The organism is Staphylococcus sp. HMSC062H10, from assembly GCF_001836945.1.
GTDB classification, from domain to species: Bacteria; Bacillota; Bacilli; order Staphylococcales; family Staphylococcaceae; genus Staphylococcus; species Staphylococcus aureus.
The window spans coordinates 1-43,275 of sequence record NZ_KV830994.1; the positions used below are offsets into that span (position 1 = coordinate 1).

General features: G+C 32.5%; 45 protein-coding genes and 2 pseudogenes. 11 read left to right on the top strand and 36 right to left on the bottom strand.

Features of this window, described 5'->3' with window-relative positions:
* Nucleotides 1-141: 141 nt before the first annotated feature.
* From argS to HMPREF2658_RS11475, 16 genes and pseudogenes are all read right to left on the bottom strand, one after another.
* Nucleotides 142-1,803: an arginine--tRNA ligase gene (gene argS / locus HMPREF2658_RS11400; protein ID WP_054194611.1), complete on the bottom strand. Its 1,662-nt coding sequence runs from the start codon at nt 1,801-1,803 to the stop codon at nt 142-144.
* A complete protein-coding gene (locus HMPREF2658_RS11405; protein ID WP_000359086.1) occupies nt 1,800-2,216 on the bottom strand; it encodes a YwiB family protein in 417 nt (138 codons plus the stop codon). The genes argS and HMPREF2658_RS11405 overlap by 4 nt, the downstream gene beginning before the upstream one ends.
* Before the next feature lie 92 nt (nt 2,217-2,308).
* A complete protein-coding gene (locus HMPREF2658_RS11410; RefSeq protein WP_223223711.1) occupies nt 2,309-2,395 on the bottom strand; it encodes a hypothetical protein in 87 nt (28 codons plus the stop codon).
* A 95-nt stretch (nt 2,396-2,490) separates the two neighbouring features.
* Nucleotides 2,491-3,501: an alcohol dehydrogenase AdhP gene (gene adhP, locus HMPREF2658_RS11415; RefSeq protein WP_001200749.1), complete on the bottom strand. Its 1,011-nt coding sequence runs from the start codon at nt 3,499-3,501 to the stop codon at nt 2,491-2,493.
* A gap of 498 nt (nt 3,502-3,999) precedes the next feature.
* Nucleotides 4,000-4,521 (bottom strand): YwhD family protein, encoded by a 522-nt coding sequence (locus HMPREF2658_RS11420; RefSeq protein WP_001796423.1) that lies wholly within the window; start codon nt 4,519-4,521, stop codon nt 4,000-4,002.
* Between the two features lie 27 nt (nt 4,522-4,548).
* Nucleotides 4,549-5,844, bottom strand: coding sequence for an HD domain-containing protein (locus HMPREF2658_RS11425; protein WP_000180234.1), 1,296 nt, complete (start codon nt 5,842-5,844; stop codon nt 4,549-4,551).
* Between the two features lie 36 nt (nt 5,845-5,880).
* The gene (locus HMPREF2658_RS11430) at nt 5,881-6,357 is read right to left on the bottom strand and encodes a GNAT family N-acetyltransferase (protein WP_000477503.1); all 477 of its coding nucleotides are present in this window, start codon (nt 6,355-6,357) and stop codon (nt 5,881-5,883) included.
* A 168-nt stretch (nt 6,358-6,525) separates the two neighbouring features.
* Nucleotides 6,526-7,062, bottom strand: a complete 537-nt coding sequence (locus HMPREF2658_RS11435) for a flavodoxin family protein (RefSeq protein WP_054194612.1) — start codon at nt 7,060-7,062, stop codon at nt 6,526-6,528.
* Nucleotides 7,063-7,271: 209 nt separating this feature from the next.
* Complete coding sequence (locus HMPREF2658_RS11440) at nt 7,272-8,210, bottom strand: aldo/keto reductase (protein ID WP_000808896.1); 939 nt, start codon at nt 8,208-8,210, stop codon at nt 7,272-7,274.
* A 451-nt stretch (nt 8,211-8,661) separates the two neighbouring features.
* Nucleotides 8,662-9,291, bottom strand: a complete 630-nt coding sequence (locus HMPREF2658_RS11445) for a DUF443 family protein (protein WP_054194613.1) — start codon at nt 9,289-9,291, stop codon at nt 8,662-8,664.
* Nucleotides 9,292-9,430: 139 nt separating this feature from the next.
* Nucleotides 9,431-10,052: pseudogene (locus HMPREF2658_RS11450) on the bottom strand (DUF443 family protein).
* A gap of 22 nt (nt 10,053-10,074) precedes the next feature.
* Nucleotides 10,075-10,191: a hypothetical protein gene (locus tag HMPREF2658_RS11455; RefSeq protein ID WP_001788281.1), complete on the bottom strand. Its 117-nt coding sequence runs from the start codon at nt 10,189-10,191 to the stop codon at nt 10,075-10,077.
* A 56-nt stretch (nt 10,192-10,247) separates the two neighbouring features.
* Complete coding sequence (locus HMPREF2658_RS11460; protein ID WP_001796422.1) at nt 10,248-10,877, bottom strand: DUF443 domain-containing protein; 630 nt, start codon at nt 10,875-10,877, stop codon at nt 10,248-10,250.
* Between the two features lie 74 nt (nt 10,878-10,951).
* On the bottom strand, nt 10,952-11,572 hold the full coding sequence (locus tag HMPREF2658_RS11465; protein ID WP_001818893.1) for a DUF443 domain-containing protein: 621 nt from the start codon (nt 11,570-11,572) through the stop codon (nt 10,952-10,954).
* A 3-nt stretch (nt 11,573-11,575) separates the two neighbouring features.
* Entirely contained in the window at nt 11,576-12,982 is a 1,407-nt protein-coding gene (locus HMPREF2658_RS11470; RefSeq protein ID WP_000020787.1) for a T7SS effector LXG polymorphic toxin, read from the bottom strand.
* A 465-nt stretch (nt 12,983-13,447) separates the two neighbouring features.
* Complete coding sequence (locus HMPREF2658_RS11475; RefSeq protein WP_031785481.1) at nt 13,448-13,549, bottom strand: hypothetical protein; 102 nt, start codon at nt 13,547-13,549, stop codon at nt 13,448-13,450.
* A 57-nt stretch (nt 13,550-13,606) separates the two neighbouring features.
* Between HMPREF2658_RS11475 and hypR the strand changes: the two genes are divergently transcribed.
* Together hypR and merA are read left to right on the top strand one after the other, a co-directional pair.
* On the top strand, nt 13,607-14,047 hold the full coding sequence (gene hypR / locus HMPREF2658_RS11480) for a redox-sensitive transcriptional regulator HypR (RefSeq protein ID WP_001047242.1): 441 nt from the start codon (nt 13,607-13,609) through the stop codon (nt 14,045-14,047).
* Nucleotides 14,034-15,356 carry a hypothiocyanous acid reductase MerA gene (gene merA, locus HMPREF2658_RS11485; protein ID WP_000860583.1) on the top strand — a complete coding sequence of 441 codons (1,323 nt, stop codon included), beginning with the start codon at nt 14,034-14,036 and terminating at the stop codon, nt 15,354-15,356. The genes hypR and merA overlap by 14 nt, the downstream gene beginning before the upstream one ends.
* A 51-nt stretch (nt 15,357-15,407) precedes the next feature.
* Here merA and HMPREF2658_RS11490 read toward each other — a convergent pair whose 3' ends face one another.
* The 6 genes from HMPREF2658_RS11490 to pta all read right to left on the bottom strand — a co-directional run bounded on the left by HMPREF2658_RS11490 (nt 15,408) and on the right by pta (nt 21,335).
* On the bottom strand, nt 15,408-15,749 hold the full coding sequence (locus HMPREF2658_RS11490; protein WP_000798967.1) for a YuzB family protein: 342 nt from the start codon (nt 15,747-15,749) through the stop codon (nt 15,408-15,410).
* Between the two features lie 176 nt (nt 15,750-15,925).
* Nucleotides 15,926-17,002 (bottom strand): phosphomevalonate kinase, encoded by a 1,077-nt coding sequence (locus HMPREF2658_RS11495; protein WP_000616885.1) that lies wholly within the window; start codon nt 17,000-17,002, stop codon nt 15,926-15,928.
* Nucleotides 17,003-17,014: 12 nt separating this feature from the next.
* Nucleotides 17,015-17,998 (bottom strand): diphosphomevalonate decarboxylase, encoded by a 984-nt coding sequence (gene mvaD / locus HMPREF2658_RS11500; protein WP_000597319.1) that lies wholly within the window; start codon nt 17,996-17,998, stop codon nt 17,015-17,017.
* 4 nt (nt 17,999-18,002) lie between these two features.
* Nucleotides 18,003-18,923 (bottom strand): mevalonate kinase, encoded by a 921-nt coding sequence (gene mvk, locus HMPREF2658_RS11505; protein WP_000197034.1) that lies wholly within the window; start codon nt 18,921-18,923, stop codon nt 18,003-18,005.
* A gap of 586 nt (nt 18,924-19,509) precedes the next feature.
* Complete coding sequence (locus HMPREF2658_RS11510; RefSeq protein ID WP_000362356.1) at nt 19,510-20,346, bottom strand: lipoate--protein ligase family protein; 837 nt, start codon at nt 20,344-20,346, stop codon at nt 19,510-19,512.
* Between the two features lie 2 nt (nt 20,347-20,348).
* Complete coding sequence (pta, locus tag HMPREF2658_RS11515; RefSeq protein ID WP_000774287.1) at nt 20,349-21,335, bottom strand: phosphate acetyltransferase; 987 nt, start codon at nt 21,333-21,335, stop codon at nt 20,349-20,351.
* 167 nt (nt 21,336-21,502) lie between these two features.
* Between pta and hemQ the strand changes: the two genes are divergently transcribed.
* From hemQ to HMPREF2658_RS11530, 3 genes are all read left to right on the top strand, one after another.
* Nucleotides 21,503-22,255 carry a hydrogen peroxide-dependent heme synthase gene (gene hemQ, locus HMPREF2658_RS11520; RefSeq protein WP_000075712.1) on the top strand — a complete coding sequence of 251 codons (753 nt, stop codon included), beginning with the start codon at nt 21,503-21,505 and terminating at the stop codon, nt 22,253-22,255.
* 549 nt (nt 22,256-22,804) lie between these two features.
* Complete coding sequence (locus HMPREF2658_RS11525; protein WP_000354088.1) at nt 22,805-23,569, top strand: threonine/serine exporter family protein; 765 nt, start codon at nt 22,805-22,807, stop codon at nt 23,567-23,569.
* 12 nt (nt 23,570-23,581) lie between these two features.
* Nucleotides 23,582-24,034, top strand: a complete 453-nt coding sequence (locus tag HMPREF2658_RS11530; protein WP_000498575.1) for a threonine/serine exporter family protein — start codon at nt 23,582-23,584, stop codon at nt 24,032-24,034.
* Nucleotides 24,035-24,174: 140 nt separating this feature from the next.
* On the opposite strand, the gene HMPREF2658_RS11535 is transcribed toward HMPREF2658_RS11530, so the two are convergent.
* The 4 genes from HMPREF2658_RS11535 to HMPREF2658_RS11550 all read right to left on the bottom strand — a co-directional run bounded on the left by HMPREF2658_RS11535 (nt 24,175) and on the right by HMPREF2658_RS11550 (nt 27,318).
* A complete protein-coding gene (locus HMPREF2658_RS11535; protein WP_000412518.1) occupies nt 24,175-25,659 on the bottom strand; it encodes an APC family permease in 1,485 nt (494 codons plus the stop codon).
* A 120-nt stretch (nt 25,660-25,779) separates the two neighbouring features.
* Nucleotides 25,780-26,148 (bottom strand): DUF423 domain-containing protein, encoded by a 369-nt coding sequence (locus tag HMPREF2658_RS11540; RefSeq protein ID WP_000765183.1) that lies wholly within the window; start codon nt 26,146-26,148, stop codon nt 25,780-25,782.
* A gap of 132 nt (nt 26,149-26,280) precedes the next feature.
* Nucleotides 26,281-26,661 carry a DUF5327 family protein gene (locus HMPREF2658_RS11545; protein ID WP_000248112.1) on the bottom strand — a complete coding sequence of 127 codons (381 nt, stop codon included), beginning with the start codon at nt 26,659-26,661 and terminating at the stop codon, nt 26,281-26,283.
* The gene (locus tag HMPREF2658_RS11550; RefSeq protein ID WP_070854420.1) at nt 26,662-27,318 is read right to left on the bottom strand and encodes a uracil-DNA glycosylase; all 657 of its coding nucleotides are present in this window, start codon (nt 27,316-27,318) and stop codon (nt 26,662-26,664) included.
* 183 nt (nt 27,319-27,501) lie between these two features.
* Here HMPREF2658_RS11550 and thiD point away from each other — a divergent pair, with 183 nt between their 5' ends.
* On the top strand, nt 27,502-28,332 hold the full coding sequence (gene thiD / locus HMPREF2658_RS11555; RefSeq protein WP_001185462.1) for a bifunctional hydroxymethylpyrimidine kinase/phosphomethylpyrimidine kinase: 831 nt from the start codon (nt 27,502-27,504) through the stop codon (nt 28,330-28,332).
* A 532-nt stretch (nt 28,333-28,864) separates the two neighbouring features.
* Nucleotides 28,865-29,032 (top strand): C1q-binding complement inhibitor VraX, encoded by a 168-nt coding sequence (vraX, locus tag HMPREF2658_RS11560; RefSeq protein ID WP_000587958.1) that lies wholly within the window; start codon nt 28,865-28,867, stop codon nt 29,030-29,032.
* 200 nt (nt 29,033-29,232) lie between these two features.
* Here vraX and HMPREF2658_RS11565 read toward each other — a convergent pair whose 3' ends face one another.
* From HMPREF2658_RS11565 to nagB, 9 genes are all read right to left on the bottom strand, one after another.
* Complete coding sequence (locus HMPREF2658_RS11565; protein ID WP_000671094.1) at nt 29,233-29,502, bottom strand: hypothetical protein; 270 nt, start codon at nt 29,500-29,502, stop codon at nt 29,233-29,235.
* A gap of 2 nt (nt 29,503-29,504) precedes the next feature.
* Nucleotides 29,505-29,870: a hypothetical protein gene (locus HMPREF2658_RS11570; protein WP_001165063.1), complete on the bottom strand. Its 366-nt coding sequence runs from the start codon at nt 29,868-29,870 to the stop codon at nt 29,505-29,507.
* Entirely contained in the window at nt 29,845-30,984 is a 1,140-nt protein-coding gene (locus tag HMPREF2658_RS11575) for a thiolase family protein (protein WP_001070675.1), read from the bottom strand. Before HMPREF2658_RS11575 ends, HMPREF2658_RS11570 begins: the two co-directional genes overlap by 26 nt.
* Nucleotide 30,985: 1 nt before the next feature.
* A complete protein-coding gene (locus tag HMPREF2658_RS11580) occupies nt 30,986-32,362 on the bottom strand; it encodes a long-chain fatty acid--CoA ligase (RefSeq protein ID WP_001100830.1) in 1,377 nt (458 codons plus the stop codon).
* 543 nt (nt 32,363-32,905) lie between these two features.
* The gene (locus tag HMPREF2658_RS11585; protein WP_000347068.1) at nt 32,906-34,306 is read right to left on the bottom strand and encodes an MFS transporter; all 1,401 of its coding nucleotides are present in this window, start codon (nt 34,304-34,306) and stop codon (nt 32,906-32,908) included.
* 500 nt (nt 34,307-34,806) lie between these two features.
* On the bottom strand, nt 34,807-35,454 hold the full coding sequence (locus tag HMPREF2658_RS11590) for an HAD family hydrolase (protein ID WP_000667397.1): 648 nt from the start codon (nt 35,452-35,454) through the stop codon (nt 34,807-34,809).
* 112 nt (nt 35,455-35,566) lie between these two features.
* Nucleotides 35,567-36,115, bottom strand: coding sequence for a 6-phospho-3-hexuloisomerase (hxlB, locus tag HMPREF2658_RS11595; RefSeq protein WP_001051592.1), 549 nt, complete (start codon nt 36,113-36,115; stop codon nt 35,567-35,569).
* A gap of 1 nt (nt 36,116) precedes the next feature.
* The gene (hxlA, locus tag HMPREF2658_RS11600) at nt 36,117-36,749 is read right to left on the bottom strand and encodes a 3-hexulose-6-phosphate synthase (RefSeq protein WP_000422864.1); all 633 of its coding nucleotides are present in this window, start codon (nt 36,747-36,749) and stop codon (nt 36,117-36,119) included.
* A 76-nt stretch (nt 36,750-36,825) separates the two neighbouring features.
* Nucleotides 36,826-37,584: a glucosamine-6-phosphate deaminase gene (nagB, locus tag HMPREF2658_RS11605; RefSeq protein WP_000866424.1), complete on the bottom strand. Its 759-nt coding sequence runs from the start codon at nt 37,582-37,584 to the stop codon at nt 36,826-36,828.
* A 276-nt stretch (nt 37,585-37,860) separates the two neighbouring features.
* Here nagB and HMPREF2658_RS11610 point away from each other — a divergent pair, with 276 nt between their 5' ends.
* The 4 genes and pseudogenes from HMPREF2658_RS11610 to HMPREF2658_RS11625 all read left to right on the top strand — a co-directional run bounded on the left by HMPREF2658_RS11610 (nt 37,861) and on the right by HMPREF2658_RS11625 (nt 41,564).
* Nucleotides 37,861-38,223 carry a YojF family protein gene (locus tag HMPREF2658_RS11610; protein ID WP_001622560.1) on the top strand — a complete coding sequence of 121 codons (363 nt, stop codon included), beginning with the start codon at nt 37,861-37,863 and terminating at the stop codon, nt 38,221-38,223.
* A gap of 13 nt (nt 38,224-38,236) precedes the next feature.
* The gene (gene bshB2, locus HMPREF2658_RS11615) at nt 38,237-38,902 is read left to right on the top strand and encodes a bacillithiol biosynthesis deacetylase BshB2 (RefSeq protein WP_000129061.1); all 666 of its coding nucleotides are present in this window, start codon (nt 38,237-38,239) and stop codon (nt 38,900-38,902) included.
* A 12-nt stretch (nt 38,903-38,914) separates the two neighbouring features.
* Entirely contained in the window at nt 38,915-39,793 is an 879-nt protein-coding gene (gene folE2, locus HMPREF2658_RS11620) for a GTP cyclohydrolase FolE2 (RefSeq protein WP_000134232.1), read from the top strand.
* 281 nt (nt 39,794-40,074) lie between these two features.
* Nucleotides 40,075-41,564, top strand: a pseudogene (locus HMPREF2658_RS11625) (glycosyltransferase).
* A gap of 122 nt (nt 41,565-41,686) precedes the next feature.
* Here the strand turns inward: HMPREF2658_RS11625 and HMPREF2658_RS11630 are convergent.
* Nucleotides 41,687-43,159: a serine-aspartate repeat adhesin O-glycosyltransferase SdgA gene (locus tag HMPREF2658_RS11630; protein WP_001106744.1), complete on the bottom strand. Its 1,473-nt coding sequence runs from the start codon at nt 43,157-43,159 to the stop codon at nt 41,687-41,689.
* Nucleotides 43,160-43,275 lie beyond the last annotated feature (116 nt).

A 43,275-nucleotide genomic window follows, 5' to 3' on the forward strand; every position in this document is an offset into this window, starting at 1 on the left:
TTGCTGCGCAAGCAAGCCAACTGTATTCTTTAACCTTATTCACATACTAAGCATTCCCCAATATGTCACATACCTAATAAAAAACACTCCAACACAAAGTATCTTTCGAGAAACTCAACGTTGGAGTGTATATAAATGTTCTTACATTGATTCAGGTGCGCTTACACCGACCATTGCCAATGCATTTTTCAATGTAATTCTGACCGCTTCAATCATAGCGATATGTGCTTTTGTTTTTTCAATATCATCTGTTAATACTTTTTCAGCATTGTAGAATTTATGGAAATGAGCAGCCAAGTCTTGAATATAGTTAGTAATTCTATGTGCTGATCTATGTTCTGCAGCACTTTCAATTGTAGGCTCAAAGTCAGCTACTTTTTTCAACAATTCAATCGCTTTTTCATTTGTAATCGTTGTAAAATCATTCGCAGCAGTCACTTCAATACCTTGCTCTTTTGCTTGTTTTAAAATTGAACAAATACGTGCGTGAGCATATTGAGCATAATAAACTGGGTTATCTTGAGATTGCTCTTTCGCTAATTCCATATCAAAATCAAAGTGGCTATCAGGACTACGCATAGTTAAGAAATAACGTGCAGCATCAACGCCAACTTCGTCCATAATTTCTCTTAAAGTAATGGCATTACCAGTACGTTTACTCATCTTAACTTCTTTACCGTTTTCCATTAAACGAACCATTTGCATGATTTGGATTTCTAAACGATTGCTATCCACACCAAACGTTTCAAGAGATGCTTTCAAACGATTAATATATCCATGATGATCAGCACCAAATAAATCAATTAAAATATCATTACCACGTTTAACTTTATCAAAGTGATACGCAATATCCGGTAAGAAATACGTATATGTTCCGTCATTTTTAATTAATACTCTGTCTTTGTCATCTTTAAAATCAGTTGTACGTAACCACGTTGCACCATCTGCTTCATACGTATAACCTAATTCTTTCATCTTAGCTAAAACTTCAAGAATTTCACCTTTTTCATATAAAGATGTTTCACTAAACCAGTTATCAAAATGCGTATTAAACTCTGCTAAATCATTTTTCAGTTTAGCCATCTCATATTCTACGCCTAATTTTCTAAATTCTTTCAAACGTGCTTCTTCAGAATAATCTTTAATTTCAGGGTGTTTCTCTGCTAAATCTTTTCCTATTTCAATAATATCTTTACCATTATAGCCATCTTCAGGCATTGAATAGCTGTTATCACCTAATGCTTCAAAGAAACGTGTTTCAATTGAACGCGCTAAGTTAGTAATTTGATTACCAGCATCATTAATATAATATTCACGTGTTACATTATAGCCAGCTGCAGTTAAAATATTAGCTAAAGCATCACCAACTGCTGCATTTCTAGCATGACCAATATGTAAATCTCCTGTAGGGTTAGCTGAAACATACTCAAGCAATACATTTTGACCTTTTGATTCATTTACATGTCCAAATTGGTCACCTTTTTCAATTGTTTCAGGAATAATTGCTGTTAAATACTGATTATCTAAGTAAAAATTAATGAATCCTGGACCAGCAATGTCAATTTGTTTTACATGTGCTTTTTCAGTATCTAAGTTATCAACTATCGCTTGAGCAATTTCACGAGGATTACGCTTTGCAATCTTAGTCAGTACCATCGCAATATTAGTAGCATAATCTCCATTTTTTGTATCTTTAGGAACTTCAATTTTAATATCAGGAATCTCATCTGCTAATCCTGCTTTGTTAATACTTGCTGCAATTTCTTCTACTAATGTTTGTTTCACTTGATCAATAATATTCATTCGCCTATCTCCTTATAGTTAATTTCATATTGATAAGAACCCATTTTTTCATTATCTTGATATAATTCATAATGAATCTTTAACTTGCCACCGTCTCCACTTACGAAATGTAAAATGCGTAATGTTTTAACTTCTAGTGGAATTCGTCCAGCCGATATATCGTAAAAAGTTGTTGTCGTTTGTCCTTCAACAAAATGCAAATTCATATTAATGTCGCCTTTACGAATCAACTTAACGCTATCATCATCCACTTTTATTGTAACATTAACTGTTGCATCCTCAATTTGTTCTACATACCGAATAAAGTTAGATTGCCTTTGTTGCCAAGTTCCTTCAGTAGTAAATTCAAATTTTTCTTTTTCGTTGTGCTGTTTCAACACTTGCTTTGTTTGAATACTTACTTTTTTATCCAATTTACTACTCACCTTAATCTTCGCATAATAGAAATATTATAGCATAAAATAAGGTCATCTTGTTATGCCTTCTTAAAGCTAAATAGGTTCAATTAATTAACAATTTCATACTTAATCAACGCTTCATATATGTAAGCCATTTTATAAAATACAAATAACACCTCAAAACCAAAAAACACGAGATTTTCACTATCTTACATGAAAACCTCGTGTTTGATTATAATGATAGTGTTTAGAGCACTACCTTCTTTATCTATAAAGTCATTTGATATTTTTAAAATTTAATAACCATTCTACCAGTTATAGTACCATTTTCCATTTCTTCAAAAATATCATTGATTTCTTCTAATTTTCTTAATTGAACTTTAGGTGTTACTTTATTTTCAGCAGCAAATTCAAACGCTTCACGTAAGTCTTGTCTTGTACCAACAAGTGAACCTACTACTTCAATACCATCAAGCACTAATCTTGGGATATCTAAGTTCATTTTATCAACAGGTAAACCAACGGCAACAACTCTTGCACCAGCTTTTACAACATCAACCGCTTGGTTAAATGGCGTCTTAGCAACTGAAGTTACCACTGTTGCATCTAATCCTTTGTTATCAGTTAATTTCATAACTTCTGCAACTGGGTCTACATTTTTAGAATTAATAATGGCATCTGCACCTAATTCTTTCGCGAATGCTAATTTATCATCATTAATGTCGAAGGCAACAATTTTAGCCCCCATAACGTTTTTAGCATATTGTAAAGCTAGGTTACCTAAACCACCTATACCAAAAACACCTAACCATTGTCCAGGTTTTACATTACTTACTTTTACAGCTTTATAAGTTGTCACACCTGCGCATGTAATAGAAGACGCTGCTGCTGGATCTAATTTTTCAGGTACTTTCACAGCATAATCTGCAGTAACAATAACTTGTTCAGCCATTGCACCATCTACTGTATAACCAGCATTTTTCACACTACGGCAAAGTGTTTCACGACCTGTTGTACAATATTCACATCTTCCACAGCTTTCGAACATCCAAGCGATAGACACACGGTCTCCAATTTTTAATGATTCTACATCTTCTGCAACTTCGATGACTTTACCAATACCTTCATGACCTAAAGTAACGCCTGTAACATCACCAAAATCAGCATTCTTAACATGTAAATCGGTATGACAAACGCCACAATATTCCGTTTGTACCAATGCTTCACCAGGTTTTAAAGCTCTTAACTTTTTGTCCTCAATACTTACTTTGTGATCTTTCGTTACAACTGCTGCTCTCATAATAATGTCCTCCTTATAGTCACTCCAGTATGTATGATATTAATTGGTGATTACTTTCAAAAATGAAAACGAATAATTATAGATGTAATTTTTATTTGTAATAGACGCCAAATTAAAACATACTACTGTGACTTTGTTTTTTGTTAGATATCAACCGTTAACTTTTAACGTTTCCCTAGTTAATATGTTAAAAGAAATGACATAATCGATATGCTAACGTGTAATTTTTACTTCACATATATTTATTTAAAGATAATTTATAATACTCTTATCTTCACTCTTATTATAATGTGAATTAATTCACAAAGTATATAGCTATGATCAAAAAAATGTGTCAGTTATTCAAATTTTTTATTAACTACAGATTAATTTAATTTCAAAAAAATTAAAAAAACTCCCAATCAATCTAAGACTTTATTTTCACCTCATGATTTACGTCGTCATTGAGAAATGAATCATATCTCTATAGATTAATTGGGAAATTTTAGTTTCTAATATTTAATTAAATGCTTGATGTAAAGCATCAGAAGAATGCTTCCACATACCTTCATCATGGTTCATTAAAAAGTCTTTTAAAATAGCTTTATTCTCGTCACCAATATGATCAATGATAATATGATGTTTCATTGATTTATCCATCATATTAACATGTTCAGGCATACTTTTATAACCACGACGAATTGCTTTATTCACTAATAAATAGCACGCTGTTAAACCAGCATAATATGGTCCTTGTTCATTACGTTCTGTTGTTACCCAACACAACCAATATTCTTTAGCTTCATCGCCTTCAACAGCAGCTTTATCAGTAATCCATTTCACGCCTTTTTCAACTTTGGCGCGAGCATGCATGCCTCCAATATCAATAAATGCTTCTTTGTTAGCAACATCAATAAAAACTGGCGCAATATTGTCTAAGCTGATTGAACCGATATTTGTACCTTTATGACCGTCTAAAGGGTCATTCTTAATGATATTAAAATTAAAGCCTTTTTTCTCAGACAATGATATAACCTCCATATTTAACGATAACAATTTTAGCCCTGTTTAATTAAGCTCGTTAATCAAATTTTCAATAGCTTCTCTAATTGTCTTATCTTTAATCTTTGCAACCATTTCTCTAGGATAATATAATTTATAGTCTTGGCGATTAATGCCTGTAATACTATGAATGACTAAAGATTGATTGCTTATTTCTCTAATCGTACCATCTTGTCTTAATAAATGAATCGGTTTGCGATTTGACCCCGGTCGATCATAGTCATATGGCAAATCCGAAAATGCTTCACTCACAAAATAATAATCTGGATTAATACCACCTGCTTCAAACAGTTCTTGCAGTTCTGATATTGTAATAATTGAGCCATCAAATGGAATATATTTAAATAAGTCTCGATTAATAAATCGACTTGCTAAATCACTTAAAATGGCATCATCTTCTTTTGTCCATTTTTCCAAATAATACGTAACTACCGCTTCATCGAGTTCAACATATTGTTCAATCGTAACTGTCTCTTCAAAAAATGGAATAAAATCATGTGGATGCAACTTAAATTCATAGCCTTCATTATAAAGCTGTTTTGCGCGTTTCAAACAATTATTAAGCAGCACTTCTCCACCACGACTAACTGGGTGGAAATAAATCTGCCAATACATTTGATAACGACTCATAATAAAGTTTTCAACTGCATGCATACCACTTTCTTTAATTAGTACTTCATCTTTAGAAGGTCGCATTAATCTTAAAATACGTTCCATATCAAAAGCACCATATGACACACCTGTGAAATACGCATCACGTTGTAAATAATCCATTCTATCCGCATCGATTTGTGAAGAAATCATCGAAATGACCAATTTATTATGATGCGTTTTATTAATTACTTCCGCAACTTCTCTTGGAAACTCAGGCGATACTTTACGTAATACAGCATTCACCTCAGTATCTCCAGTAATAATCGCTTGAGTGTATGCTTCATGGTCTGTATTAAATATTTTTTCAAAACTATGTGAAAATGGACCATGTCCTAAATCATGTAATAATGCAGCACATAATGCCAACGGTCTATCTTTATTGTCCCATGCATCATGACCAATAAATGACTCATCAATTAATCGTCTAACTATTTCATACACACCTAAAGAATGTCCAAAGCGACTATGTTCTGCTGTGTGAAAAGATAGGTACAGTGTTCCTAATTGTCTAATTCGACGTAACCTTTGGAATTCCTTAGTTTTAATTAAATCCCATATCAATTGATCTTCAACATGAATATATCGATGTATCGGGTCTTTAAAAACTTTTTCTTCTACTAATTTTAAATCTACATATGCGTTAGTCATTATTCCCCTCCTTTTCAATTTTTTTATTTAACGCGCTTAAAATACTTTGTACATAAGTGCTAAGTCTAACTTTTCGCCATACATTTCTGGCTGATAAGAGCGTAAGATTTTAAAACCTTGCTCTTTATAGTAAGCTACTGCTTCTTCATTTTTATTATCTACTTCTAAGTAAACACCTTCAAATTTATCTTCAAAACGTGATAATCCTTCATTTAATAATGCTGTACCATAACCTGTATGTTGCGATTCTGGTTTAACATAATGAGCTGATAAATATAATTCTTCACCGTAAATAAAGTTAGCAAAGCCAACGATGTCATTACCTTCTTCAACGACTAAGAATAATTGTTCTTGAAGTCTTTTCTTTAAATGATGTTCATTATATGAAGCTTCTAACAAATGATTAACTGTTGTCGCAGCGTATATATTTAAGTATGTATTAAACCAAGCTTTAGTTGCGACATCTCTAATTTGAACAACATCTTTTTCAGTTGCTTGTCTTACCTTGAACATGACTTTCTCCCCTTATTAACAAGTTTTAATAACGGCATTATACCACAACTTGCTCAATACTTAATAAACAATGATTGTCTATTCAATTTATATATTTATATTTTCCGTTAAAATTAAAAATAAAAAATAACGAAGCAAAAAATCACTTCGTTTAGTATGAGGTATGTCTTATTGCAATAGTTGATTCCATTCTGTCGCACGTGCTAAGGCATAGTTGTCTTTCATGATGTCACCAGGCTTTTCAGCAGTTCCAATAATATAGCCATTTAAAGTGGCACCTAAAAAGTCTAAACTATATTTCATTTGAGTAATTGCTGGATTCGCTTTTATTTTTGGGCAATCTCCACCAACTAAAATAACTCTAAAATCCTTTTCGGCCATTTGTGCCTTAAAATTAGGATAACGTTTATCTTGTAGTGTTTCTGACCAATGTTCTATAAATGCTTTTAATGGCGATGAAATGCTATACCAATACACTGGTGATGCAAAAATAATTGTATCACTAGCCAATATTTTATCTAGAATCGGCAAATAGTCATCGTCATATGAAGTAATAGTCTCTGTTGTATGTCTCACGTCACGTATCGGTTTAAACTGATGTTGTGTCACGTCAATCCATTGATACTCTAGATCTTGCAAAGCGAATTTTGTTAATTGTGCAGTATTACCGTTTGGTCTACTCCCACCAAACAAAACAGTAATCATTTTAGCCTAACCTCACTTTTGATTAATAAATATCTGTGTTTTTCGTTACCTAATTATACTATCATAAGCTTTGCCTACCGAATAGTAAAACGCTTACAACTTTTATATAAATTTGACGAAATTTCGTCATACCTTATATAACGTCGTTTGTGATACGGGGCTAATTCATGATGAATTAGATACATATGTCACCATTAAATACAATTCATTTAGTCTTCAATTGGAAACAGTTCATCGATATATTGAATCTCATCATCTGATAAAACGATATCTGCAGCTTTAATATTTTCAACGACTTGTTCTGCACGTTTTGCACCAGGAATAATCACATCGATAGCTGGTCTCGTTAAATAAAATGCTAATACAATGTTCGCAATTGAAGTTTGATGTGCTGCAGCTATGCTTTCCAAAGCTTTTACGCGACGCACATTTTCTTCAAATACACCTGGTTTAAAATCACGACGTGTAGTACGATGGTCACTAAATTTAGTGTTCTCATCATATTTTCCAGCTAAAATACCAGATGCTAATGGGAAATATGGAATAAATGTGATTTGGTGATCAACACAATATTGTAATACTGCCTCATTTTCGCGATGCAATAAATTATATTCTAACTGTACAACATCAACGTAACCATCTTTATTTGCTTCTTTAAGTTGATCTAATGTGAAATTTGATACACCAATGGCTTTAATCTTCCCTTGTTCCTTAAGCTCTTGTAATGCTGCAACTGCTTGATCTTTCGGAGTGTTGTCATCCGGAAAATGAATATAATATAAATCGATATAATCAGTTTGTAGACGTTTCAAACTATTCTCAACTTGTTGTTTTAAATATTCCGGTTGATTGTTCTGATGTACTTCTTGATTTTCATCAAATTCATGAGACCCTTTCGTAGCAATTTTAATTTGCTCTCGCGGATATTCTTTAACAACTTCTCCAACCAATTCTTCTGATCGTTCTGGCCCATAAATATATGCCGTATCTAATAAATTAATACCATGATTAATGGCTTGACGAACAACATCTTTTCCTTGTTCTTCATCTAAGTTCGGATATAAATTATGCCCACCTACTGCGTTCGTCCCAAGTGCGATTGGAAACACTTCAACATCAGATTTACCTAAGTTTACAAATTGCTTCATTAGACCCAGCTCCTTATCTTTATAACTTTTCCACTATCACACTATCATGATTTAATACAACTTCCAAATGTTTGAATTAGGGTTTGAATTTGGGCGGTGTATTAGAAAAATGTTATGTAGAACTCAGTTAAAATAAGTATTGCTTAAGTTGATATTCACATAGCGCGATTGCTCGTTAGCCTTTAAATTACATGTACTTTTGAATCAGAAATTGAAAAACATTTAAGAACGACAACATTAAAGCCATTAAAAATTTAATTAGAAATACTATAATGTTTTGATTTGCATAACAAAGAAATTAAAACTGTTAATATTAACATGGGATATCCATTATAAAACATTCATCTTTGTAGTTGATAATTCTATATTTCGGATTTTTATTCATTCTATCTATGAGTCGAATTTTTATATTAAATTTAATAATTTTAGATTTAAAAAACTCCTTTATTATTCAGCTTTTTTTAAGAAGTATTACATGAGCTTTTTTAATGCCAATGGGAACAATGTTTATAAAAAAGAAAAACATAGTTACTGCACCCCAACAGATAAATATAATTATATTTTGAACATCTATAGTTATCAGGGCATATAAAGCGAAAAATGAAAAACCACCGAAATATAAATATGCAAATATTATAAAGAAAAAATGTTTTAAATTAGGTAGCAATATCATTTTCTGACTTTTTTCTTTATTCATAGTAAAAACACTTAATGCTAACCTACGATTTAAATTTAGGTAGAAAAATAAAATACCAAGAAATACAACAAAAAATATGGCTATTACTATTGTTTTTTCCAATCTAACATTAAATAAAGGCATATACTTTCTAAAAGTCACACTAAATAAAACTGAACTGCCTAATGCTGGCCAAAATGCATTGTTTTTAGCAGGTTTGAAAGTGTTTAAATTTTCTAATTCTTCTTGACTGATCTTGATGTATCTTTTTGGTGTCAACCAATTAAGCAATGGAATAAATAAAACTAACCAATTATTTATTATATTCACCATCAAATATTCATCATTATATTTAATAATTCTATATTTGGGATTTTTGTATATAGCTATTACCTCGCAAAGCAATGTCTCCACATCCCTTTAATTTTATGTGTAATACATTTTTCGATACTTCAAAAGACATTAAAATATTATCAACTTACTATCATTAAAAATTTTATTCATTGTTATTTGCATATCTTTAATCTGAATTTATTACCACCATTTAATTTTTAAGTATGACATGAATGTTTTTATCTATAATTAAAGCTATATTCACTAGAAAAAAACCCATTATTGCTGTAATCCAAGCAAAATATACTATTATGTTTTGATAACTCATTGATAATAGAGCATATGAGAAAATCACTGTCCAAAAAATTAAAAAAACATATCCGAACAATGTGAAACAAAAATTTTTTAGTGTTGGTATTAAGATGATTTTCGACCTTTTATTTTTAGTATTATAAATATTTAAAGATGATTTTTTAATTAGGCGTACATAAAATATTAAAATACCTATAAATGTGATACAACATATGGCAATAACTAATTTTTTATCAAGTTGAGTGTCAAGTAAATGCGTATACTTTCTTAATGTAACTGCGAATAAAGTAGAGATACCTGCAACTGGCCAAAAAACATTCTTTTTAGCAGGTTTAACAATATTTAAATTTTCAAACTCTTCTCTACTAATTTTGACGTATCTTTTGGTGATGAACCAATTAATAAAAGGAAAAAAACAAACTAATCCAAGTGCTTATTATATCGATCATTAAGTACTCATCATTATATTTAATAATTCTATATTTTGGGTTTTTATTGATGATTTTAGATTCGCATAGCATTGATTATCAATTCCACCTTATTCTAATTATTTTTTATTTGAAGAGTGGCTAACATAATATAATTAGTTATTAATTCGCTTTTTATAACTTTAGCTGTTTTATTTCCCTGTTCTAAGATAGCTCCTCGATTTAAAATCATTGCTTTTTATGAACCAACATTTAAGTATCCGATACTACCTAAGTTAATCAATTTTGCTACTTATTTGTTTTTAAAATAACATGAATATTTTTATCTAAAACCGATGACATATTCAGTAGAAAGAAGCATGCAGTCATGCCAATTAAAGCAAGAAATTCTATTATATTTTGAGGGGATAAAGTTACTAACATACTCAGAGCCATTGTTGACAATCCACCAAATAATATATAAGCAAATAAGGATAAACAAATATTTTTAAATGTAGGTATTAATATGATCTTTTCGTTATTACTTTTATTTTTATCAAAAATATGTAACTTCAATTTTGTATTTATATATATAAACAATGCGAAAACACCTAGAAGTATCATACAGCATGTTAATATAACTAATTCTTTTTCTAAATGGATATTAAGCAAATAAATATATTTTCTTGTTAAGGTTGTTAATAACACTGCAAATCCTGCAACAGGCCAGAAAGTATTATTTTTAGCGGGTTTGACAATATTTAAACTTTCAAATTCTTCTCTACTAATTTTCGCGTACTTTTTGGGAATAAACCAATTAATCATGGGCAAAAAATAAGCAATCCAAGTACTTACTAAATCAACCATGAAATACTCCTCATTATATTTAATGATCCTGTATTTTGGGTTTTTATTAATGACTCGAGATTCACAAAGCACTGTTTATCACTTCCTACTTTTACTTAGTAATCTTTATTTGAAGAACGGTTAACATAATATTGTTAGTCATTTTTCTACCTTTTTATAACATATACTTTTTTATTGACTACCAAAGCTACATTACTAAGTAAGAACATTATTACAAGCATAATCCAAGTAATAAATAAAATGATGTTTTGAATACCTTCTGTGATAAACATATAAAAAGCAAGTATGCTTAAACCACCAAAAATAATATACGAAAGGAGCATTAAGTATAAATTTTTAAAAGTTGGTATTAAAATTATCTTTTCATCACAGTTATTTCTATCATAAACATTTAATTTAGATTTCGAATTAATATATAAAGCTGAAAGGAAAACCCCCAAAAGTACGAGACAGCATAAAATATTCACAGCAATTTGATTAACTTGTATATTTAACAACTGTATATATTTTCTCGTCAATACTGCCAATAAAACTGATCCCCCACCTGCTATCCATCCAGCTGAGCTACTATTTTTCGGTGTAAATGTATTTAATTCTTCAAACTCACTTTGACTAATCTTCGCATATTTCTTAGGTACACCCCAATTAAGCATTGGAATGAAGAAGAAAATCCAAGAACTAGTTACATCAACCATTAAAAACTCGTTCTTATATTTTATAATTTTATATCTCGGGTTCTTATTTATATTTTTTGATTCACAAATCAACACTTACCACTCCCATTTCATAGGGTTTATATGATTGCTAATACTTTTTGTAGCTTCACCAACGACATTTCCAATGCTATCTACTGTACTTACCGTTGACTTTTTGAAATTATCAATACCTTCATCTATCTTATGTCCAACCCAATCAGTTTTATCTTTTAACCCCAAAATATTTGCTTGGTAAGCCCAATCAGCAAGGTGGGTAGCTCCAATACCTACTGCCAAACCTCCTAAAGCAGCCCAACCAACTGGGTTACTTGCAAGTGCGACTATTGTTGCTGAAGTAGCAATTCCAGCACCAGTACCTATTCCTGTAGTTAAAGCATTATGCGACAACGCCTCACCAAATGTTTTATCATCATTTGCAAGGTCATCATACATACCTATACCAAATCCTACACCTGCAACACCTTTACCTAGGTATTTTCCACCTTTTGCAAATTTACTACCATTTTCTATAAACACATTACCTGATGTACGTTTGACTTCCACAAATGAATTTGGACCGGCTGGGCCTTTCACTCCACCTGCTGTATTGATAAATACACCGAATTTACTTGCATTTATACCGCCTTGCTCTAAAAGTGTTGACGTGATATCTAATCCTATATCTCGTTTAATACTATCTTTATTGTCATTTATATATTTCATTATACTTTTCGGGATATCGTCTTCTGGATGTTCTTTGGCATATGCCTTTATAACAGCAAAGTCTGCTTTATTTAAAGTTTCTTTCTCTGCTTTTTGTTCAATTTTCCCCATAGCAACTTTCAAATATTTCTCATGACTTACTTTGGCCCAATCAAGTTCTTTACCTGAAGGAATATTAAATTGATTTGTTGAAAAGTTCCAAAAATTTTGTGCTTGTGTAAGTCCTTGTTGGACAATTTTTTGAAATTCTTCAACTTCTTTAAATATTTCTGGTGATTTTTGATTAAACTCACGCAATTTGCGTAGCTTCTCTTCTAATTCATGTTTTTGTTGACCTAATGTTTGTATTATTTGTTGGTTCGATGAAATGGCTTGCTGATTATCCGAAGCATGCTTTTTCAAATTGTTATTCAAATTTTCATATCGCGTAATTTGTTGACTTAATGATCTGATATCTTCTTCAAGCTCTGATTCTTTTAAAGATATGCTATCAACCTCACTCGTATAACGTGACACAAAATTATCGCAAGCTTGATTCGTTAAATCACTCAATGTTTTCATACTTGTTGATAATGGAATTAGCACCGTACTGAAAAATTGCTTAGCTGACGTATATGCTTTACCTTTAAGTGCATCATCATTGATAAATTGAGTAATTGCTTTTTCCAACGCATCATAATTTGAATTCATTGATTGACTCAAATTACCCACACTTGAAGCTTGGTTTCGAGATCTGTCTAAATACATGTCAATACTCATCGGCATGCTCGTTTTCCAAAAATATGTAATTTTCAAACTATTTAAAATCAAATGCTTTTTACATCTACAAAATTGTAAAATTTTAAAACTCGGCGATGATTATTTCTTATGTAAAGGGAGTCTCGATGCAAGTAAATTGAGATAACATGTCGCCTTTTTCTTATTTTAGCATATGGATATAATGGTGTCTTTGTATATTCGCAATTAATCAATAAAAATTATCTTTCAATATTTTAATTTTATTGCGACAACATCCTTAACATTAAATATATTAATATCTCAAAATATATTTACTATTAAAATATGTCACCAGTTGTTAAAAGTGTTTCCTCATCATGCGAAATATCAAAACGTCTCTAAAATACGAATAAGTTTACAAAATCACACAACATCATCATTCAATATTTTATTGCCCTCATTTTCAATATTCATTTCATATCTATCAGTTTATACATAACTAAAATTTCAATTGTGCAATCTCACCGTTAATGCAACAACTTTCAAACAATAAATCATCAAAATAATCACACCTAATTCAACACTTTTCAAACATAAGTATTGACACATTGAGCAAAATGATTTTTAATTGTAACTAATACAGTTACAATTATGAGGTGAGAAACATTGAATTTAGAATTTAACATTGCCGTGCATGTATTAGCTTTTTTAACTAAGCATCATTCAGAAAAATTCAATAGTAGTTCATTAGCTGAATTAACTTGTTTAAATCCTGTTCAATTACGACGCGTGACGACTCAACTTGTCGATTTAAAAATGATTGACACAATACGAGGTAAAGATGGTGGATATTTAGCAAATGATCGTAGCGCTGATGTCTCTTTAGCAACATTATATAAACATTTTGTCTTAGAGAAAGAACATCACACACGACTATTTACTGGCGACGAAGGCAGTCACTGTCAAATTGCTCGTAATATTGCAACTACCATGTCACATTATCAACAAGACGAACAGAATATCATTATTAATTTTTATAAAGAAAAAACAATCAAAGATGTCATTGAAGACATTCAAAAGGAGGATTTATGTCATGAAAACATATGATTTAATTGTAATAGGATTTGGGAAAGCTGGTAAAACTTTAGCCAAATATGCTGCATCAACAGGTCAACACGTCGCAGTTATCGAACAATCTCCGAAAATGTATGGCGGCACTTGTATCAATATAGGATGTATACCTTCGAAGACACTTGTACATGATGGATTAGAAGGCAAATCTTTTGAAGCAAGTTATAACCGTAAAAACGATGTTGTCAATGCGCTAAACAATAAAAATTACCACTTATTAGCAGACGATAGCAACATTGATGTACTGGATTTTAAAGCGCAGTTTAAATCTAATACTGAAGTGAATTTATTAGATCAGCATGGCGATATCGCCGATAGTATTACTGCACCTCATATCATTATTAATACTGGTGCTACCTCTGTAAAACCTAACATTAAAGGTCTTGATCAAGCTAAACACGTCTTCGATTCAACAGGTTTATTAAACATTAACTATCAACCTAAGCACCTCGTTATTGTAGGTGGCGGTTATATCGCCTTAGAATTTGCTTCAATGTTTGCGAACCTAGGTAGTAAGGTTACAGTATTAGAACGTGGTGAATCATTTATGCCACGCGAAGATCAAGATGTCGTTGCACATGCTATTACTGACTTAGAAAATAAAGGCATTGCATTGCATACAAATGTTGAAACGACTGAATTGTCATCTGACAATTATCATACAACTGTCCATACTAACGTTGGTAACTTTGAGGCTGATGCAGTACTTTTGGCTATCGGACGCAAACCGAATACGGATTTAGCATTAGAAAATACTGATATCGAATTAGGCGACAGAGGCGAAATTAAAGTCAATGCTCATCTTCAAACAACTGTGCCGCATATTTATGCTGCAGGTGATGTTAAAGGCGGACTTCAATTTACGTATATATCTTTAGATGATTATCGAATTATCAAATCAGCTTTATATGGTAATCAGTCACGTACGACTAACAATAGAGGCAGCGTACCTTATACAGTATTTATAGATCCACCATTATCACGTGTTGGATTAACTAGTAAAGAAGCTGCCGCTCAACATTATGATTACACTGAACATCAACTTTTAGTAAGTGCTATACCTCGTCATAAAATTAACAATGATCCAAGAGGTTTATTTAAAGTAGTCATTAATAATGAAAATAATATGATTTTAGGTGCTACATTATATGGTAAGCAATCTGAAGAATTAATTAATATAATTAAACTTGCGATTGATCAAAACATTCCATATACCGTATTACGAGATAATATTTATACGCATCCTACGATGGCCGAATCATTTAATGATTTATTTAATTTCTAGACAAAACATAAAAACCTAGTGGCACGCATTGAATGATGCTGCCATCAGGTTTTATTGTTGTGCTTTTCGCTTTTCTAATTTTTCTTTAAGCTTTCTATCTTGTTCTTCTTTACGACGTTTACGTTCTTCATGTCGTTTTCTTAAACGCTCTTCTTCTTCAGGATCACGTGGTTTCTTTAATTGTTGAGAAACTTTTTCGATTAATTCTTCTTCAGTAAGCGCAGCCAGTGGGCGGTTATTAACAAAAGTGAATGTTTTTCGGCGTCCAGGTCCACAATAAGATTGACAACCTATCACGATTTCAGCATCGGGATCTAATTTTTCCAACTTCTTTTGTAACGTTCTTATATTGACTGCCTGACATTCATCACAAATAAGGAATGTATTTTTCATATTGCTACCCACCTTTCTTTATCATATCTATATCGTTGATTTCATTAATTTTTTCGTTAACTCTATCTATTTTACTCTTTTTAATATTTTTTTCAAGATACGTAACACGGCTGACAATAAAAAATGGAGCATTTATCTTCTAATTAAATTAGATGATTGCTCCCCTATCAAATCATTTATTGCCCATGATAAATATTAAATTTTAATGGTTTAATACCATGTTTTGTCCATTCATCATAAATTTTTTCTTTATCTACATCTTTATTGATAATTGTAATACCACAGTCTCCACCACCAGCGCCTGATGTTTTAGATGCGCCGTGATACTTTTCAGCAATATCACACAAATATTTTAGCTTTTCAGTTTCTATATCAACTGTAGCTTCTTTATCCATACGTTGAATAATTGTACGATTCTGACGCACCATCTTTTGCACACCTTTAATGTTATTTGTTTTAAAAGCATGAATAAGTTTTTCAACACAACGATGTGAATCTTCTAAGAAGTCACCGTAAAATGAAGGATCTGATTTCAAACGTTTCACTTCGCTAACAAAGTGTGGTGATGACGCCGGTGAGCCAGTCCAACCGATAAGTACTTCCATATTTTCAGGTGCTTGTAATGGTTCGATGTGCAATCCAGGCCAGTTTTTGATTAAAACTTCTTCAACCGTAGTATCTTCAATTTGATGCTTGACCCATTCATGATCAAAAGTACTATACGCTAACCATCCACTATATACACTCACAGCAATATCTCCGCATGAACTTAAACTTTGTAACTTCATATTTGCAATCACTGCTAGTTTATAAATGTATAAATTAGATAACTTCATATCATAAAATTCATTTAATACTTTTATAACTGATACAAGTACTGCTGCACTTGAACCTAATCCATATTTATGACCATTTGAATCATCTAAATTACTATCAATAGTCAGATGAAAATGCTTCATCGCTATATCGCAACTTTTCGCGTATTGTTCAAATATTTCAATAGCTGTGACCACATAATTTAATTGCTTTGCTGCATGTGGATCTGAAATGACAATACTATCTTCATCTCTACTAAATGTAACTGGGTTATGATGTAATGCTTTTGAATGAATGGTACCTTTATATTGGTCTGCTTCTTCAATAGTAGCAGTTACAAAACGATCTAACGCAATAAGTACAGATTTATATCCTGGTTCTGTTACAGCATATTCTCCAGCAATATAAAGTTTTCCGGGTGCTTTGACCTGAATCATTTTATCTCTTCCTTACTCAATTATTTCAATTCCTGTGGCAATAATGTCACTATCAATAATTTGGTTATTATCAAACTGTGTTAATAATTTATCTATAATCTGTTGCTTGTTTTTCTTTTCTACAAGTATTTTCACATTAGGACCCGCATCCATCGTAAAATAACACGGATACCCCGCTTCTCGGCATTCGTGAACGAGCGCCATTACATCATAACTTTCTTGCACAAGATATGTGAACGGCGGTGTTGATCCTAGATTCGTGGCATGCATACGCAAACCATTTTCTTCAATTACTTCACCAAGGCGTTTAAAATCTTTGTCTTGAATCGCTGCTTTTGCTTCAGCTAAATCTTCATCAATATGATCTAACCAATATTGATAAAACCTTGATGTGTTTCGTGTCAATGACATACCATATCGACTAGGTACCTTTTTAGAATGTTGATTAATCACAACAAATATCATGGCAAGGTCATCTTCAAAATGATTCGATTCAAGTGGAACGGCATATGACGTCTCATCACTATACCCTTTTTCCCATTCTGCAAATCCACCATAAATACTACGCGACGCAGAACCCGAACCGATTCGCGCCAATCTCGATAAATCCTTATCTGACAGCTGCAAGTCTAGCGCTTGATTACAAGCTGCTGCTAAAGCTGCATATGCGCTTGCTGATGAAGCCAATCCTGCTGCTGTTGGTACAAAATTGTCGCTTTCAATTTCTACATACCAATCGATGCCAGCTCTATTTCTGACAATATCCATATATTTTGAAATTTTCTCTAATTCTTTGCCACTAACCTTTTCACCATTCAACCAAAATTGATCCTGTGTTAACTGGTCGTTAAAAGTGACTTTTGTTTCAGTGTAAAATTCCTCTAATGTAACAGATATGCTATTATTCATTGGAATGATTAGTGCTTCATCTTTTTTACCCCAATATTTTATAAGTGCAATATTCGTATGTGCACGTGCTTTGCCACTTTTAATCAACGCATTAACCTCCTAAATTCTCAATCCATGTATGTGCTGCACCAGCTTTTTCTACAGCTTTTACAATATTTTTCGCTGTTGGTAAATCTTTGGCAAGCAATAACATACTTCCACCACGACCAGCACCAGTAAGTTTTCCAGCAATCGCACCATTTTCTTTACCAATTTTCATTAATTGTTCTATTTTATCATGACTAACTGTCAACGCCTTTAAATCCGCATGACATTCATTAAAAATATCCGCTAAGGCTTCAAAGTTATGATGTTCAATCACATCACTCGCACGTAAAACTAACTTACCGATATGTTTTACATGTGACATGTACTGAGGGTCCTCACAAAGTTTATGAACATCTTCTACTGCTTGTCTTGTTGAACCTTTCACACCAGTATCTATAACAACCATATAGCCGTCTAAACTTAACGTTTTCAACGTTTCAGCATGACCTTTTTGGAACCAAACTGGTTTGCCTGATACAATCGTTTGCGTATCAATACCACTTGGTTTACCATGTGCAATTTGCTCTGCCCAATTAGCCTTTTCAATGAGTTCTTCTTTCGTTAATGATTTCCCTAAAAAATCATAACTCGCACGAACAAAAGCAACCGCGACAGCTGCACTCGATCCTAATCCACGTGATGGTGGTAAATTCGTTTGGATCGTTACTGCTAGCGGCTCTGTAATATTATTCAATTCTACAAAACGGTTCACCAAAGACTTAAGATGGTCAGGCGCATCATATAACATACCATCGTAAACATCGCTTTTAATAGACGAATAGTTCCCGCTCTCTAAGGCTTCTATTAAAACTTTGATTTTACCTGCGTTAAACGGTACTGCAATAGCAGGCTCTCCAAATGTAACAGCATGTTCTCCTATTAAAATAATCTTACCTGTCGATTCCCCATATCCTTTTCTTGTCATGTCAATATCACCTTTTATATTTATCCTATACTTGATTCATTATTTTTATTTATTAGTAAAAGACATCATATTCTAAGTTGCATACGCATTCGCGTTAAATTTCATTGCAGTCTTTATCTCACATTATTCATATTATGTATAATCTTTAATTTGAATTTATATTTGACTTAACTTGATTAGTATAAAACTAACTTTCGTTTACTTCAAAGTTTAAATCTTATCGAGTGATATTTCAGATTCTTTATCTTTTTATAAAATAGCCCTACAATTTATAATTTTCCACCCTAACTATAATACTACAAATAATAATTGGAATATATAGATTTACTACTAAAGTATTAGAACATTTCAATAGAAGGTTCGTTCTTTCATAGTCATACGCATTATATATACCCTATTCTCAATCTATTTAATACGTAAAACATGAAATTTTCTTATTAAATTTATTATTTCAATCATATCATTACTTTTAATTTAATGATGTTCAATTTAAATATTAGGTCAATAACATATTTATGCTATTTATGGATACTTTCAAAAATAACAGCCCCAAACGATAACTTGAAAGGGGCTGTTAAATATTTAACTATTGCATTTGGTCTATCATTTTCTTGTTTCTTTCAATCATTTTATCAAAATACGTATCGTATCTTTGCCATTCTTCTTGAGTAATGGGTGTCATATTTAATACACCGCCAAGATCTTTGATTGCATATAATAGTAAAAACATTACATCTTGAACAGTAATCGTTTTGTTAAGCAATGTCTCTAATGAGGCCATACAAGATGGTTCAATTTCAGGATATTTAAATTTAGTCACTTCACCTTTTAAAGCATGTTCATAAAATGTTTGCATCATCAATGCACGTTCTGAACCAGAGCCTTCAACACAAAGATAAATTTGTACAGCAATACCGCCTCTAACTCTTCGTTGCGATATGCCTGCAAATTTCTTACCATCGATACTTAAGTCAAATTTTCCTGGGCAATAAGAATGTTCAATTTCCATCGTATCAATATCAACATTCTCATCTTCGAACATTTTGCTAATTAAGAGATACATCACAGTAAACGCTTCATCAATCGTTGTTTCTGTTTGTCCTTTGAACATCAGCGATATATTTAATACACCTTGATCTAGAACGACACCTAGGCCTCCAGAATTTCTAACAATGGCATTATAACCAATCTCATTCGTTAAATAATCAATGCCATCTTTTAAAAACGGCAATCTTGAATCATGAATACCAAGAATAACAGTATGTTGATGAATCCAAGTACGCACAACATTATCTGATATATCTTTGCCCACACTTTCGCAAAATGTATCATCGAATGCGAAAGATTGCATAGGCTCTAATCCAGAAGAATGGTCGATATATCGCCAGTTGACACCATTAAAATATTTACTCGCTAAATCCATCGTTATTGTAAGGCTTGCGCTGCTGTAATAATTGAAAGATTGTATACATCTTCAATTGAGCAGCCACGTGATAAGTCATTTACTGGAGAATTTAAACCTTGTAATACTGGACCAACTGCATCATATCCACCTAAACGTTGTGCAATTTTGTAACCAATATTACCAGCTTCTAAACTTGGGAATACAAAGACATTTGCATCACCTTGTAATTTAGCACCTGGCGCTTTTTTCTCAGCAACACCTGGTACAATCGCAGCATCAAATTGGAATTCGCCATCAATGATTGCTTCTAATTTTTCTTCTTCAGCTTTTTGTTGTGCTAATTTGACAGCTTCTTGAACTTTTGTCACGTCGTCTGATTTAGCAGACCCTTTTGTTGAAAAGCTTAACATTGCAACTTTTGGATCCATGCCAAAGCTTAATGCTGATTTTGCACTTTCTACTGCAATTTCTGCAAGTCCTTGTGAATCAAGTTCTGGATTGATTGCACAATCACCAAAGATGTATTGTTCATCACCTTTAATCATAAAGAAGATACCTGATGTTCTTGATACACCTGGTTTCGTTTTGATGATTTGTAATGCTGGACGCACAGTGTCGCCTGTTGAATGTGCTGCACCACTAACTAAACCATCTGCTTTACCAGCATAAACAAGCATTGTACCGAAGTAGTTCACATTGTTTAATAATTCTTGTGCTTGTTCTTCAGTCGCTTTACCTTTACGTCGTTCAACAAATGATTGAACTAATTCAGCTTTCAATTCACTTGTCGCAGGATTAATTAATTCAATATTAGAAATATCAAGATTAAGTTTTTGCGCTAAAGATTGAACCTTAGTCTCATCACCTAACACGATTGGTGTAACATAATCTGTTGCTTGTAATTGTGTTGCAGCTGTTAGAACACGTTCGTCCTCTCCTTCAGGTAATACGATTTTAACGTTTTTACCAGAAAGTTTGTCTTTTAATACATTTAATAAATCAGCCATAATGTCCTCCTGTAATATAAATCTTATTAATCATTCACGGTATAATTATACGCCATTTTATTTCATAATGCCACGTCACCAATTTGTAATCATAATTTTATCGTTACCCCTTTGCTTTATGATAAAATTTATAAAGAACTGATGATTTTTGAAAAGGAGCGATAAACATGAGTCAAGCAGCCGAAACATTAGATGGTTGGTATAGTCTACATTTATTTTATGCAGTTGATTGGGCATCATTACGTCTAGTTCCAAAGGACGAACGCGATGCACTTGTCACTGAATTTCAATCATTTTTAGAAAATACAGCAACTGTAAGATCATCAAAATCTGGTGATCAAGCTATTTATAATATAACTGGTCAAAAAGCAGATTTGTTATTATGGTTCTTACGTCCTGAAATGAAGTCTTTAAATCATATTGAAAATGAATTTAACAAATTACGCATTGCTGACTTCTTAATCCCTACATATTCATATGTATCAGTCATTGAATTGAGCAATTATTTAGCTGGTAAATCTGATGAAGATCCTTATGAGAACCCTCATATCAAAGCAAGATTATACCCAGAATTACCACATTCTGATTATATTTGTTTCTATCCAATGAACAAACGTCGTAATGAAACTTATAACTGGTACATGTTAACTATGGAAGAACGCCAAAAATTAATGTATGACCATGGTATGATTGGTAGAAAATATGCAGGCAAAATCAAACAATTTATTACTGGTTCTGTAGGGTTTGATGATTTCGAATGGGGCGTAACATTGTTCTCAGATGACGTATTACAATTCAAAAAAATTGTATACGAAATGCGCTTTGATGAAACAACAGCACGATACGGTGAATTCGGTAGTTTCTTTGTAGGACATATTATTAACACAAACGAATTCGATCAATTCTTTGCGATTTCTTAATACATTGGTACGTTTATAAATTAATAAAAAATTCCAAGCTTATCGGTTTAAGCTTGGAATTTTTCGTTTATCTTCAGTATATTCCCGTATACATAAGACGTGATTTGGTAAATAGTTGAAATCTGTATGTTTAAACTTATATATATATGTGCTAATGTAATATCAATAACAAAGTACACTTTGCTCATAGCAAAGTGTACCCGAGTAGTCTTCCTTGGGAGAACTTTAACTACTATCACTACATATAAACGTTAACCTCAATAGAAATTATACAGTCGCTACTCTATACAATTTTTGTAATGGTTAACTAATATTATTTTAACCTATTTGAAATATTTGAAACATATTTTTGTCGAATTTTTTTCAATATTTTTTCCTTTTTATACTTCAAGAGAATTTTAACCACTAAAAATTCCGATGATTATTATTACAATAGTATCAAATATTAGTTTTTTAAAATCAATAACAACTTATCAAAAAGCTCATGTGGTTATTTTATAGTGTATAAACTATAATAAGTATTAAATTCTTATAAACAATGGTGATGAAATGGACATAAATTCAGAAGAATACAAACAAGAGGTACTTATCAAAGATGTTGTCATGCTTGCTGCTCGCATACTATTAGAATCTGGTGCAGAAGGTACGCGTGTAGAAGATACCATGACACGTATTGCAAAAAAACTTGGTTACAGTGAAAGTAACAGCTTTGTTACAAACACTGTCATCCAGTTTACATTACATTCGGAATCGTTTCCTAGAATATTTAGAATTACCTCTCGAGATACAAACTTAATAAAAATTTCTCAAGCTAATAAAATTTCGCGTCAAATTACAAATAATGAAATTTCTTTAGCCGAGGCAAAAACGCAACTTGAAAAAATATATGTTGCTAAGCGTGACAGCAGTCTTCCCTTTAAAGGTTTTGCTGCAGCAATGATTGCAATGAGTTTCTTATATTTACAAGGTGGTAGATTGATTGATGTTTTAACTGCGATATTAGCAGGTAGTCTAGGATACCTAGTCACTGAGATTTTAGATCGTAAATTACACGCACAGTTTATCCCAGAATTCATTGGTTCATTAGTTATTGGGATTATCGCCGTTATTGGACATACACTTATTCCAACAGGTGACTTGGCAACTATTATCATTGCGGCAGTCATGCCTATTGTTCCTGGTGTATTAATAACAAACGCAATACAAGATTTATTTGGTGGACACATGTTGATGTTCACAACGAAATCATTAGAAGCATTGGTTACTGCGTTTGGCATCGGTGCTGGCGTTGGTAGCGTATTAATTTTAGTATAGGAGTATCAGACTATGTTTTGGATCTTAAACTTTATCTTTAGCTTTTTAGCTTCAATGTTCTTCTGCGTCATTTTTGATGCACCTAGAAAATTATATCTATCATGTGGTTTCGTTGGTACGTGTGGATGGATGGTTTATACCTTATTCTTCAACGGCTTTAGTGTGCACACTATATACTCTAGTTTCTTCGGCAGTCTTGCCCTAGGTTTATTAAGTCACTATATGGCACGTAAACAAAAAGAACCTGCAATCATTTTTATGGTGACAGGTATCATCCCGTTAGTGCCAGGTGGATTAGCTTACGATGCAACGAAAAATTTAGTCTTATTAAATTTCAGCACAGCAATAAATACAATGTTAGAAGTAACACTTATTGCAGGAGCCATCGCATTAGGTTTATTATTCGCCGACCAAATTTCCAAATTAATTGTTTCTGGGTTCGTGAAATCTTTTAAACGATTATAAATATTGTTAGAAATGGCTCAGCCCAAACTCTTAGCAATTATATATAAGGTTCAGCTGCCTCGTCTTAAATGTCAATTTATAATACAAAAAATCGCACGATACGCCTCCGAATGAAGAAGGTATATTGTGCGATTCTTTTATTATTTAGTTTTTTCTTTTTCAGGTTCTTCAATCATATCATCAACTTCATTTTCACTTCTATTTAAAATCAAGCGACTTAATTCATCATTATCCATATTTTTCAATTTAGGATATCGAATCACAAAGAATATTAAACCGATGATTAACCATCCAAGTAATGCAATATAAGATGGTGCAGTCAGTGCTGCAGGAGAACCTGGCACTAATAACAACGCTAAGAAAATGAATGATACAAATGAGCCGATAATAGCAAACGTTTTGTAAACCGGTGCATACGTATTACTTTGTTTGTTATAACTGAATAATTTCGCAGCAGACAAACATGTAATAAAGTAGGCAATGGATACACCTGTAGATGACATATCTACAATCCAAGTCAATGCCGTTCTTCCTAGCCAAGGTGCAATTAAAGACACACTTACTAAGAATATGATTGCGACATATGGTGTTTTGTATTTACTATGTAATTTACTAAACATTGTTGGCATAATACCTGAACGTCCCATAGAAAATAACAAGCGACTTGAACTCATCAAGAATCCATTTAAACCAGTAAATATACCCATCATAATTGCAATTGCTAATACACCTAATCCAATATAACCAAATGCTGTTTGTGTAACAGCACCTGTTAACCACAACTGTCCATTTAAACTTTGATGACTTGTTGATAACCAACCAGTGTATAAAATCATGACAACATAAGTTAATGATGCTGCTAATAAACTATACACGATAAGCTTAAATGTCTTGTTTGGTGCAAAGTTAAACTCTTCTGCTGTTTGTGGAATATTATCAAATCCAACATATGCCCATGGTGCCACGGATACAATAACCACAATAGACACTAACCATCCTTTGCTAGGTTCAGCTAACGGTTGTAAATTTTCAAGTGCAAAATTATTACCAAAGAATGAACCAAAGAACATCAATAATACGACGATTACCATCGCCACACAGAAATAATATTGTAATGATCCAGATACACTTGCGCCACGAATCGTTACTAGCATGAATACAAGTAGTAATACGGTCGCAATAATGATTTCCGTAATATAAACGTCCCAGCCCGCAATGGTGTATAGTTTCCCATTATTTAAGACATCTGGCAATAAGAATTTAACTAGTAAACTGAATGCGGTCGCATTTAAAGCAACAACACAGACATAGCCAAAAGTTAAAAACCATGATGAGAAGAAACTCACATATCTGCCGAAACTTAAGAAACTAAAGGCAAACGCGCCCCCTGATACTGGAAATCTCTCTACTAATGCGCCATAACTAACCGCAATTAATATCATTAATAATGCACCAATAACAATACCAATTGATGCTGCAATCGGACCTGACTGCTTAATCCAGTCTCCTGGTAAGATGAATGCGCCCCATCCGATACATGAACCATATGCAATCGCCCATACAAACTTTTCAGATAGGTTTTGTTTTAAATCGCCTCTATCTATTTGCTTATTCTTTTTTTCCATAAATAAAAACTCACCTCGAAGGTATTCTATACCCAAAAGATGAGTTTGTAACTCTTTTTCTTGATTATTTTTATTAAAAATTTAATGTTTAGTTACATAGGTAATCTAAAGTTTTAAAATTTAACCAGCAAATTTGAATGTCGCAATGATTAACATTATCCATCCAATGATGAACAATACGCCACCAATTGGCGTAATCGCACCTAAAACTTTAATTTGAGTTAATACTAAAATATATAATGATCCACTAAAGAAAATAATACCAGCAAATATTAACCAGCCAGCCCAGTTAACATTGATTGAAGTTGTACCACTAATTACACCTATAATTAATAATGCTAAGCCATGGTACATTTGATACGTCGTTGCTTTTTCCCATACTGATAAATAGTGATCACTTATTTTTCCTTGTAAACCATGTGCACCAAATGCACCTGTTCCGACAGCCATCATCGCGTTTAATGCACCTAAAATAATAAATAATTTCATTGCTACCTCTCCTTATATAATTCAGTATTAATAAATGTTTAAATCCGAACACTCGAATAAAAGTATATGCGTCTTGATTATTAACCTACATACTTAACAAGCTATTAAATCATTATGTTTCATTGTTGCTTTTTAAAAATCAAATATGGATTCACCATTGCCAATGTCATCATCTGTTGCTAATCTTTGGTGTTGGTTTGAAGGTTGTGAATATGACTTATTATGATGATGTGCTGAATGCGTATTTACTTTACCACCCATCGCTTCAATTTCAGCAGCTGTCACTTGATGTGTTGGCTGCGTAATTTGTGAATGTGGCATTTGATTATGGTTAGCAATACGATGATTCATTTGTTGTTCACCAATATGTGGTGTATTTGATGTTGAAGCATATAAAGATGTTAATATATGTATGGCATACATATGTTTTTCAAAGTCATGGTCATGCTGCGCCTGCTCTGCTTGTACTAATTCTTGCTCAATTCGTGCTATTAAAGTTTCTCTATTCACCATCTACGCCTCACTTTCACACCAATTAATTGGTGATTTTCCTACTGACTCTAAATAGGTATTCGCTTTGGAATACGGTTTTGATCCAAAGAATCCTCTATATGCAGACAGTGGACTAGGATGCACTGATTTTATAATACAATGTTTAGATGTATCGATAAGCTTGATTTTTTGCTGTGCAGGTTTCCCCCACAAAATAAAGACAACATGTTCTTTATAATCAGACACTGCTTTAATAATTTCATCAGTAAATGTTTCCCAACCAATATCACGATGAGAATTTGCTTCACCCTGTCTTACGGTTAAAACTGTATTCAATAACAAGACGCCTTCTCTTGCCCAATCTTGTAAATGTGGTGTTTGTCTAACACATCCAATATCATCTGCTAATTCTTTATACATATTACGTAAAGATGGAGGGAATTTTGCGTTAGGTTGCACTGAAAATGCTAATCCATGTGCTTGGTTTGGACCATGATACGGGTCTTGTCCTAATATAACAACTTTGATATTTTCAAACGGTGTTATATCAAACGCTTGATATATATTTTCCCTATCAGGGTATACGATTGCAGTCGAATATTCTTTTTCTAAAAAATCATGCATAGCTTTAAAGTCATGTTTCGTTGTTATGTCATGAAAAATTTGCGACCATTCCATTCAATCTCACCTCAGGACATATTTTAACATATCACACTTATCTAAAGTGAATGACATTTTCAAAAGTTACAATAGTATGAATGATTCATTTCAACAATCATCAAATATTGAATGCTTAATATTTTTCAATTAGGTTAAAAATGATATGATGAATACAATATTATTATGTAGGAGTGAAGCTCAATGGCTTTAAAGAAAGTTTTAACAATTGCCGGTTCTGACACAAGTGCTGGCGCAGGTATGCAAGCAGATTTGAAAACGTTCCAAGAATTAGATACGTATGGCATGGTCGCTTTAACTGCCATCGTTACTATGGATAAAGATACATGGTCACACGATGTCACACCATTACCTATGGACGTATTTGAAAAGCAACTTGAAACGGCTTTATCAATCGGACCTGATGCTATTAAAACAGGTATGTTAGGTACTGAGGAGATAATCAAACGTGCTGGAGAAGTATATGAGGCATCTAATGCACAATACTTTGTAGTAGATCCTGTCATGGTTTGTAAAGGCGAAGATGAAGTGCTTAACCCTGGAAATACTGAGGCGATGATTAAATATTTACTACCTAAAGCAACGGTAGTGACACCAAACTTATTTGAAGCAGGTCAATTATCAGGATTAGGTAAATTAAATTCAATTGAAGATATGAAAAAGGCTGCAACAATTATCTTTGATAAAGGCGCGCAGCATGTCATCATTAAAGGTGGCAAAGCTTTAGATCAAGATAAATCGTATGACTTATACTATGATGGTCAAACATTTTATCAACTAACTACAGACATGTTCCAACAAAGTTATAACCATGGTGCTGGTTGTACATTTGCTGCGGCAACAACTGCATATTTAGCTAACGGTAAGTCACCGAAAGAAGCTGTGATTAGTGCGAAAGCTTTCGTCGCTTCTGCTATTAAAAACGGTTGGAAAATGAACGATTTTGTTGGTCCTGTGGATCACGGTGCATACAACCGTATTGAACATATCGATGTTGAAGTAACAGAGGTTTAATGCTTCTTTCATAAAAAATAGATTAACCACACCTTATAATTTGAGTGTCATTGCTGTGCGCCAGTAAAGTTAGCTTTCAAAGTCTAACTTTGGAGCTCAGTACACAATAAAGTCACTTTCGGTGTGGTTATTTTAGTTATTAAATACTTGTTTGATCTCCACAGTTAAATTGGACAAAAAAGTATTGTAAGTCATCGTTACAGGTAGTTTTATTTCAACATATGTATATAATATTCAGTTACAGTGTCACGAATCAGTTATCCTAAAAAAACAAATCCTTTCGGAACTTTATTATGCCCTTGTTTAAACATAACGTTTTATCCCACTCTACTAATTCCGACATTTTTTGAAATTAAAAATAACTTCTCAACGACTCTATAAAAATATATTTCTTTGGAAATTTTATACATAAATAGTCTTAGTAAAAAATACGTTCTATGTCTGATAAAAAGTTGATACTTAAGGTTGATGTCACACATAAAAATGTTATTTATAATATAACCATAGAGTAGCAAAGGAGGTAATATAGGTTATGATTATTTATCGACAGTATCATCATGAAGGCGCACCAGTTTATGAAATTATAACCAAAACGTTTCAGCATGTTTCAATTAAATGTGACGATTCATTTAGTGATACTGAAATATTCAAATTGCTCTCTTTATTACAAGACGATATAGATCATATGAAAGTTAGTTAAATTGACTAATCGTTCCAATAATCCAGAATTTATTAAACATTGATATAGTTGTTATTATTATTTTAGATTAATGCATCCCCGTGCAAAGAAAGAAACGTAACCTATATTTATCTCTGTTCCCAATAATAATAACAATACATAACTGATATTAGCTGTCCTTTCATCTCCTAATTAATATGCGTTCATGCAGCTAATATCGGTTATTTTTTTGTGCTCAAAGAAATCTTTATTTTAATCTCTCCATCGTCATTAATTGCTATCATTTCTTGCTCATGTTCTTCAATGAATTCGATATTTTCATTTATTAAAATAGGTTTAACGTAATTAATTTGACACTGGTTCGCCTCTAATGACATAGCCATCAACATCATTTGACTCACTAATTGTCCTGGCACAATCTCATTATGTATTGGATTATCATCATTTACGAGCGCCAAATATTCATTTATCCATATCTCATTAAACTTCATCTCTACTTCATCGCCTTAATAAAAGTTTGTGTAACCGTTATGACATGTTGATCATTTTTAGTTAATGTTAAAGCCATTGTATAACGTGTGATATTGCGAATCTGTCGGCATTCAATATCTTCTAAACGTCCTACATATATTGTGTCTACTTCTATCTTTTGAGTTTGATTAATTGCTGATTTTGTTAAAATCAGTTCGCTATTTGCATATTTTTTAAATAAATCAAATTTTGACCATAATGACGCACACATTAATGGTGGTACTTCTTTTCTATAAGGTTGGTTAAAACACTGATAATATGCAGCCACACTATCCTTAGAAAATGACACATTTAATCGCTGGTTAGAATCGAGTAAATAATGCTGCATTTCCTAGACCTCCCCCAATCCCCATAGATGCAATCATAGACTCTTTGTCAAACATATAAAATAATCGCGTCACTAATTGGGCACCGCTTGCACCGTATGGATGACCTGATGCTAATGCACCACCCCATATATTTAATTGCGTATTTGAAATATTTAAAGCTTGTTGGCAGGCAACCACCTGTGCACTGAACGCTTCGTTAATTTCAATGACTTCAATATTTTCTATCGTTAATTGATTTCTTTTTAGTAAGTTGGAAATGGCTGGTACTGGACCAATGCCAGGAAAATTAGAATCAACACCTACCGTAACACCATCTTTAAATAATAAACCATGCTCGAAACCTAATTCGTATGCCATATCTTTTTCCATAATAAGCAATAAAACTGCACCATCATTTTTCATACAACTATTCGCAGCGGTAACGGTCCCACCTTTGATCACGGGCTTAAATCGACCAAAGTTATCTTTCGGAATATGTGATTTTAGACTTTCATCAGTGTTGAATATTTCTCCTTTAACGGTTATAGGTAATATTTCCTGAGAAATATTTCCATTCTTTACATTTTCCGCTGTCAGTTGATGACTTCGATAAGCAAATTCATCTTGTAATTCTCTTGAAACATCATACATCTTGGCCACATTTTCAGCACCTTGAATCATTGATGGGTCGCTCATTTCAGGTGCAAATGATGCACGCTCATAAAACTCAGGTAATGCGGTTTCGTACACAGAATGCGGTCGTTTGATTTTCCAAGGTGCTCGACTTGTACTTTCAACACCGCCTGCAATATATACCTTGCCAGCTCCGGCTTGAATCATGCGACATGCATATTGAACACTTTCAAGTCCAGACCCACATTGCCGATCGATTGTGACGCCAGGTATTGAATCTTTAAGCCCCGCTTCAAGCAATGCTTTTCTTGCAATATTGCCACCATTCCCAACAACATTACCTAAAACTACATCATCTATTTTAGATATTACCTCTGGATACTTCTCTTTAAAATGTTGGAATAAAGGTTTGAGCAATTGTTCTGGCTCTAAATGTTTTAAAGTGCCACCATATTTCCCAAATGCAGTTCGTTTAGCTGCAACTATGACTGCTTGATTCATATTATAATTCACCTCTCAAATACATCGACATCATTTTTTCTCTAACAATTTTACCACTTGCAGTGTAATACATCTTATCTACATGATGAATCATCGATGGAATTTCATAGCGTTTCACTTTCTTTTTTAAAAATTGTTTTACATTTTTATGTGTAAGTGTCACATCACCAGAATAAAGCAATACGCCTATTTGACCAAAACGCTCATTTGGAATACCGATTATAATTGCTTCATCAATGCTCGACGATTGCGTTAAAAGGCGTTCAACATGTGCTGGATATATATTTTGACCACCAATAATTAACATATCATGTTGTCGTCCCGTTAAATATAAATACTGCTCTTTTACATAGCCATCATCATTAGTAACAAACCATTCATCATTATTTATACATTGTTCGCTTACATAGCCACTAAACATCATATTACTTTTTATACAAATAGTTCCTATACCATTGTGATCGTGATTCGTTGTTTTCAATTCCACATTTGGAAATAGCACACCTACAGATTCAACTGGTGCTTGCTGATTCAAGTTATAGCTGATAAAACTGGTTTCCGATGTACCAAAAAATTCAATCAAATTTATGTCATTTGCTTGATTTTTTATCTTTTTAAAAATAGAAGAATGCAGCTTATCCCCACTGCTAAAAAATGATTGGATTGTATGTTCATTGTTGTAAACTAACAATAATGATTTAATCATCGTTGGAACAAGAAACATAGCAACTTTGTATGATGATATTTTACGACATTGATTAAGTAACTTTTCAGGATGAAAAGTGGTCTGTCCTATAAAAGTACGACCGGAACTTAAAGCAAACAATAACGCATATAATGTTAACGAGTGCGATAGTGGTCCAGGGGCTGCTATTGCATTTTCATTTTTTAACATCAACATTTCATTAACTTCAAAAGAAGCCAACCATGAATCTTCATCACGATAATATGCTTTTGGCAGTCCAGTTGTCCCTGAAGTAAAACCAATATGTAATAAATTGGTGTAGTGCTGTAATTGCGTTGAATCAATAAACATCGGTGAGTCTATACTCTGCATGAGACCTGTATCTTCAATTACATCTTTAATACCATATTTTTCAATCAATTGACGATGTATAGTACTTTGCCATTTACCTTCCATCATCATAGGCACTTTATGTAAACGATGCAAAGCTAAATAACAAATAATACTTTGCACCGGTGATTTCATATTAATAGCAACGACAGGGTTAAGTGAATATTTCTGCAAAGATTCAACTGCGCTAGTGATGCGGGCATTTAGTTGACTATATGTAATTGTTTCATCATCGATATGTAATGCTATGTCATTAGGTTTATTTTGAGTATGTGTTTTCAACTGTTCTAAAATTACGTTCATCAATATCCCTCACTCAATGTAAACTTTAAAATACATCTTGTTAACATTATATAATGAATAAGAATTTTTATCAGGTAAACCTGCCTATTATAAAAATCAAACTTAAGCCCTAGATAAATTTGATACTGTAGTACCATGTTTTTTATTAGATAAGACGTTACTATATGTATATAGAGAAAAGAAGTTATCGCAATCGCAATAACTGACACAAATAAGTCACCCAATCTATTTAAGTTTGTGTTCTCTATAATAATATTGAAGGTTAGAGTCTCAATATTAATTGCGTTGGACAAAATACTCTAAGACATATTTACATCCTAACATTTCAATAGCAAGAGAATTTTAAGTATTCAAAGCTAAACATATGCTTTAAGTCCCCTCTTTCCCCCATTGCGATAATCATTGCAGTGGGGGTTTATGTATATACAAAAACTTTATTACGGCTAATTACAGTTCTCAATTTAAAAAGCACTTTAAAGTTAGCAGAACCTACTAGCTTTAAAGTGCTTATATACGATTGATTTATACTTTTTATTAAAATCTCTAATTCTTACGTTCTTTAACCCACCATAATGCTTCTTTTGGATGTTCTGCATAATAAGATCTATCTTGCTCGTTATCTACGTTTGGATACGAACCTTTTAGAGATTTTCCTGCTGTACTTAAATGTAAGAATGTAATAACTAAAAAGCCAATAACACTGATTGCTGTTAAATAATACGCAGGTGCTAATGGATCTCCAGTTTTCGTAACTAACCATGTTGCAACTAATGGCGTCGTACCACCAAATATCGAAACAGAGATATTAAATGTTACTGATAAAGTTCGATATCTTATATGACTGTAAAACATCGTTGGTAACGACCCTGGCATTGTCGCTTCGTAAGTTGATAAGAAAAATCCTAATAAAAATATACCGATTACTATTACAACAAATGATTGTGAATGTAATAACATAAATGCGATGATACTAAATAATGTTAGCCCACCAGTACCAATTAGAAATACTTTCTTTTCACCTATTTTATCCGCTAACTTACCAAACATTAATGCTAATGGAATCATTATTGCCATGACACAAGTAATTAATACACTTGTTGTCGTTGCATCTAATTTAATAACTTGTTCTAAATAGGTTGGTAAATATGCAGTTACCATATAGTTCGTAACATTGAAGAATACAACAGCTACAAAACACACAAATATATCTTTGTAATAAAATCTGATGATTTGTAAAAAGTTAATGTTATCTCTTTCTGGCTGTGTTGCAACATCATTTTCGAAAACTGGTGATTCTTCAAGCTTACGACGTAAATATAAGCCAAATAATCCTAGGAATAAACCAAGTAAGAATGGGATTCTCCAACCAAATGATGCCATTTGTTCATCAGTTAAGAAGAATGTGAGTAAGGCAATCATAATTGAAGCAGCTATGTAACCTGATAATGTCCCAATTTCAAGTCCGCTACCTAATGAGTTACGACGCTTATCTGGAGATGATTCGGCTACATATGTCATTGCACCCGCATACTCTCCACCTGTTGAAAACCCTTGTAGTACTCTTGCAAGCAATAATAGTATTGGTGCCCAAAGTCCAATTTGATCATAGCTTGGCAATAATCCAATGGTTAATGTTGAAAATGCCATTAAAATAATTGTTGATGTTAATACAACTTTACGTCCATATTTGTCACCAATAATACCAAATACAACACCACCAATTGGTCTTAATAAAAACGCAATGGCTAATGCTGCGAAAGTCAACATTTGTCGAATGTCTGCACTCTCTACTGGAGAGAAGAAGTTCGCTCCAATGTACGCAGTTGTATATGCATAGACACCAAAATCGAACCATTCCATTGCATTACCGATACCGGTTGCAACAACAGTCTTTTTAGCTTTCTTTGCATCCACCATGTTAATATTCTCTTTATTAAAATCCATGAATTCATACACTCCCTCTTGTATGTTTCATAATTATACGGAGTTAATTAGTTTTGTCAAATTTATAAGAATATAAACTTTTATATAAATACAAAAGTATGTTTGTTCAAAAATTTCACTTTATCGAATTAAATTCAATGATTTTATACCCTCGTACATTTGAATTAAACAATAATAATTCTTAAATCATCGAACGATTAACTTTTTGGAATTATAACTAAAAATAGCGATAGCATACAACTTCATATAAGTTATATGCTATCGCTATTTTCTACATCGTATTTAAATGCTAATATTCAATTTACTTCAATAACTTTCTCATTACTTTAATTTATTTTTACAAAATAAATGATCAACGAATCAGACATCACTCTTTAAAAATTCATAATGTTTAATAAATATTTATTTTAAATTCCTAATCTAAAGCGAAATATTTCTATGTATAATCTAATATTTATGAATATGCATGTTAACCATGAAATTCTCTGTTTTAACAAGTTTTATAATACGGTATTAATTTCTGATGGATCATTAATAATAAAATCCGGATTAGAGTGAAGTAATGATCTTGCATCATGTGCACCCCAAGTGACAGCTGCAGATTGCACACCAGCACGTTGTGCCATCTCAACATCAAACGTTGAATCCCCAATATACACCGTTTGTTTGCTATTTAAATTGTAGCGTTGCACAATTGTATGTATACCTTCAGGGTTTGGTTTATATGCACTTACTTGATCGGATCCAACAGCTTCGATGATTAAATGATTTAACCCTATAGCCGATAAATTTCTTTCTAATACATCACTCTTCTTACTAGACACAACGAAAAGCTTTTTCCCTTGGTTATATAAACTTGTAATGGCTTCAGTTATGCCAGCAAACTCATAAATATAGTCCTTTTCAATAGATTGATAAGTATGTCTAAATGTATCGATTAACTGAGCTAATGTTGCTTCATCTAATGGTCGGTCTGCTAATTTTAAAAATGATTCTTCAATAGGTATTCCCATATAATGCGATATGTCTTGAGCTGATGGTTCTGTTAAACCACATGCTTTAAATGCACTTTGTGTTGCTACTTCACCACATTTTTTCGTGTCTGCCAACGTACCATCAAAATCAAAAATATAATTTTCAAACTTCAATATTAACACCCCTATTCGTTTATTATTTATATTATACTATAATTTATTATTTAAATAAAAAAATAATCGATAATATTTCTGCCTAGGCATCATATTATCGACTATCTTTGTTTTATTCTAAATTAGCATGATTTTGTTGCATCGTTTGTTCTGAAACATTCATTTCAGTCATCAATCCCATTACAACGCTATCTAAAAATAATTGAGATGCTTGTTCATACAAACTTCCTAACGGTTGTGCAGAACCATGTTCATCATATTTTGTACCTGCAGGCAAAACGATGTTCGTCCCAGCTAGATTGCCTATTGCAGAATCTTTATTTGTAGTAATTAATACGATGTCAGCACCTACTGATTTTGCTTTATCTGCTAATAATCTTAAATGTTCCGTGGAACCTGAACCAGAGATAATTACAAATACATCATTCGACTTAATCGCAGGTGTCGTTGATTCTCCAACAACATGTGCCTGTTTGCCGAGCTGATTTAAGCGCATTGCAAAACTATTCGCCACGAATCCTGAACGTCCTTTGCCAGCTACAAATATATGTTCAGCATGTAGTATTTTGGACGCAAACGTTGAAAACTCATCCGCTTCAACATGTGACAAAGTCATCTTTAATTCATCTAGAATTAATTGATAGTCACTAAATTTAGCCATATTACTTACCTTCGATTGCAGCGCGACATTGTTTTGCAGCTTCTACTGGATCATCTGCATTTGCGATTCCGCCACCAACAATAACAAGATCAGGACTTTCAGCGACAATTTCTTTAATTGTATCTGGTTTAATTCCACCTGCTACTGCAACCTTAGAATTTTTAATAACAGATTTAACGGTTCTTAAACTTTCTAATGGTGATTGCCCTTCTGCTTGTAAATCATAACCAGTGTGTACTGCAATATAATCAGCACCCATTTCATCTAGTTCTTTTGCACGTTTTTCTAAATCTTGAACAGCAATCATATCAACTAGTAATTGTTTATTATTTTTATGAGCTTCTTCAATAGCTGCTTTAATTGATGCATCTTCTGCAACACCTAGTATTGTAATTACATCCGCGCCAAATTTAATTGCTTGGCTAACTTCATAATCAGCTGCATCCATAATTTTCATGTCTGCTAATACTTTTACATTACTAATGTTGTCTGCCATATGTTTAACTGCTGGTAAGCCTTCGTTGTATATGATTGGCGTACCGATTTCTACGATATCTACATAATCTTTTACTTTATTTGCTAACTCAGCCGCGTCTTCTTTGTTTAATAAATCAATTGCTAATTGTAATTCCACTAAAAATCATCCTTCCAATGCTTTTTATCTTTCTATTGGAACCTTTCCCGAGGCATTTCTTAATTAAACATTGCAATCAATCCATTTCATCGACATGAATTTTCGCAACATTTTTCGGGCAAGCTTCGTCGTCTAAATATATCTCAACATTCGGGTGTTTGTGAAGTAATGTGGCTGGAACATCAACAGAAATTTCCTGATTTAATAAATGTGTAATAGCAGCACGTTTCTTTTCACCAAATGCGAGTAAAATGATACGTTTAGCTTGAAGAATATTAGCTAGTCCCATCGAAATGGCTTGCTTTGGAACATCATCTTCGTTTTCAAAATATCGACTATTAGCCTTAATAGTACTTTCAGTCAAATCAACGATATGAGTAACGCTATCAAACGGCGTACCAGGTTCATTAAATCCAATATGACCATTTTCACCAATACCTAAAATTTGAATATCACGTTGACCTTGTTGTTCTAAAACGTCATTATATTTTGACGCTTCCGCATTCATATCATAGGCATCTCCATTCGGAATATGAATGTTCTTTCTATTAAAATAAGGATATTGTTTGAAAAGCATATCATCCATATAATAGTGATAACTTTGCGGATGTGATGCGGTTAAACCTACATATTCGTCTAAATTAAACGTGGATACATTGTCTACGTTTAACTGATTTTTATTTAATAACTTAACAAGTTGTTCATACAAATCTGTCATTGTACCACCAGTTGCTAAACCTAGTTTACAGTGCTGATTAAATGCCATCTCTTTATATAACTCACATGCAACATAGAATGATGCTTGTTTTTTCGATCCTAAGTTTAATACTTTCATTGTTTACATGCCTCCACAAATTTAATACATTTTAAAAACTTATGAATTCATTCATACACCATTAATATAGCATCATTTTTAATGTTTAACACTTTTTAAATTCCAACAATTTTTTTGATTTTTAAAAGTAAAAAACTAATGCTGTATGATTGTGTAATCCTGAGTAATTACCCTTCATGTAAATTAATTTATAAATAATTGAGCAATCGTATACAATTATTGAATAGTTTTTAGTAAAATAGAAAGATAAACACATTGATAGTGTAAGGAGTGAACGTGTTGGAACCAATTAAAGAACAAGAAGTTATAGATTTACTTGCTTCTTTTGAACATAAACCTGTGTATCTGCATGTTGAAACGACAAATGGGGCCTATGCGAACCATTTCGATCAACGTGTTTTTAATGCTGGTACTTTTTTAAGAAACATTCAAGTAACATATACACATGCTCAGTTAAAAGGTGGCAATAAAGAACCTTATCGCATTGGCCTTAAACTATCAAATGGTGGCTGGGTTTATGTACAAGGTCTAACGCATTACGAAGTTAACGAGCATGACGAATTTTTAATTGCAGGTTTTAATTATGAAGGTCAACTCGCTGCAGCGCTTGAAATTAGCGAGCAACCATTTAATTTATAGAGGAGGCATCAACATGACTGACGAAAGACATGTATTAGTAATATTTCCACATCCTGATGATGAAACCTTCTCATCTGCAGGGACAATAGCAAGTTATGTCCAACGAGGCGTACCAGTAACATATGCATGTTTAACTTTAGGTCAAATGGGACGAAATTTAGGTAATCCACCATTTGCAACACGCGAATCATTACCAAGTATTCGTGAGCGTGAACTAGAAGAAGCTTGTAAAGTTATTGGTATTACTGATTTAAGAAAAATGGGTTTACGTGACAAAACTGTCGAATTTGAACCCTATGAACATATAGATAGTATGATTAAATCTTTAATCGATGATACAAATCCATCATTGATTATTTCATTTTATCCTGGATATGCAGTACATCCTGACCACGAAGCAACAGCAGACGCTGTAATTCGAACGGTTGAACGCATGCCTAAAGAAGAACGCCCTCGTTTAACTTTAGTTGCGTTCAGCAATGATGCAACCGAAGCACTTGGAGAACCTGATATTCAAAATGATATTACAGATTTTAAAGACCTGAAAATTAAAGCTTTTGAAGCACATGCTTCTCAAACAGGTCCATTTTTAAAACAATTAGCAAGTCCTGAAATCGATGGTAAACAACACAGCTTTTTAACAGTCGAACCATATTGGACATATCACTTTAAATCTTAACGGAGGAAAAAAATGACTGAATTTGATTTATCGACACGAGAAGGTCGTTGGAAACACTTTGGTTCCGTAGACCCTATTGAAGGCACGAAACCTACTACTAAGAACGAAATGACAGATTTACAAAGTACACATAAAGATTTCTTATTTGAAATAGAAGAGGTTGGTATTAAAAACTTAGTGTACCCTGTACTTGTTGACCAGTATCAAACAGCTGGCACATTTAGTTTTTCAACAAGTTTAACAAAAGACGAAAAAGGTATTAATATGAGCCGTATTATTGAAAGTGTTGAAAAGCACTATGATAATGGCATTGAACTTGAATTTAATACACTTTATCAGGTGTTACGCACTTTACAAACGAATATGAAACAAAATGCGGCAGGCGTTGATGTTTCTGGGAAATGGTTCTTTGATCGCTATAGTCCAACCACAAATATTAAAGCAGTTGGTAATGCCGATGTCACTTATGGATTAGCAATTGACGGTGATAAAGTTACACGTAAAGAACTTACTATTGAAGCAACTGTCACAACGCTATGCCCGTGTTCAAAAGAAATAAGTGAATATTCAGCGCACAACCAACGTGGTGTTGTCACTGTTAAAACATATATTAATAAAGATCAAGACATAGTTGATGACTATAAAAACAAAATTTTAGATGCAATGGAAGCTAATGCAAGTTCAATTCTATACCCTATTTTAAAACGTCCTGATGAAAAACGTGTGACAGAGCGTGCATATGAAAATCCACGCTTTGTCGAAGACTTAATTCGTTTAATTGCCGCGGACTTAGTTGAATTTGATTGGTTAGACGGTTTCGATATCGAATGTCGTAATGAAGAGTCTATCCATCAACATGATGCTTTCGCTAAATTAAAGTATCGCAAATAATATCATATGATTAATTCAAACGCGTAACAGTAGTTGCGCGTTTTTATTATACCTCCTAGAGTTGTATATCTCTTTTATAAATCTTCTCATTTGATGTGCCTGAGTCATAAATCAATATCCTAAGCTCTACAATGATATATTGGTAGTATTTGACTGAATAACTACTACCATTATAAATATCAAAACTTGTTGTTTTATAAATAAACACATCTTCCAGTTAAAAGAAGTAATTAAATATTATGTGATATAATTATAAAAAATAGATATAAGTGGTGTTGTAAATGAATTATTTTGTAGGTAATAGTTTAGGTGTTAATTTAACTGGGATAGAGAAAGCAATTATTAATCGTTTAAATTTATTTAAAGAAATGGGAAGACCAGCGCAATGTGTATTTCTGTCATGGAATAGATATTTATATAGAAATGCCCAAAATTATATTACTAGTTCTGACTATATTAATATGTATGATTTCTTCCAAGAAGCAACATATTTAGAACGCAATGAACCATTTGACTGGTTGTCATATTGGACTGATGAATGTCATTATACTTTAAAACATGTTGAAAATAGTCATGACTTTAGAATATATGATCAAGAGCGTTTCTTAATGTATGCCCATTTTCAAGATCCTAAATATCGTATATTAGATTATGTGAATCATTTTGATAGTCAAAGACGAAAAGTAAAACGTGATTTTTATGATGTGCGTGGCTTTTTAAGTTGTAGTAGGATTCTTGTTGATAAACAACAAACATTATGTGAATTTTTCTATAATCCAGAAGGAGACACAAAATTAGAAAAGTATTTTTCTTACAAAATGGCAAACCAGAAGTACAAAAAATTATTGTTTACTATGCTAACAAACAATATTTCTTTAATAATGAAACGGAATTAGGCGCATTTTTCATTAAACAACTATATCAACATGGGGATTTATTTTTCAGTGACCGCAATGTGTATACAGCACCTATTTTCAACTTAACACCTAAGTCAATCCCAGTAGTAGCTGTGCTTCACAGTACACACATTAAAAATATTGATGCATTAGATTCATCGCCATTTAAAAATGTATATAAAGCGATGTTTGAAAATTTATCTCGATATCGTGCAATTATCGTTTCTACTGAGCAGCAAAAATTAGATGTTGAAAAACGTATTAACCATACTATTCCTGTTGTTAATATTCCTGTCGGCTATAGTGAAACAATTGATACACCAGTCCAAACATTAGATCAGCGCAGTGTTAAATTAATTTCCGTTGCACGTTATTCACCTGAAAAACAATTACATCAACAAATTGAATTAATTAAACGCTTAATCCCTTATGTACCGAAAGTAGAACTCCATATGTATGGTTTTGGTTCAGAAAGTAAAAAATTAAATGAATTGATACAAAAATATGGATTAGAAAATCATGTATATTTACGCGGCTTTTTAAGCAATCTAGACCAAGAATACAGCGATGCCTATTTGAGTTTAATAACAAGTAACATGGAAGGTTTCTCTTTAGCGCTACTTGAATCTTTAGCACATGGTGTTCCAGTTATTAGTTATGATATTAAATATGGTCCTAGTGAATTAATTACTTCAGATTTCAATGGTTATTTAATTACTAAAAATGATGAAGATGTGCTATTCGAAAAAGTAAAATATGTGATTGATCATCCGGAAGTACAACAACGGCTGTCAAAAGGTAGTTTGGCAAAAGCGCAACAATACAGTAAAGCGTCGTTAATTAAACAATGGGACCAATTTGTTCGTCTTATATAAATGTACTTTAACTTTATTTTTATAAAAAAGCATTTTCCTATGTCATTTAACTAAACATGTAAGTTCGTATGAACGTGGTTTGTTAAATAGATGATTCTAGGAAAATGCGTTTTTCTTTTGACTTAGTTTAAAATATTTTGCCACTTTGTACTGACATTTATCTCATTAAATTGCTGAGCATACTCTATACTATTAATTGAAAATTGTTGCATCATTTGAGTATTATTTAGTAATTGATCGACCTTTTCAACCATTTGATTGATGTCACCTTGAGGTACTAAATAGCCATTAAATCCATCTTGAATCAGTTCTGATGGCCCATAATCTACATCATAACTGATCACTGGTGTACCTACTGAAAGCGACTCTAAAATTGCTAAGCCAAAACCTTCCATTTTACTTGTCGATAACATTAGTTCTGCTTTAGCAATTTCTTCATTAATATGCGTTTTAAAGCCATGAAATTTAACATGTTCCGATAAATGATAATCTTCTACAAGTTGTCGATATTCTGACAACCCATTTCCATGTCCATAAATATTCAATTGAATATTGGGATGTTTTGTTACTAATTGCTTGATCACTTCAATTTGATGTTTAATTTGTTTATTTTCAACGAGGCGAGCAATTGATATGATATGATTTTTATCCTTTTGATTGATGTCAAATTGATACTTTAAATTTGCCACGTAGCCAACCGGAATATTGATAACTGGTATTTTATTTTCAATATATTGTGAAATATCTTGGCATTGCTTTTCCGTTGATACAACAATCGCTTTATAACGTGTTAAATTATTAAACACTGTTTTATAAAAACTTTTTATACCATTACCGGTGCCGGATAAATGTGTACTGTGGAGCACAACAATAACTGGAATACTTTGATTTAATCCCGCAATAACATTTCCTAATTCATGAGGACGGTCTAATATGATTTGATCATTATTTTTACATAATTGATGGAGAAAATATTGAACTAATTCATCTTCTGTATCAAAAAATTGTTGATGCTGGTCTTCATTTAAGATAACCTTTGTGAGCGTATTTTCCCCTTTTATATCGTCGAAATATTTTTGGATGACGATCTCCCCATTAGGTGTATAGTAATTTTCGAGTACAATCCGTTGTCCTTCACCTAAAATTCGAGAACAACTTAAAAAGCCTCTTCCATCATACAATTCACGTTTTACTTTTCTTCTTTTATGATCAAAATAATTCACATAGTTTAATTGATGATACTGTTTATCTAAAAAATGAGCATACATGATAAATTGCTCTTCATCATATATTCTGACATCATTTGAATTTTCCACAAATTTCAATGTGTACCTACATGACTTTTCCCAATACTGTATCCAGTTAACTTGCTTTGTCTTTTTATAATTGATTGCTTTTTGAAAATAGTCATACATTGTAAGCAGATCATTTTCAATCCGATGTTGCTTCGCATATGTGTATGAATAAGGATTCCATTTAACATATACACATTTTGAAGATATGCCGTGTTGTTTGAACAACTTCAGTCTATTTATTTGTGCTTTTTCTACACCTGTAATTTTACTTTCTAAAATTGTTCCTAAAATGTAATTCATATTATCGCCTCATATAAGTTTTATTCCGTATCTTTATTGTTTATTTTATATGAAAAATACATCTATTGCATGTGTAATCATTAAAAAACCAGGCCACAAGGACCTGGGTCATATTG

Excerpts from the sequence above, each read along its gene's own strand:
- argS (WP_054194611.1), bottom strand. The coding sequence starts at position 1,803 with ATGAATATTATTGATCAAGTGAAACAAACATTAGTAGAAGAAATTGCA.
- adhP (WP_001200749.1), bottom strand. The coding sequence starts at position 3,501 with ATGAGAGCAGCAGTTGTAACGAAAGATCACAAAGTAAGTATTGAGGAC.
- HMPREF2658_RS11420 (WP_001796423.1), bottom strand. The coding sequence starts at position 4,521 with ATGGAGGTTATATCATTGTCTGAGAAAAAAGGCTTTAATTTTAATATC.
- HMPREF2658_RS11425 (WP_000180234.1), bottom strand. The coding sequence starts at position 5,844 with ATGACTAACGCATATGTAGATTTAAAATTAGTAGAAGAAAAAGTTTTT.
- HMPREF2658_RS11430 (WP_000477503.1), bottom strand. The coding sequence starts at position 6,357 with ATGTTCAAGGTAAGACAAGCAACTGAAAAAGATGTTGTTCAAATTAGA.
- HMPREF2658_RS11435 (WP_054194612.1), bottom strand. The coding sequence starts at position 7,062 with ATGATTACTGTTTTGTTTGGTGGGAGTAGACCAAACGGTAATACTGCA.
- HMPREF2658_RS11440 (WP_000808896.1), bottom strand. The coding sequence starts at position 8,210 with ATGAAGCAATTTGTAAACTTAGGTAAATCTGATGTTGAAGTGTTTCCA.
- HMPREF2658_RS11455 (WP_001788281.1), bottom strand. The coding sequence starts at position 10,191 with ATGATTTTAAATCGAGGAGCTATCTTAGAACAGGGAAATAAAACAGCT.
- HMPREF2658_RS11470 (WP_000020787.1), bottom strand. The coding sequence starts at position 12,982 with ATGAGTATTGACATGTATTTAGACAGATCTCGAAACCAAGCTTCAAGT.
- HMPREF2658_RS11475 (WP_031785481.1), bottom strand. The coding sequence starts at position 13,549 with ATGTGTCAATACTTATGTTTGAAAAGTGTTGAATTAGGTGTGATTATT.
- merA (WP_000860583.1), top strand. The coding sequence starts at position 14,034 with ATGAAAACATATGATTTAATTGTAATAGGATTTGGGAAAGCTGGTAAA.
- HMPREF2658_RS11490 (WP_000798967.1), bottom strand. The coding sequence starts at position 15,749 with ATGAAAAATACATTCCTTATTTGTGATGAATGTCAGGCAGTCAATATA.
- HMPREF2658_RS11495 (WP_000616885.1), bottom strand. The coding sequence starts at position 17,002 with ATGATTCAGGTCAAAGCACCCGGAAAACTTTATATTGCTGGAGAATAT.
- mvk (WP_000197034.1), bottom strand. The coding sequence starts at position 18,923 with ATGACAAGAAAAGGATATGGGGAATCGACAGGTAAGATTATTTTAATA.
- HMPREF2658_RS11510 (WP_000362356.1), bottom strand. The coding sequence starts at position 20,346 with ATGGATTTAGCGAGTAAATATTTTAATGGTGTCAACTGGCGATATATC.
- pta (WP_000774287.1), bottom strand. The coding sequence starts at position 21,335 with ATGGCTGATTTATTAAATGTATTAAAAGACAAACTTTCTGGTAAAAAC.
- hemQ (WP_000075712.1), top strand. The coding sequence starts at position 21,503 with ATGAGTCAAGCAGCCGAAACATTAGATGGTTGGTATAGTCTACATTTA.
- HMPREF2658_RS11525 (WP_000354088.1), top strand. The coding sequence starts at position 22,805 with ATGGACATAAATTCAGAAGAATACAAACAAGAGGTACTTATCAAAGAT.
- HMPREF2658_RS11530 (WP_000498575.1), top strand. The coding sequence starts at position 23,582 with ATGTTTTGGATCTTAAACTTTATCTTTAGCTTTTTAGCTTCAATGTTC.
- HMPREF2658_RS11535 (WP_000412518.1), bottom strand. The coding sequence starts at position 25,659 with ATGGAAAAAAAGAATAAGCAAATAGATAGAGGCGATTTAAAACAAAAC.
- HMPREF2658_RS11540 (WP_000765183.1), bottom strand. The coding sequence starts at position 26,148 with ATGAAATTATTTATTATTTTAGGTGCATTAAACGCGATGATGGCTGTC.
- HMPREF2658_RS11545 (WP_000248112.1), bottom strand. The coding sequence starts at position 26,661 with ATGGTGAATAGAGAAACTTTAATAGCACGAATTGAGCAAGAATTAGTA.
- HMPREF2658_RS11550 (WP_070854420.1), bottom strand. The coding sequence starts at position 27,318 with ATGGAATGGTCGCAAATTTTTCATGACATAACAACGAAACATGACTTT.
- thiD (WP_001185462.1), top strand. The coding sequence starts at position 27,502 with ATGGCTTTAAAGAAAGTTTTAACAATTGCCGGTTCTGACACAAGTGCT.
- vraX (WP_000587958.1), top strand. The coding sequence starts at position 28,865 with ATGATTATTTATCGACAGTATCATCATGAAGGCGCACCAGTTTATGAA.
- HMPREF2658_RS11565 (WP_000671094.1), bottom strand. The coding sequence starts at position 29,502 with ATGAAGTTTAATGAGATATGGATAAATGAATATTTGGCGCTCGTAAAT.
- HMPREF2658_RS11570 (WP_001165063.1), bottom strand. The coding sequence starts at position 29,870 with ATGCAGCATTATTTACTCGATTCTAACCAGCGATTAAATGTGTCATTT.
- HMPREF2658_RS11575 (WP_001070675.1), bottom strand. The coding sequence starts at position 30,984 with ATGAATCAAGCAGTCATAGTTGCAGCTAAACGAACTGCATTTGGGAAA.
- HMPREF2658_RS11580 (WP_001100830.1), bottom strand. The coding sequence starts at position 32,362 with ATGAACGTAATTTTAGAACAGTTGAAAACACATACTCAAAATAAACCT.
- HMPREF2658_RS11585 (WP_000347068.1), bottom strand. The coding sequence starts at position 34,306 with ATGGATTTTAATAAAGAGAATATTAACATGGTGGATGCAAAGAAAGCT.
- hxlB (WP_001051592.1), bottom strand. The coding sequence starts at position 36,115 with ATGGCTAAATTTAGTGACTATCAATTAATTCTAGATGAATTAAAGATG.
- nagB (WP_000866424.1), bottom strand. The coding sequence starts at position 37,584 with ATGAAAGTATTAAACTTAGGATCGAAAAAACAAGCATCATTCTATGTT.
- bshB2 (WP_000129061.1), top strand. The coding sequence starts at position 38,237 with ATGACTGACGAAAGACATGTATTAGTAATATTTCCACATCCTGATGAT.
- folE2 (WP_000134232.1), top strand. The coding sequence starts at position 38,915 with ATGACTGAATTTGATTTATCGACACGAGAAGGTCGTTGGAAACACTTT.
- HMPREF2658_RS11630 (WP_001106744.1), bottom strand. The coding sequence starts at position 43,159 with ATGAATTACATTTTAGGAACAATTTTAGAAAGTAAAATTACAGGTGTA.